The organism is Pseudomonas sp. EpS/L25 (assembly GCF_001512295.1).
In the GTDB taxonomy this organism is placed as follows: Bacteria; Pseudomonadota; Gammaproteobacteria; order Pseudomonadales; family Pseudomonadaceae; genus Chryseomonas.
Map to the genome: position 1 here is coordinate 486,370 of NZ_LNUP01000011.1, position 55,341 is coordinate 541,710.

General features: G+C 66.7%; 52 protein-coding genes and 3 pseudogenes (2 of these 55 cut by a window edge). 25 read left to right on the forward strand and 30 right to left on the reverse strand.

The features are described from left to right. The 3 genes in view from AR540_RS11280 to AR540_RS11290 are tightly spaced (at most 59 nt apart) and all read right to left on the reverse strand, a layout consistent with a single transcriptional unit that may run on beyond the window. Window positions 1-905, reverse strand: partial view of a phospholipase D family protein gene (locus AR540_RS11280; RefSeq protein ID WP_059228941.1) — the 5' portion only. It extends 646 nt beyond the left edge of the window; 905 of the gene's 1,551 nt are visible here — the first part of the coding sequence; the start codon lies at window positions 903-905; its stop codon lies off the left edge, out of view. Next, window positions 902-2,182 carry an NAD(P)/FAD-dependent oxidoreductase gene (locus tag AR540_RS11285; RefSeq protein ID WP_059228943.1) on the reverse strand — a complete coding sequence of 427 codons (1,281 nt, stop codon included), beginning with the start codon at window positions 2,180-2,182 and terminating at the stop codon, window positions 902-904. Before AR540_RS11285 ends, AR540_RS11280 begins: the two co-directional genes overlap by 4 nt. Window positions 2,183-2,241: 59 nt before the next feature. Then, window positions 2,242-2,730: an Lrp/AsnC ligand binding domain-containing protein gene (locus AR540_RS11290; protein ID WP_058785672.1), complete on the reverse strand. Its 489-nt coding sequence runs from the start codon at window positions 2,728-2,730 to the stop codon at window positions 2,242-2,244. 156 nt (window positions 2,731-2,886) lie between these two features. Here AR540_RS11290 and dadA point away from each other — a divergent pair, with 156 nt between their 5' ends. The 4 genes from dadA (at window position 2,887) to AR540_RS11310 (ending at window position 6,390) form a co-directional block, all read left to right on the forward strand. Then, complete coding sequence (gene dadA, locus AR540_RS11295) at window positions 2,887-4,185, forward strand: D-amino acid dehydrogenase (RefSeq protein WP_059228945.1); 1,299 nt, start codon at window positions 2,887-2,889, stop codon at window positions 4,183-4,185. Further along, window positions 4,160-4,516 (forward strand): RidA family protein, encoded by a 357-nt coding sequence (locus tag AR540_RS11300; protein WP_058761624.1) that lies wholly within the window; start codon window positions 4,160-4,162, stop codon window positions 4,514-4,516. The genes dadA and AR540_RS11300 overlap by 26 nt, the downstream gene beginning before the upstream one ends. An 87-nt stretch (window positions 4,517-4,603) precedes the next feature. Next, window positions 4,604-5,674: an alanine racemase gene (gene alr / locus AR540_RS11305; RefSeq protein WP_059228947.1), complete on the forward strand. Its 1,071-nt coding sequence runs from the start codon at window positions 4,604-4,606 to the stop codon at window positions 5,672-5,674. Between the two features lie 161 nt (window positions 5,675-5,835). Beyond that, window positions 5,836-6,390 (forward strand): cupin domain-containing protein, encoded by a 555-nt coding sequence (locus AR540_RS11310; RefSeq protein ID WP_059228949.1) that lies wholly within the window; start codon window positions 5,836-5,838, stop codon window positions 6,388-6,390. A gap of 326 nt (window positions 6,391-6,716) precedes the next feature. On the opposite strand, the gene AR540_RS11315 is transcribed toward AR540_RS11310, so the two are convergent. Then, window positions 6,717-7,298: a DinB family protein gene (locus tag AR540_RS11315; RefSeq protein ID WP_236712046.1), complete on the reverse strand. Its 582-nt coding sequence runs from the start codon at window positions 7,296-7,298 to the stop codon at window positions 6,717-6,719. A 118-nt stretch (window positions 7,299-7,416) separates the two neighbouring features. Between AR540_RS11315 and AR540_RS11320 the strand changes: the two genes are divergently transcribed. Next, on the forward strand, window positions 7,417-8,400 hold the full coding sequence (locus tag AR540_RS11320) for a glycosyl hydrolase 53 family protein (RefSeq protein WP_059228952.1): 984 nt from the start codon (window positions 7,417-7,419) through the stop codon (window positions 8,398-8,400). A 418-nt stretch (window positions 8,401-8,818) separates the two neighbouring features. Continuing rightward, window positions 8,819-11,449, forward strand: coding sequence for a cellulase family glycosylhydrolase (locus tag AR540_RS11325; RefSeq protein WP_059228953.1), 2,631 nt, complete (start codon window positions 8,819-8,821; stop codon window positions 11,447-11,449). A 239-nt stretch (window positions 11,450-11,688) separates the two neighbouring features. Here the strand turns inward: AR540_RS11325 and rep are convergent, their stop codons facing one another. After that, complete coding sequence (gene rep / locus AR540_RS11330) at window positions 11,689-13,701, reverse strand: DNA helicase Rep (RefSeq protein ID WP_059228955.1); 2,013 nt, start codon at window positions 13,699-13,701, stop codon at window positions 11,689-11,691. 220 nt (window positions 13,702-13,921) lie between these two features. Here rep and AR540_RS11335 point away from each other — a divergent pair, with 220 nt between their 5' ends. Further along, window positions 13,922-14,722 (forward strand): hypothetical protein, encoded by an 801-nt coding sequence (locus AR540_RS11335; protein ID WP_059228957.1) that lies wholly within the window; start codon window positions 13,922-13,924, stop codon window positions 14,720-14,722. A 4-nt stretch (window positions 14,723-14,726) separates the two neighbouring features. Here the strand turns inward: AR540_RS11335 and AR540_RS11340 are convergent, their stop codons facing one another. Further along, window positions 14,727-15,419 (reverse strand): hypothetical protein, encoded by a 693-nt coding sequence (locus AR540_RS11340; protein ID WP_059228960.1) that lies wholly within the window; start codon window positions 15,417-15,419, stop codon window positions 14,727-14,729. Window positions 15,420-15,594: 175 nt separating this feature from the next. On the opposite strand from AR540_RS11340, the gene AR540_RS11345 reads away from it, so the two are divergent. Beyond that, window positions 15,595-16,179 carry a flavin reductase family protein gene (locus AR540_RS11345; protein WP_059228962.1) on the forward strand — a complete coding sequence of 195 codons (585 nt, stop codon included), beginning with the start codon at window positions 15,595-15,597 and terminating at the stop codon, window positions 16,177-16,179. A 38-nt stretch (window positions 16,180-16,217) separates the two neighbouring features. Here the strand turns inward: AR540_RS11345 and AR540_RS26510 are convergent, their stop codons facing one another. The 6 genes and pseudogenes from AR540_RS26510 to AR540_RS11370 form a co-directional block, all read right to left on the reverse strand. Beyond that, window positions 16,218-16,931, reverse strand: coding sequence for a methyl-accepting chemotaxis protein (locus AR540_RS26510; RefSeq protein ID WP_442963785.1), 714 nt, complete (start codon window positions 16,929-16,931; stop codon window positions 16,218-16,220). Next, a pseudogene (locus tag AR540_RS26515) lies at window positions 16,917-18,221 on the reverse strand (methyl-accepting chemotaxis protein); the annotation flags it as partial. The gene AR540_RS26510 and the pseudogene AR540_RS26515, both read right to left, overlap by 15 nt. 33 nt (window positions 18,222-18,254) lie before the next feature. Beyond that, complete coding sequence (locus AR540_RS11355) at window positions 18,255-18,584, reverse strand: Arc family DNA-binding protein (protein WP_059228966.1); 330 nt, start codon at window positions 18,582-18,584, stop codon at window positions 18,255-18,257. A gap of 32 nt (window positions 18,585-18,616) precedes the next feature. Next, on the reverse strand, window positions 18,617-19,258 hold the full coding sequence (locus AR540_RS11360) for a LysE family translocator (protein WP_059228968.1): 642 nt from the start codon (window positions 19,256-19,258) through the stop codon (window positions 18,617-18,619). Window position 19,259: 1 nt separating this feature from the next. Next, complete coding sequence (locus AR540_RS11365) at window positions 19,260-20,030, reverse strand: 2OG-Fe(II) oxygenase (RefSeq protein ID WP_059228971.1); 771 nt, start codon at window positions 20,028-20,030, stop codon at window positions 19,260-19,262. A gap of 35 nt (window positions 20,031-20,065) precedes the next feature. Next, on the reverse strand, window positions 20,066-20,704 hold the full coding sequence (locus AR540_RS11370) for a hypothetical protein (RefSeq protein ID WP_059228973.1): 639 nt from the start codon (window positions 20,702-20,704) through the stop codon (window positions 20,066-20,068). Window positions 20,705-20,799: 95 nt separating this feature from the next. On the opposite strand from AR540_RS11370, the gene AR540_RS11375 reads away from it, so the two are divergent. The 3 genes from AR540_RS11375 (at window position 20,800) to AR540_RS11385 (ending at window position 24,263) form a co-directional block, all read left to right on the forward strand. Continuing rightward, complete coding sequence (locus tag AR540_RS11375) at window positions 20,800-21,783, forward strand: LysR family transcriptional regulator (RefSeq protein WP_059228975.1); 984 nt, start codon at window positions 20,800-20,802, stop codon at window positions 21,781-21,783. A 373-nt stretch (window positions 21,784-22,156) separates the two neighbouring features. Then, on the forward strand, window positions 22,157-23,557 hold the full coding sequence (locus AR540_RS11380; protein WP_059228977.1) for a sugar porter family MFS transporter: 1,401 nt from the start codon (window positions 22,157-22,159) through the stop codon (window positions 23,555-23,557). 220 nt (window positions 23,558-23,777) lie between these two features. Further along, entirely contained in the window at window positions 23,778-24,263 is a 486-nt protein-coding gene (locus tag AR540_RS11385; RefSeq protein ID WP_059228979.1) for a UPF0158 family protein, read from the forward strand. 34 nt (window positions 24,264-24,297) lie between these two features. Here AR540_RS11385 and AR540_RS11390 read toward each other — a convergent pair whose 3' ends face one another. The 6 genes from AR540_RS11390 to AR540_RS11415 all read right to left on the reverse strand — a co-directional run bounded on the left by AR540_RS11390 (window position 24,298) and on the right by AR540_RS11415 (window position 31,766). Continuing rightward, window positions 24,298-25,455, reverse strand: a complete 1,158-nt coding sequence (locus AR540_RS11390; protein WP_059228981.1) for an ATPase — start codon at window positions 25,453-25,455, stop codon at window positions 24,298-24,300. An 84-nt stretch (window positions 25,456-25,539) separates the two neighbouring features. After that, complete coding sequence (locus tag AR540_RS11395; RefSeq protein WP_059228983.1) at window positions 25,540-26,064, reverse strand: glycine cleavage system protein R; 525 nt, start codon at window positions 26,062-26,064, stop codon at window positions 25,540-25,542. A 58-nt stretch (window positions 26,065-26,122) separates the two neighbouring features. Next, entirely contained in the window at window positions 26,123-27,181 is a 1,059-nt protein-coding gene (locus AR540_RS11400; protein WP_059228985.1) for a hypothetical protein, read from the reverse strand. A 136-nt stretch (window positions 27,182-27,317) separates the two neighbouring features. Beyond that, a complete protein-coding gene (locus tag AR540_RS11405; protein WP_059228987.1) occupies window positions 27,318-28,598 on the reverse strand; it encodes an MFS transporter in 1,281 nt (426 codons plus the stop codon). Window positions 28,599-28,817: 219 nt separating this feature from the next. Continuing rightward, window positions 28,818-30,551 (reverse strand): OPT/YSL family transporter, encoded by a 1,734-nt coding sequence (locus tag AR540_RS11410; RefSeq protein ID WP_059228989.1) that lies wholly within the window; start codon window positions 30,549-30,551, stop codon window positions 28,818-28,820. A 300-nt stretch (window positions 30,552-30,851) separates the two neighbouring features. Beyond that, the gene (locus AR540_RS11415) at window positions 30,852-31,766 is read right to left on the reverse strand and encodes a LysR family transcriptional regulator (protein WP_059228991.1); all 915 of its coding nucleotides are present in this window, start codon (window positions 31,764-31,766) and stop codon (window positions 30,852-30,854) included. 255 nt (window positions 31,767-32,021) lie between these two features. Here AR540_RS11415 and AR540_RS11420 point away from each other — a divergent pair, with 255 nt between their 5' ends. Together AR540_RS11420 and AR540_RS25730 are read left to right on the forward strand one after the other, a co-directional pair. Further along, window positions 32,022-33,002, forward strand: coding sequence for an aldo/keto reductase (locus AR540_RS11420; protein WP_059228993.1), 981 nt, complete (start codon window positions 32,022-32,024; stop codon window positions 33,000-33,002). Window positions 33,003-33,245: 243 nt separating this feature from the next. Beyond that, window positions 33,246-33,398 carry a hypothetical protein gene (locus AR540_RS25730; RefSeq protein WP_177339209.1) on the forward strand — a complete coding sequence of 51 codons (153 nt, stop codon included), beginning with the start codon at window positions 33,246-33,248 and terminating at the stop codon, window positions 33,396-33,398. Between the two features lie 290 nt (window positions 33,399-33,688). On the opposite strand, the gene AR540_RS11425 is transcribed toward AR540_RS25730, so the two are convergent. The 3 genes from AR540_RS11425 to AR540_RS11435 are packed head-to-tail and all read right to left on the reverse strand — an operon-like array spanning window position 33,689 to window position 35,774. Next, a complete protein-coding gene (locus AR540_RS11425; protein WP_059228995.1) occupies window positions 33,689-34,654 on the reverse strand; it encodes a DUF3618 domain-containing protein in 966 nt (321 codons plus the stop codon). After that, window positions 34,651-35,064 (reverse strand): phage holin family protein, encoded by a 414-nt coding sequence (locus AR540_RS11430; protein ID WP_059228997.1) that lies wholly within the window; start codon window positions 35,062-35,064, stop codon window positions 34,651-34,653. The genes AR540_RS11425 and AR540_RS11430 overlap by 4 nt, the downstream gene beginning before the upstream one ends. Then, window positions 35,061-35,774, reverse strand: coding sequence for a hypothetical protein (locus AR540_RS11435; RefSeq protein ID WP_236712047.1), 714 nt, complete (start codon window positions 35,772-35,774; stop codon window positions 35,061-35,063). Before AR540_RS11435 ends, AR540_RS11430 begins: the two co-directional genes overlap by 4 nt. A 362-nt stretch (window positions 35,775-36,136) precedes the next feature. On the opposite strand from AR540_RS11435, the gene AR540_RS11440 reads away from it, so the two are divergent. Further along, window positions 36,137-36,667, forward strand: coding sequence for a Dps family protein (locus AR540_RS11440; protein WP_059228999.1), 531 nt, complete (start codon window positions 36,137-36,139; stop codon window positions 36,665-36,667). Here the strand turns inward: AR540_RS11440 and AR540_RS11445 are convergent. Then, window positions 36,649-37,902, reverse strand: coding sequence for a XylR family transcriptional regulator (locus AR540_RS11445; RefSeq protein ID WP_059229001.1), 1,254 nt, complete (start codon window positions 37,900-37,902; stop codon window positions 36,649-36,651). The genes AR540_RS11440 and AR540_RS11445 overlap by 19 nt on opposite strands. Window positions 37,903-38,085: 183 nt before the next feature. Between AR540_RS11445 and xylA the strand changes: the two genes are divergently transcribed. The 4 genes from xylA (at window position 38,086) to AR540_RS11465 (ending at window position 43,275) form a co-directional block, all read left to right on the forward strand. Beyond that, window positions 38,086-39,402, forward strand: coding sequence for a xylose isomerase (xylA, locus tag AR540_RS11450; protein ID WP_059229003.1), 1,317 nt, complete (start codon window positions 38,086-38,088; stop codon window positions 39,400-39,402). 115 nt (window positions 39,403-39,517) lie between these two features. Continuing rightward, the gene (xylF, locus tag AR540_RS11455; protein ID WP_059229005.1) at window positions 39,518-40,519 is read left to right on the forward strand and encodes a D-xylose ABC transporter substrate-binding protein; all 1,002 of its coding nucleotides are present in this window, start codon (window positions 39,518-39,520) and stop codon (window positions 40,517-40,519) included. Between the two features lie 63 nt (window positions 40,520-40,582). Next, on the forward strand, window positions 40,583-42,139 hold the full coding sequence (xylG, locus tag AR540_RS11460; RefSeq protein ID WP_059229007.1) for a D-xylose ABC transporter ATP-binding protein: 1,557 nt from the start codon (window positions 40,583-40,585) through the stop codon (window positions 42,137-42,139). After that, on the forward strand, window positions 42,139-43,275 hold the full coding sequence (locus AR540_RS11465) for a sugar ABC transporter permease (protein WP_059229009.1): 1,137 nt from the start codon (window positions 42,139-42,141) through the stop codon (window positions 43,273-43,275). Before xylG ends, AR540_RS11465 begins: the two co-directional genes overlap by 1 nt. Window positions 43,276-43,529: 254 nt before the next feature. Here the strand turns inward: AR540_RS11465 and AR540_RS11470 are convergent, their stop codons facing one another. Further along, window positions 43,530-43,814: a hypothetical protein gene (locus tag AR540_RS11470; RefSeq protein ID WP_059229011.1), complete on the reverse strand. Its 285-nt coding sequence runs from the start codon at window positions 43,812-43,814 to the stop codon at window positions 43,530-43,532. 315 nt (window positions 43,815-44,129) lie between these two features. Here AR540_RS11470 and AR540_RS11475 point away from each other — a divergent pair, with 315 nt between their 5' ends. The 4 genes and pseudogenes from AR540_RS11475 to AR540_RS26525 form a co-directional block, all read left to right on the forward strand. Continuing rightward, window positions 44,130-45,449 carry a Na+/H+ antiporter family protein gene (locus AR540_RS11475; RefSeq protein WP_059229012.1) on the forward strand — a complete coding sequence of 440 codons (1,320 nt, stop codon included), beginning with the start codon at window positions 44,130-44,132 and terminating at the stop codon, window positions 45,447-45,449. Between the two features lie 69 nt (window positions 45,450-45,518). Next, a complete protein-coding gene (locus AR540_RS11480; protein ID WP_059229014.1) occupies window positions 45,519-46,460 on the forward strand; it encodes a GNAT family N-acetyltransferase in 942 nt (313 codons plus the stop codon). Window positions 46,461-46,887: 427 nt separating this feature from the next. After that, window positions 46,888-47,607, forward strand: a pseudogene (locus AR540_RS26520) (PAS domain-containing protein); the annotation flags it as partial. A 24-nt stretch (window positions 47,608-47,631) separates the two neighbouring features. After that, window positions 47,632-47,868: pseudogene (locus tag AR540_RS26525) on the forward strand (methyl-accepting chemotaxis protein); the annotation flags it as partial. Between the two features lie 46 nt (window positions 47,869-47,914). Here AR540_RS26525 and AR540_RS11490 read toward each other — a convergent pair. The 5 genes from AR540_RS11490 to AR540_RS11510 all read right to left on the reverse strand — a co-directional run bounded on the left by AR540_RS11490 (window position 47,915) and on the right by AR540_RS11510 (window position 51,033). Next, window positions 47,915-48,139 carry a DUF2934 domain-containing protein gene (locus tag AR540_RS11490; protein WP_059229018.1) on the reverse strand — a complete coding sequence of 75 codons (225 nt, stop codon included), beginning with the start codon at window positions 48,137-48,139 and terminating at the stop codon, window positions 47,915-47,917. A 175-nt stretch (window positions 48,140-48,314) separates the two neighbouring features. Then, window positions 48,315-49,154 carry an AraC family transcriptional regulator gene (locus AR540_RS11495; RefSeq protein WP_059229022.1) on the reverse strand — a complete coding sequence of 280 codons (840 nt, stop codon included), beginning with the start codon at window positions 49,152-49,154 and terminating at the stop codon, window positions 48,315-48,317. Between the two features lie 36 nt (window positions 49,155-49,190). Next, complete coding sequence (locus tag AR540_RS11500) at window positions 49,191-49,502, reverse strand: AzlD domain-containing protein (RefSeq protein ID WP_059229024.1); 312 nt, start codon at window positions 49,500-49,502, stop codon at window positions 49,191-49,193. After that, a complete protein-coding gene (locus tag AR540_RS11505; protein ID WP_059229026.1) occupies window positions 49,499-50,191 on the reverse strand; it encodes an AzlC family ABC transporter permease in 693 nt (230 codons plus the stop codon). The genes AR540_RS11500 and AR540_RS11505 overlap by 4 nt, the downstream gene beginning before the upstream one ends. 83 nt (window positions 50,192-50,274) lie before the next feature. After that, entirely contained in the window at window positions 50,275-51,033 is a 759-nt protein-coding gene (locus AR540_RS11510) for a ParA family protein (protein WP_059229729.1), read from the reverse strand. A gap of 229 nt (window positions 51,034-51,262) precedes the next feature. Between AR540_RS11510 and AR540_RS11515 the strand changes: the two genes are divergently transcribed. Continuing rightward, window positions 51,263-52,057: an OBAP family protein gene (locus tag AR540_RS11515; protein ID WP_059229028.1), complete on the forward strand. Its 795-nt coding sequence runs from the start codon at window positions 51,263-51,265 to the stop codon at window positions 52,055-52,057. Window positions 52,058-52,099: 42 nt separating this feature from the next. Continuing rightward, the gene (locus AR540_RS11520) at window positions 52,100-52,645 is read left to right on the forward strand and encodes a GNAT family N-acetyltransferase (RefSeq protein ID WP_059229030.1); all 546 of its coding nucleotides are present in this window, start codon (window positions 52,100-52,102) and stop codon (window positions 52,643-52,645) included. On the opposite strand, the gene AR540_RS11525 is transcribed toward AR540_RS11520, so the two are convergent. Beyond that, window positions 52,611-53,687, reverse strand: a complete 1,077-nt coding sequence (locus AR540_RS11525; protein ID WP_059229032.1) for a serine endopeptidase — start codon at window positions 53,685-53,687, stop codon at window positions 52,611-52,613. The genes AR540_RS11520 and AR540_RS11525 overlap by 35 nt on opposite strands. Before the next feature lie 54 nt (window positions 53,688-53,741). After that, window positions 53,742-54,587, reverse strand: coding sequence for an EamA family transporter (locus tag AR540_RS11530; RefSeq protein WP_059229034.1), 846 nt, complete (start codon window positions 54,585-54,587; stop codon window positions 53,742-53,744). Window positions 54,588-54,713: 126 nt separating this feature from the next. Between AR540_RS11530 and AR540_RS11535 the strand changes: the two genes are divergently transcribed. Next, a protein-coding gene (locus AR540_RS11535) for a YoaK family protein (protein ID WP_059229036.1) crosses the window boundary here: on the forward strand, window positions 54,714-55,341 show its 5' portion. The gene runs 62 nt beyond the window's last position; 628 of the gene's 690 nt are visible here — the first part of the coding sequence; it begins with the start codon at window positions 54,714-54,716; its stop codon lies off the right edge, out of view.

The window sequence follows — 55,341 nt, forward strand, 5'->3', positions numbered from 1 at the left end:
GGTTCGTCATCGGCCAAGACCTTGCGCGGCGCATCCCAGAGCGCCTGCGCCTGGGCCCAGGTCAGCTCCTGCAGCCAGCCATCGAGCTGGGGCGCGGTGGCGTAGCGACGCAGGCGGTTGTAGAGCGCGAGGTCACGGGTGCGCTCGCTGTCGAGATAGGCGTGCAGGCGCTCGCGCAGCCGCACCAGGGCGCCGGCCGAAGGGACGAACCAGCGCAGTCGGCGGGCCGGCTGGCTCAGGGGGCTGTTCCAGTACTGGTCGAAGCTGGTGCCCAGCTGGCGCGCCACCGGGCCGGCGGCGAGCAGGTCGAGGTCGGTGAAGTTCATCTCCGGGCGAGCGTCGAAGTATTCGTCGCCCAGGTTGCGGCCGCCGACGATGGCCACACTGTCGTCGGCCAGCCACAGCTTGTTGTGCATCCGGCGGTGCTGGTGGTTGAGATCCACCAGCCGGCCCAGGGCCCGGGTCGGGCCGGTGCTGCGGCCCAGGTGCAGCGGATTGAAGACGCGGATCTGCACATTGGGATGGGCCGCCAGCACGGCTATCTGGTAGTCGTTGCCGTCGCTGCTGGTGTCGTCGATGAGGAAGCGGATGCGCACGCCGCGATCCGCCGCCTTGAGCAATTCGTTGACCAGCAGGCGGGTGGTCAGGCCGTCGTGGACGATGTAGTACTGGATGTCCAGGCTGCGCTGGGCCTTGCGGATCAGCTCGGCGCGGGCGGTGAAGGCATCGGTGCTGGTTTCCAGCAGGCGCAGGCCAGACAGACCCGGGTGGGCGGCGCCGGCCGCGCGCACCTGGCGGTCCAGGGCGGTGCCGGTGGCGGGCAGGACCTGGGAGGCGTGGCGCGGGATGGGCGTGGCGCAACCGGCCAGCAGCGCCAGCAGCAGGGGGACGAGCAGACGGATCACAGCGCGTCCTTGAGGCGATACCAGAGCATGCCCAGGGCCAGTAGCGGCGAGCGCAGGTGGCGCCCACCGGGGAAGCGCGCATGGGGTACCTGGGCGAAGAGGTCGAAACCGGCCGACTGGGCCAGGATCGCCTCCGCCAGCAGGTGACCGGCCAGGTGGGTGGCGTTGACCCCATGACCCGCATAGGCCTGGGCATGGAAGACGTTGGGGTGCTCGCGCAACCGGCCGATCTGCGGCAGGCGGTTGGCACCGATGCCGATCATGCCGCCCCAGGCGTAGTCCACCCGCACATCCGCCAACTCGGGGAAGACCTCCAGCATCTTGGGTCTCATGTAGCCGGCGATGTCCCTGGGATCGCGTCCGGAATAGTGGCAGGCACCGCCGAACAGCAGGCGGCGGTCGGCGGAGAGGCGGAAATAGTCCACCGCCACGTTCTGGTCGCAGACCGCGCGATTACCTGGCAGCAGGCGAGTGGCGCGCTCGACGGACAGCGGCTCGGTGGCGATCACATAGCTGCCGGCCGGCAGGACCTGGGCGGAGAGATCTGGCTGGAGGTCATCGATATAGGCGTTGCAGCAGAGCACCAGGGTGTCGGCGCCCACCCGGCCACGAGCGGTATGCACCCGCACCCTGGGGCCGTATTCCAGGCGGATGACCTGGCTGTCCTCGAAGAGCTGCACGCCCAGCGCCCGGGCCGCGGCGGCTTCGCCGAGGGCCAGGTTGAGTGGATGCAGGTGGCCGGAGCCCTGGTCCACCAGGGCGCCCTGGTAGCGGTCGGAGCCGACCACCTCGGCCAGCTGGGCCTTGGGCACCAGGCGCAGCGGATGGGGATAGCCCAGGGCCTGCAGCGCGGCATGCTCTTCCTGCAGGTGCTGCCAGTGGCGCGGCTTGTTGGCCAGGTCGGCGAAGCCCCAGGTGAGGTCGCAGTCGATACCGTGCCGGGCGATGCGCTGGCGCACCAGGTCCACCGCCTCGAAGCCCAGCCGCTTGAGTTCGCGCACACCTTCGGCGCCTACCTCCGGTTCGAACTGCTCGACGTCATGGCCGACGCCGCGGATCAGTTGGCCGCCATTGCGGCCGCTGGCGCCCCAGCCGATGCGCCGGGCCTCCAGCAGCACCACCCGCGCGCCGCGCTCGGCCAGTTCCAGGGCGGTATTGAGCCCGGAAAAGCCACCGCCGACCACGCAGACATCTGCCTGGACCTCGCCCTCCAGGTGCGAAAAGCTAAGCGTCTGGTTGACGGTGGCGGCGTAGTAGGAGGGGGCATGGGCGGACATGGGCGGCTTCACTTCGGGCGATGCGGGACCCTACCGCGTCGGACGCACGGCGAAAAGCCTCAATCCGGCACCGGCAGGCTCAGGGTCTCCTTGATCTCCTCCATCACGATATAGCTCTTGGATTCGCGCACGTGAGGGAGCTTGAGCAGGATGTCGCCGAGCAGCTTGCGGTAGGAGGCCATCTCGGAGATCCGTGCCTTGACCAGGTAGTCGAACTCGCCGGAGACCAGGTGGCATTCCAGCACCTGGGGCAGCTTGAGCACGGCGCGGCGGAATTCCTCGAAGGTGTCGCCGGACTTGTAGTCCAGGCTCAGTTCGACGAACACCAGCAGACCGGCCTTGAGGTGCTGCGGATTCAGGCGCGCGTTGTAGCCCTGGATGATGCCTTCGCGCTCCAGCCGGCGGACGCGCTCGGTGCAGGGGGTGGTGGACAGGCCCACCCGCTCGCCCAGCTCGGTGAAGGAAATGCGCCCGTCTTCCTGGAGGATGCGCAGGATGTTGCGGTCGATCTTGTCCAGCTCGCGCCTGGCCTGGTGATGGGTACGCATCGCGGGGTCTCTGCCAAAGGGGTCTTTACCGGAAAATTACTCCGAATATAGGCAATTCTTCAGTGATTAGCACTGCACGCGGCTTTCTATACTTGCCGTATCTGCCTTCATTCCGACGAAAGCCGGCGAAATCCTCTCGCCGGCCAGGAGCTAGCGATGCGTGTACTGGTTTTGGGTAGCGGCGTCATCGGCACGACCAGCGCCTACTATCTGGCCCGCCAGGGTTTCGAGGTGGTCGTGGTCGATCGCCAGGCCGGTCCCGCCCTGGAGACCAGCCATGCCAACGCCGGCCAGGTCTCCCCCGGCTATGCCTCGCCCTGGGCTGCGCCCGGCGTGCCGCTCAAGGCGCTCAAGTGGCTGTTCCAGAAGCATGCGCCCCTGGCCATCCGCCTGACCGGCGATGCCAACCAGTACCTGTGGATGGCGCAGATGCTGCGCAACTGCACTGCGGCCCGCTATGCGGTGAACAAGGAGCGCATGGTGCGGCTGTCCGAGTACAGCCGCGATTGCCTCGACGAACTGCGCCAGGAGACCGGCATCGCCTACGAAGGTCGCCAGCTGGGCACCACCCAGGTGTTCCGCACCCAGCAGCAGGTGGATGCGGCGGCCAAGGACATCGCCGTCCTGGAGCGCTCCGGCGTGCCCTTCGAGCTGCTCGACCGCGATGGCGTGGCCCGGGTCGAACCGGCGCTGGCGGCGGTCAAGCACAAGCTGGCCGGCGGCCTGCGCCTGCCCAACGACCAGACCGGCGACTGCTTCCTGTTCACCAACCGCCTGGCCGAGGAAGCCCGCCGCCTGGGCGTGGAATTCCGCTTCGGCGCCCAGATCGAGCAACTCAGTGCCAGTGGCGACCGTATCGACGGCGTGAAGGTCGACGGCGAGCTGCTCACCGCCGACCACTACGTCCTGGCCCTGGGGAGCTACTCGCCGCGCCTGCTGGCGCCCCTGGGCATTCGAGCGCCGGTCTATCCGCTCAAGGGCTATTCGCTGACGGTGCCCATCGTCGATGCCGCCATGGCGCCGACCTCGACCATCCTCGACGAGACCTACAAGGTCGCCATCACCCGCTTCGACGACCGCATTCGCGTCGGCGGCATGGCCGAGATCTGCGGCTTCGACCTGGGCCTGGACCCGCGTCGCCGCGCGACCCTGGAAATGATCACCGGGGATCTCTATCCTCGCGGCGGTGACCTCGCCCGGGCCAGTTTCTGGACCGGCTTGCGACCCACCACCCCGGACGGGACCCCCATCGTCGGCGCCACCCGCTATCGCAACCTGTTCCTCAATACCGGGCACGGGACGCTGGGCTGGACCATGGCCTGCGGTTCCGGTCGCCTGCTGGCCGATCTGATCGCCCGCAAGCAGCCGCAGATCAGCGCCGAGGGTCTCGACATCTCCCGTTATCATGCTACCCAGGAGTCCCCGCGCAATGCCCGTACAGCGTCTGCACACTGATCGCCGCCTAAGCGAGATCAACATCCACAACGGTACCGTCTACCTGGCCGGCCAGTTGGCCGATGACTTTTCCGGCGACATCTACCAGCAGACCCGCGAGACCCTGGCCAACGTCGACAAATTCCTCGCCGAGGCCGGCAGCGACAAGCAGCACATCCTGGTGGTGACCATCTTCCTGCGCGACATCGCCCTGCACTTCGAAGGCATGAATCGCGCCTGGGACGAGTGGGTCGCCCAGGGTGCCACTCCGGGGCGCACCACGGTGGAAGCCAAGCTGGCCAAGCCGGACATCCTGGTGGAGATGAACGTCATCGCCGCCGTCAAGGCGTAGCGTCTTTATCCCCTCTCCCTCCGGGAGAGGGCTAGGGTGAGGGTGTTTCAACGCCCCCCAGACTTTCCCTCTCTGCCGAGACCTCCCATGCGTCCCGCCCGCGCCGTCATCGACCTCGCCGCCCTGCGCCAGAACTATCGCCTGGCCCGTGAACTCTCCGATGCCCGCGCCCTGGCGGTGATCAAGGCCGATGCCTATGGCCATGGCGCGGTAACAGTGGCCAGTGCCCTGGCCAACGAGGCCGACGGCTTCGCTGTGGCCTGCATCGAGGAGGCCGTGGAACTGCGCGCCGCCGGGATCCGCGCGCCCATCCTGCTGCTGGAAGGCTTCTTCGCCGCCGACGAGCTGCCCTTGATCGCCGAGCACGATCTCTGGACGGTGATCCATGCCGACTGGCAACTCGACGCCCTGGAGCGGACCGCCCTGGCGCGGCCGCTGCAAGTCTGGCTCAAGCTGGATTCCGGCATGCACCGGGTCGGCTTCTTCCCCCAGGACTATGCCGCCGCCTACCAGCGCCTGTTGGCCAGCGGCAAGGTCAGCGGCATCGTCAAGATGACCCACTTCGCCCGCGCCGACGAGCCGGACAGCCCGGCCACCGCGCAGCAGATCGCCACCTTTGGCGCCGCCACCGAAGGCCTGCCCGGCCCCACCAGCCTGCGCAACTCGCCGGCCACCCTGGGCTGGCCCCAAGCGGCCGGTGATTGGGTGCGGCCGGGGCTGATGCTCTATGGCGTCTCGCCCTTCACCACGCCCCAGGCCGTCGCCGAGCGGTTGCAGCCGGTGATGACCCTGACCTCCCGGTTGATCGCCGTGCGCGAACTGCCAGCCGGCGAGCCGGTGGGTTATGGCGCGCGCTTCGTCACCTCGGGGCCGACGCGGGTCGGCGTGGTCGCCCTGGGCTATGCCGACGGCTATCCACGCCACGCGCCCAACGGCACCCCGGTGGCCATCGACGGCCGTCCCGGCCAGCTGATCGGTCGTGTCTCCATGGACATGCTCACCGTCGACCTGACCGACCATCCCCAGGCGGGGGTGGGCAGCGAGGTGGAGTTCTGGGGCCGGCAGGTGTCGGTGGCAGAGCTGGCCGAGCGCTGCGACACCATTCCCTACCAGCTGCTGTGCAACCTCAAGCGGGTACCACGCAGCTACAGCGACTGAGCCTCTGTCGGCGGGGGCGCACGACGCTTTGTCCGTAGCCGCGTCGTGCGTGTTGTAAATCTCGAACAGCGTTGCCATGATGCCGAACACCGTGCCGTGGCACGCCTTCAGCGCGTGGCCTGGCCACGTCTCACCCGCCTGCTCGAGGAGTCTTTCCCACCTTGGACGTCGGTGCCCGCCTGCAAACCATCCGCACCCTCAAGGGCCTGTCCCAGCGCGAGCTCGCCAAGCGTGCCGGAGTGACCAACAGCACCATCTCGATGATCGAGAAGAACAGCGTCAGCCCTTCCATCAGCTCCCTGAAGAAGGTGCTGGCCGGCATCCCCATGTCCCTGGTCGAGTTCTTCTCCCTGGACCTGGAACAGGACGCGCCGACCCAGGTGGTCTATCGCGCGGACGAACTCATCGACATCGCCAGCGGCGCCCAGACCGTGCGCATGCGCCTGGTCGGCCGTGCCCATCCCAGCCGCGCCCTGGCCTTTCTCGACGAGACCTATCCACCGGGCGCCGACACCGGCGAAGAGATGTACGCCCACGAAGGCGAGGAAGCCGGCCTGGTGGTGGAGGGTCGTCTGGAGCTGACCGTGGGCGGCGAGGTGCATATCCTCGAACCCGGCGACAGCTACTACTTCGAAAGCAGCCGCCCGCATCGCTTCCGCAATCCCTTCGAGGCCCCCGCCCGGCTGATCAGCGCGACCACGCCGGCGAATTTCTGAGTATCGTTTTGCAGGGAACATCCACGTAGAGGCCGGTGCCCATGGTAGCCCTCACCACCAAGTCTCCAGTGGAAGAGGCTGCGCCGTTTTCCACGCTACGACCTGGTTTAGTAGGAGCAACTGTCTTATCGCCTGAGTCACTGAAGACGAGCGTCCGCTCCTAGCGCCCCCTCTCCCTTCGGAAGAGGGCTCGGGTGAGGGAATCCTTCGCGGCGAACTCACCCGTGGAAAAGGCTGCGCCGTTTTCCACACTACGACCTGCAGGAGCGGCCCATGGCCGCGATAGGATGGCGTCGAGGGGGCACAATCGCGGCCATGGGCCGCTCCTACAAGGTAGTTCCCCATAACGCCCCTTCATCGATCCCCAGCACCTGCAACTCCGCCCGGCGCAGCGGCTCGTCCTGGGTGAGGAAGAACTCGTCCAGTTGCGGTGGGGCCACGCCGCTGGCCAGCAGCAGGGCGTGGGCCTGGCCCCGGTGATGCAGCTGGTGCACGAAGAGATGTTGGAGCGTGCGCAGCCGCTGTTCCCGTACCGGGCCGGTGGCGCGGGGCAGGGTGATGAGCTGGGTCAGCTGCTCGGCATCGAGGGTGCGGCACAGGGCGATCAGGCGCTGGTCGCTGGCGGCCTGGGCTGCCGTCAGCGTGGCCAGGTCCGGCCAGTCTTCATCGCGATAGGCACGCGGCTGATCCTGTAGGGCATCAAGATAGAAGCGGTCGACATCCAGCAGGTGGGCGAGCAGGGCCCAGAGCGAGCCGAAGAAGGCCGCCGGTTGGGCCGCATGCAGGGCCGCGGCCGGCAGTGTGGCGCAGGCGGTGAGCAGGCGGTGATTGGACCAGCGATTGTTGCAGGCCTGGGCCAGCAGCAGGGTGGTGGTCATGGACGAGTCCTCGGCAAGGCGCGCGGACATCTACTGTAACCTGCCGCCGTGTGCCGGAGGTCGCAGCCTGGGCGCCCTCGGCATTGAGGCCCTGGCAGCGCTTTGCCATGCTCGCGCCCTGGATCTCTCTCCGGCAAGGAAGTGCACGATGCGACAGGGTTCGCGAGGGTACGGCCTGGGACTGGCGTTGGCATTGCTCTTGGCTGGCACGACGCTGGCCGCCGAGTCCGTGACCCTGCCAGCGCTAGGCTACATCCCGCTCGGTGTGGTGGGACACGACAACAACGCCGCCTACCCCGATGCCGAGATGGAAAGGCGGCTGCAACTGCTCGACCGCTACAACCTGCGCAGCTATCGCTCCGGCGAGTTCCTGCTGCTGGACCTGCCGCGTATGGATCGGCTGGTCGCCCTGGCCCGGCAATACCACATCACCCTGCGGCCGGTGATCACCCAGCAACTGACCCAGGCCCAGGCCTATGCCCTGGCCAAGCGCTACGCCGGCGACATCAAGATCTGGGAAATCGGCAACGAGCAGGATCATTCGCGGATCGGCACCGGCATCCGCATCAGTCGCCTAGTGGACATCTACCGTGGCATCCGCCGCGCCTCCGACGAACTGGGCGCGAATTTGCAGACCACCATCAACGTCATGGCCTGCAATCCCTACGACACCGGCCCCAAGGCGCGCTGCCCCGGCGAGCGGTCGGGCTCCCTGTGGTTTCTCGAGCAGGCCAGGGCCGCCGGCTTCGATTTCGACTACATCAGCTTCCACTACTACCCGCATTACCATGACCGCGGGCGCTGGATGGATCTCTACCTGGGCCAGATGCGTGCCATGGCGGAGAAGTACCGCACCCAGGTGTTCTTCAACGAAGCCAACTGCGGCGAGATCTACAACGGCGCGACCGACGGCGGCCGGCCGGGCGATCGCGGCTGCTACGACAGCCTCGAACAGCTGCTGTCCGAACTCAACGGCCGTTACCGCGACGTCGTACGCGAGATCAATATCTACGAACTGCTCGACGAGCCCACCCATCCGGTGCCCCACGAGCGGCACTTCGGACTGCTGTACGACCTGGAGCGACCGAAGGCGGTGATGGCGCTGGTTCGTCGTTATGCCGGTTCGCCCTAGTGTGGTGTTTCAGAAGTTATCTAGACAATTTTGGTGGCGCTTTTTGCCCCTGAGCGGCGTTGCCGCTCAGTCGGAGCGCCGAACCGAACCAAATCACTCGCCAATTCTTGCGCGAACTTCAGAAACACCATACTGGGCGTCAGAAAGCGGACAAGTCTGACTTTTCACTGTGGCTGGACCATTGGCTGACCGCCCAGTCACCGATCAACGGTAGCGAAGGTGCCATCATCAGCGCCGTACATCTGGAAAAGCGTCACGTTCACTGCGCTTTGTGATGGCACCGGTTTTTCTTGGTCCAGCGCTTGCACTAGTCTCCGCGGGTGCCGGGCAAACGATCTTCCCTGGCAGTTTTCCTGCTGTACCGAGGTGGGATGCACGGATCGAATCGCGCACCTCGGGCCTATCTGGTTCCGCTTCAATGACTATCCTTCGTTCTATCTCGCGTCGCCTGCCGCGTCAGGCGCTGCTGCTCCCTGCTTTGCTCGCTACCGCTTCGCTCGCCACCTCGGCCCAGGCCGTCGACCTGGTCGGCCTCAACTTCTCCGGCGCCACCTTCGCCGCCCAAATACTGCCCGGTGTCAACGACCGCAACTTCATCTTCCCGGCCGAAAGCCATTTCCAGCAGTGGAGCGCCAAGGGCGTGAAGCTGGTGCGCTTCCCCATCCTCTGGGAGCGTCTGCAACCGTCCATGGGGGTCAACCTCGACCCGACCTACGCCGGCCTGATCGATCGTACCCTGGGCTACGCCCAGAGGTACGGCGTCAAGGTCATCCTCGATCTGCACAACTACGCCCGCTACCAGGGCAAGGTCATCGGTGCGGGCGACGTGCCCTACGAGGCCTTCCAGAACCTCATGACCCGGGTCGCCCAGCGCTGGAGCACTCATCCGGCGCTCTATGGCTACGACATCATGAACGAGCCCCACGACGCCGTGAGCAACTGGCCGACCGCTGCCCAGTACGGCATCAACGGCGTGCGCGTGGCCGACTCCACCCACCCGATCTTCATCGAGGGCAACGGCTGGGCCGACACCACTCGCTGGCCGCAGTGGAACGACGCCCTGCGCGGGCTGACGGACCCCGCCAACAACCTGGTCTTCATGGCCCAGGCCTTCTTCGACACCAATCTGAACGTCGCGACCCTGACACCCAGCTATGGCGTCGAGCGCCTCAAGCCCTTCGTCTCCTGGCTCAAGGCCAACAACAAGCGCGGTTTCATCGGTGGCTTCGGCGTGCCTGACACGGATGCGCGCTGGTTGCCCATTCTCGACAACATGCTGGCCTACCTGAAGCAGAACTGCATCCCCGCCACCTACTGGGCCGCCGGCCCCGGCTGGGCGAACTACAACCAGGCGGTCGAGCCGATCAATGGCAAGGACCGGCCACAGTGGGCGGTGCTCGCCAAGTACCTCGACAAGGACAGCTGCAGCGGCATCGGCCCCCAGGTGACGCCAACCGCCGCCACGCCAAACGCCACCACGCCGGTCAAGACCGAGATTGCCACCGGCGGGGCGACGACGGGTAACACCGGCGCAACCGGAACCGCCGGCACTGCGGGCGGGACCACCGGTGCCACCACGGGCGCCGTACCGGTTGCGGGTACGGGCACCACCACCGGTACCACTGCAGGTGCCGGTGTGAGCACGGGGACGGGTACCACCACCGGCACGACCGGGACTGCCGCCAATGCCGCGACCTCGTCCAGGCTGACGACCGTGCAGCAGCTTTACCTGGCCTACTATGGACGGGCGGCCGATGCCGGCGGCCTGAACTACTGGGCCTCGCGCCTGGCCAGCGACCTGAGCGTCGAGCAGTTGGCGGCGACCTTCGCCGCCAACGGCGAATCCACCGCCCTCTACGGCTCCCTGAGTGGCGCCGCCCTGGTCAACCAGGTCTACCAGACTCTCTATGGGCGCAGCGCCGACAGCAGTGGCAGCGCCTACTGGACCAGCCGCCTGGCCAATGGTGTCACCTCGCGTGCCAACCTGCCGCTGGAGGTCATGCGCAGCAGCCTCGGCGACGACAAGACCGCCTTCGACAAGAAGGTGAGCACGGCCATGGCCCAGGGCACCGCCACCACGCCAACCCCCGCGGCCAGCGTGCAGCCGGTGCAGACCGTGACCCCGCCGGTGGCCAATGGCACGGTCTCCTCGGCGCCGCTGAGTGGCTTCGCCAACATCCCCCTGGGGGTGGTGGGGCACGACAACAGCGATGCCTATCCGGATTCGGAGATGGAAGCCCGCCTGCAACTCCTGGCGGCGCGTAACCTGCGCACCTATCGTTCCGGCGAGTACCTGGTGACCAACTTCGACCGTCTGGATCGGCTGGTGGCCCTGGCGCGCCAGTACAAGATCACCCTGCGGCCGGTGATCACCCACAAGCTCAGCCAGGCGCAGGCCTACACCCTGGCCAAGCGCTACGCCAACGACATCAAGATCTGGGAGATCGGCAACGAACAGGACTACACCAAGACCGGTGCCCAGGACCGCATCAACGTGCTGGTCGGCATCTACCGTGGCATCAAGCAGGCCTCGGACGAGTTGGGCGCCAACCTCAAGACCACCATCAATGTGATGGCCTGCAACGCCGACGACAAGACCGCCACCTCCCGCTGCCCGGGTGATCGCAATGGCGCCATGTGGTTCCTCGACCAGGCCAAGGCGTCGGGCTTCAACTTCGACTACGTGAGCTTCCACTACTACCCCTACTTCGACGACAAGGGCTATTGGATGGACATGTACCTGGGGCAGATGCGCGCCATGGCCACCAAGTACAAGACCAAGGTGTTCTTCAACGAGATGAACTGCGGCAACGTCTACCAGGGCAACACCGACGGCGGTCGTGCCGGCGACCAGGCCTGCTACGACAGCGTCAAGCAGATGCTCACGGTGCTCAACACCAGCTACCGCGACGTGGTGGCCGAGATCAACGTCTACGAACTGCTCGACGAGCCGAACAATCCGGTGGTCCACGAGCGGCATTTCGGGATGATGTATGACCTCAAGCGACCCAAGCCGATCTTCGACATGGTGACCAGCTTCGCCAAGTAAGGGATCCCGGCGTCGATCGCACCGCCCCCGTTGCCTGATAGGTAGCGGGGGCGGTGTCGTTTGGGGGGCGGTTTGGCGCGGGGTTGGGGGGAATCCGGCGCGAGGCGGGCCCGCACCCTAACCCTCTCCCGGAGGGAAAGGGGATTGGATCGGCGCGGACGAGAGATCTCAGGGGATCTCGAATACCCCCTCTCCCTCAGGGAGAGGGTCGGGGTGAGGGTGATCGCCGGCAGCGGCCCTCAGCCCTTCTTCAACATCGCCCGCATCGCCGCCAGGGCGTCATTGCCGCGGGCGGCCTTCTGTTCCTGGGGGGCTTCCTCCAGGCCTTCCCATTGCAGGTCCTCGGGCGGAAGTTCGTCGAGGAAGCGGCTGGGGGTGCAATCGATCAGCTCGCCGTACTGCTTGCGCCGGGTGGCGTAGGTGAAGGCCAGGGTCTGGCGGGCACGGGTGATGCCCACGTAGGCCAGGCGGCGCTCCTCCTCGATGGTGTCGGCCTCGATGCTGGAGCGGTGCGGCAGGATTTCCTCCTCCATGCCCATGATGAACACATAGGGGAACTCCAGGCCCTTGGAGGCGTGCAGGGTCATCATCTGCACCCCGTCGGCGCCTTCCTCTTCCTCCTGCTGGCGTTCGAGCATGTCGCGCAGGACCAGCTTGGCGATGGCGTCCTCGATGGTCAGCTGGCCGTCTTCGTCCTTTTCCAGGATGTTCTTCAGCGCATCCATCAGGAACCAGACGTTGCCCATGCGAAAGTCGGCGACCTTGTCGGAGCTGGCGTTCTGGCGAATCCAGTTCTCGTAGTCGATGTCCATCACCATGCTGCGCAGGGCGCCGATGGGGTCTTCGCCCGCGCAGTTCTGGCGCACCCCGTCCATCCAGCGCTTGAAGCGCGCCAACCGTTCGGTGAAGCGGGCGTCCAGGTGCTCGCCGAGGCCGATCTCGTCGGCGGCGGCGTACATGGAGAGGTCGCGGCTGCCGGCGTAGTTGCCGAGTTTTTCCAGGGTGGTGGAGCCGATCTCCCGGCGCGGCACGTTGATGACCCGCAGGAAGGCGTTGTCGTCGTCCGGGTTGACCAGCAGGCGCAGATAGGACATCACGTCCTTGACCTCCTGGCGGGCGAAGAAGCTGGTGCCGCCGGAGAGCCGATAGGGAATCTGGTGGTGCTGGAGCTTGAGCTCCATCAGCTTGGCCTGGTGGTTGCCGCGGTAGAGGATGGCGAAGTCCGCGTAGGGCCGCTGGGTCTTGAGGTGCAGCGTGAGGATCTCCAGGGCGATGCGCTCGGCCTCGCCGTCCTCGTTCTTGCAGCGCAGCACCCGGATCGGATCGCCATGGCCCATCTCGCTCCACAGCTGCTTCTCGAACACGTGGGGATTGTTGGCGATGAGCACGTTGGCGCACTTGAGGATGCGGCTGGTGGAGCGGTAGTTCTGCTCCAGCATCACCACCTTGAGCGAGGGGAAATCGTCCTTGAGCTGCATCAGGTTTTCCGGCCGCGCGCCGCGCCAGGCGTAGATCGACTGGTCGTCGTCGCCCACCACGGTGAACTGGGCGCGCTCCTGGACCAGCATCTTCACCAGCAGGTACTGGCTGGTGTTGGTGTCCTGGTACTCATCCACCAGCATGTAGCGGATGCGATTGCGCCAGCGCTCCAGCACCTCGGGATGCTCCTGGAACAGCTTCACCGGCATCAGGATGAGGTCGTCGAAGTCGACCGCGTTGTAGGCCTTGAGGGTGCGCTGGTAATGCAGGTAGACCACCGCGGCGGTCTGCTCCTTGGGCGTGCGGGCCTTTTCCAGGGCCTCTTCCGGCAGGATGAGGTCGTTCTTCCAGTTGCCGATGTAGTTCTTGATCTCGTCCAGGCCGTCGTCGCCCTGGTATTCCTTCTGCATGATGTCGGTGAGCAGCGCCTTGATGTCGCCCTCGTCGAAGATCGAGAAGCCCGGCTTGTAGCCCAGGTGCACGTACTCGCGGCGGATGATGTTCAGCCCGAGGTTGTGGAAGGTCGAGACGGTCAGGCCGCGGCCTTCGCCGGCCTTGAGCAGGCTGGCCACCCGCGCCTTCATCTCCCGCGCCGCCTTGTTGGTGAAGGTCACCGCGCAGATGTACTGGGCGCGGATGCCGCACTGCTGCACCAGGTAGGCGATCTTGCGGGTGATGACGCTGGTCTTGCCGGAGCCGGCGCCGGCCAGCACCAGCAGGGGGCCGCTGATGTAGGCCACGGCTTCGGCCTGGCGGGGATTGAGCTTGGACATGGCGGACCGAGGGGTGACGCTGGGCGGTGGATTCTAGCAGTCACGGCCCGCTGACGGGGAGCACTGGCCGGTGCCATCGACGGAGGATTAATGCCTTGCCGGCGGCAAAAGGGACCGATCGAGCGAGAGCGTTATCAGCCAGCCTCACTAGACTTCAGGCCTGCGGGGCGGCCCGGTGGTCGTCCTGAAAACCTCAGCCCTCCTTGATGAGATGCCCGCCATGTCCCTATCCCGCATTCTGCTGCTTTCCACCCTGTTCGGTTTCTCCAGTCTGGCCCTGGCCGCCGCCAATAACGTAGAGCTGAGGCAAACGGGCGACGCGAACGACGGACGCGTCAACCAGAACGGTGATCGCCTGAGCGCCTCGGTCACCCAGGAAGCCACGCGCAGCGCTGCCTGGATCGAGCAGCAGGGGACCGACAACCAGGCGGTCCTCTATCAGATGAACCGCGATTCCCTGGCGGTCATCCGGCAGGAGGGTGCACTCAATACCGCCCAGATCTCCCAGGAGGGCTCGCTCTATTTCGACGGAAGTCTTTCCCAGGTAGGCAACGGCAATAGCGCGACGCTGGAACAGACGGGCGGCCCGAGCGGCGAGTATGTGTCGGCGGGTCTCATCCAGATCGGCAACGACAACCAGCTGACCGTCACCCAGCGCGGCTCCTCGGCGATCAATGCGAGTCAGGATGGCGATCGTAACGTGCAGACCCTGTCGGTCTCGGGCCGCCGCAACAACATCAGCAACGCGAGCCGCGGCAACGACAACCGCATCGACATCAGTCAGGACGGTGAGCTCCTCAGCGCGGGGGCGCAGCAGATCGGCGACAACAACCTGGTCACCATCGAGCAGACCGGCCAGGGTGTTTGGACGCCGGCCGGGCCGGACGGCATCCTGTACCCGGCCGCCTACGTCTACCAGAATGGCAACGCCAACCAGGTCGCGCTGACGCAGCGCGACGCGAACACGGCCTTTTTGACCCAGAACGGCAACGGCAACAGCATGACCGTCAATCAGCGTTGACGGGTCACGGCTTGGGCGCAGGCGCGACGAAGGTCAGCTGGCGTGGATAGCCGTACTTCTCCCCGGGCAGGGCCGGACTGTCGAGGAATACCGCCATGCTGCGACCGAATTCGTTGACGTAGGTGATGGCGTAGTCCTGACCGTCGGCGAGGCGGACGATGGCACCGCTCTTGAATTCCTCGCGATTGCGTTCGGTGACCGGGATGGAGACCCCGGCGGCCTTGCGGTAGATGCCCTTGAGCCAGTCCTGGTTGGTGAAGTCGTTGATCGGGGTGTTGAAGCGTCCCGGCAGCCGCTGCAGATGGCGCCCGGTGCCGGGGGCGTCGTCCACCGCCAGGCGCCGCGGATAACCCACGGTCTCGGCATCCAGCGGCTCGCCCTCGACGAACACCGCGAGGTTGTTGCCCACCCGCTGGACGTCGGTGATGGCGCGCCATTGCCCGTCGCCCAGTTGCGCCTGGCGACCGCTGATGAAGCCCTCGACGTTGGCTGGCGTGGCGGGAATGGTCACGCCGGCTACCCGGCGCAGTACGCCGCGATTCCAATCCTCGTTGGTGAAGTCGTTGATCGAGCTGGAGAGCAGCGGCTGGGAAGCCGTGGCCGTGGCGGGCGGGCTGGCTTTCTGGGCATGGGCTGGCGGGACGGCGAGGCAGCAGGCGGACAGCAGCAGGGCGGGAAGGGCCAGGCGAGAGGGCATGGGGTCATCCTTAACATGAATTTCTTGTCGGTCCCGGACTGCGGGGAGTGGCCGATAGACCCTGAATGAGCCTGAGCGTTTGGCGCGTTGAGACGAAAATGGCAACTTTTTGCTCACTTGGCGCCGAATGGTGCCCGCTACGCTACCCTGGGGCTTTTCCCGCTGGAGTCCGTGCATGAATTCGACCCTCGCCCCCGTCCCGCTGGCCAAGGCCTATCGCCTGCTCAACCACGGCCCTACCGTGCTGGTCAGCGTCGCTCACGCGGAGCAGCGCAACGTCATGGCGGCGGCCTGGGCCATGGCGGTGGATTTCGAGCCGTGCAAGGTGGCGGTGGTGCTGGACAAGCAGACCTGGACCCGCCAGTTGCTGGAAGCCGAGGGCAGCTTCGTGCTCAACGTGCCCTGTGCCGCCCAGGCGGATCTGGTGCAGACGGTGGGCAACACCAGCGGGTGGGATGTGGACAAGTTCGCCGCCTACGGCATCGAGACCCTGGACGGCGAAAGGATCGGCGCACCGCTGATCGCCGGCTGCGTGGCCTGGCTGGAGTGCCGGCTGCTGCCGGAGGCGCACAACCAGCAGGGCTACGATCTCTTCCTCGGCGAGGTGGTCGCCGCCCAGGCCGATACCCGGGTGTTTCGCGACGGCCACTGGGACTTCGCCGGCCAGGACGGGCTGCGCACCCTGCACCACGTGGCGGGCGGACACTTCCTGGTGATCGGCGACGGTATCCAGGGACGGATGCTGACGCCGCGCGGTTGAGCGCGACGACGCCAGTACCTGGCGTCGTCGGGATGGGCTCAGACGCGGAAGCGCGCCACCATCCGCTGGAGGTCGCCGCCCAGGCGTGCCAACTCGCTTACCGAGGCGGCAGCATGGGCGTTGGCGGTGGCGGATTCCTCGGCCAGGCCGCTGACCTTGACCACATTGCCGTTGATTTCCTCGGCCACCAGGCTCTGTTCTTCCACCGCAGTGGCGATCTGCTGGTTGAGGTTCTGGATCTCCGCCACCGTCTGGTAGATGGCGTCCAGGGCGCGCTCGGCGTCCTGGGCCAGGGTCACGGTGCCCAGGGTGCGGTCGCGACTGGCCTGCATCCGCTCGCTCGCCGCGGTAGTGCCCTGCTGCAGGGCGGCGATGAGTTCACCGATCTCCTGGGTGGATTCCTGGGTGCGCTGGGCGAGGGAGCGGACCTCGTCGGCCACCACGGCGAAGCCACGGCCCTGTTCGCCCGCGCGGGCGGCTTCGATGGCCGCATTGAGCGCCAGCAGGTTGGTCTGCTCGGCGATGGCCTTGATCACGTCGATGACGCTGCCGATGCGGCCGCTGGCGGCGTCCAGCTGCTCCATGGCGGTGCCCAGGCCCTGGACCTCTTCCGCGGCCAGGGTGATCTCCTGGGCCGCCCGCTTGACCGTGCGGCTGCCCTCGCGGGCCATGGCGTCGGCGTTGTGGGCGGCGCTCGAGGCGGTGGAGGTGTTTTGCGCCACGTTGTGCACCGTGGCGGCCATCTCGTTCATGGCGGTGGCCACCTGGTGCATCTCGTCACGCTGCTGGGTGACGCCGCGGCTGGTCTGCACGCCGAACGCGGACAATTCGTCGGCCGCGCTGCTGAGCTGGCCCACGCCGGAGACGATGCCGCCCACCAACTGGCGCAGGTCGTCGGCCATGGCCTGGGTGGTGCGTTGCAGCTCGCCCAGTTCGTCGCGACGGCTCACCTCGCTGCGCTGGGTGAGGTCGCCGGCGGCCACACGCTTGAGCATGGCCATGGCGGTCGCCAGCGGCTGGCTGATCTGCCGGGTGATCACCCAGGCGGCGACGATACCGATCAGCAGGGCGACGAGGATGCTCAGGGCGAGTTGCAGCAGCGCCGAATTCCGCTCGGCGGCCGCGGACTTGAGCTGGCCGGCGCCCAGTTGGTCGAGCAGCTGCAAGAGTTTCTTGCCCTGCTCCTGCAAGCTGGCCACGGCCGCATCGGCCTGGCGGTTCTGGGCGATGATGGATTCGACGAAGGCGCGATAGCGGGTGACGTCCTGGGTAGCGCTGTAGAGCCGCGCCGCGGTATCGCCGTCGATCTGCGCCTGGGCATCGGCCACGGTCTTGAGCAGGTCGTCGATGGCCTTGAGCGCCGCCTGGGACTTGCCGTCGTCGGGAGCGCCGAGGAAACGCCGGATCGCCAGGCGGATCCCGACCATCTGCGTCTTCATCTGGGCCACGGCTTTCAGGTCGGCGACGTTGTAGTCGCCACCGGGGGTAAAGACGAGTTCGAACAGCTCGTCGAAGGTCTTGGTGACATTGTCCGAGACCCGGGCCAGCTCCGTCTGGGCCTCGCTGCTGGTCTGCCTGGCCTTTTGCAGGGCGGCGAAACGCTCCTGGTAGACCTTGAGCTCCTGTTGGACGCTGGCGAGGATGGCGCGGTTGGTCGGGTTTGTCAGCAGGGATAGGCCCTGGGTGAGGTCTGCCGCCACCTCGGCCATGTCGTCCTGCTGCTGCTTGACATTGACCGCGCTGGGATCGAGCAGATAGGTCTTTTCGTCGAGCCTGATGTTGAGGATGTCCGCCTTGAGTTCGCCGCTGTAGCGCGTCTTGTTGATGCGCTCGAGCAGCGTATTGGCGGTGAGATAGCCGAACAGGGCCACCACCAGCACCATGACCAGCAGGGCGCCGAAGCCCAGTGCCAGCTTCTTGGAGATACCGAGGTTGTTCAGCCAGGAGGCGTTGTGGTCGGACATGGTGACACCTGAAAGGATTCGGAATGTCACTGTATCGGACGCCGGGCCGCGTTCTTGATGGGTGCGCGCGACAGGCATGGACGTTCGGCCCCCGCAGGGGCCGGCGGTCGGTCAGGCGCTTTCCTGGTTGGCCAGCGGGACCGGCAGCTCCAGCTCCAACACCGAGATCAGCGCATTCTGCTGGCGCTCGTTGAGCTGGCGGAAACGGTGCAGTAGCAACTGCTCGTTACCGCTGAGCAGGTCGTCGTCCTGGTGGGCATCGCTCTGCTCCAGGACCCCGTCCTGCACCAGGCTGCGCTCCAGCCAGGCGACGATCTCGGTGTTCATGCTGTGGCGATGGGTCCGGGCCACGGTGGCGATGCGTTCGCGCATGCCATCGGGCAGGCGGACGACGAACTTTTCCGTAGGGATTCCAGCGGGAGCGCGGTGGACGTAAGGCATGGCGAACCTCCAAGGACAAGGGGTGGCTGACGTCAAAGCGCCGACAACAGCAGTCGACCGGCGAAGAAAACCAGCACCAGGCCCATGGTTCTTTCGAACCAGTGGCCCAGGCGCAGGAAGGTCTGGCGAACGCGGGCGCTGGAGAACAGCAGGCTGACCAGGGCGAACCAGCCGGCGTTGACCGCGCACATCCACAGGCCGTAAAGGCCCTGTACGGCCAGCGGCGTGCTGCCACTGACCACGGTGGTGAAGATGGCCAGGAAGAACAGCGTGGCCTTGGGGTTGGTGGCATTGGTCAGGAAGCCGGTGAGGAAGGCCCTGGCCGGTGCCTGGCGTTCCAGGTCGACGGCCTGCCACTGGCTGTCGTCCAGCGGCGCGGCGGTAGGCTTGCTGCGGATGAGGTTGAAACCCAGCCAGAGGATGTAGGCACCGCCGAGCACCTTGGCGGCGTCCAGCAGCCAGGGCGTGGCGTGCATCAGGGCGCCGATGCCGAGCAGGGTGTAGAGCACGTGCACCGAGATGCCGGCACCGATGCCCAGGGCGGTGCAGAGGCCGATCAGGCGGCCGAACCTCACGCTCTGCCGTACGGTCACGGCGAAGTCCGGACCCGGGGCCAGGACGGCGAGGAAATGGATGGTCGCCAGGGCGAGGAATTCGCTCAGGTAAGGGGACATGTCAGCTCCAGTACGTCAGGGGCTCGGTCGCCCCGCGATAGCCGACGAAGCACGACAGTGACAGGCGCGGCTGGTCGGTGCCGGGCGTCACGGCGTGCATGCGCCGGGAATTGAAGAGGATCAGATCGCCCGGTTCCGGGCGGATGGTCAGGCTCGGCGGGCCGAGCAGGTCGGGCTCGATGCCGTAGCTATCGCCGCGCAGGGCGTCGAAGTCGTCCGGCGACAACTGCTTGGCCCAGAGCTGCAATTCACCGCCCTGGCTGGGCATGGTCAGGTAGACGTTGCAGGCCAACTGGGTGACCACGCTCTCGGCTTCGGCGCTACCGGGGGCGTCCTTGGCGAAGATGTCGTGGTGGGCGAGAAAGCGCACCCCGGGCTTCACCACGCGTGACAGGCCGACATACATCTTGCGGCCCCAGAGCGTTTGCAGGCGGGCACCGGCCGGCCAGACCTCGTCGAGGACGCAGCGCACCAGGTCGATGGGATTGATATAGGGCCGGCAACGGCGGCGCAGCTCTTCCAGGTTGTGGGCGACGCTGGCGAAGTAGTCGTCCATCTGGGCGCGCTGATTTTCCGCTTCATAAAAGGCCATGCCGATGCGGCCGATGCTGGGCGCATTGGCGTAGGTGGCGAAGCCGTTGCCGAGGATCTGCTTGCCCAGGTCATCGGCCAGCGGGCGAGGGACGAAACGCCGGATACGCACGGCCAGCAGGCGTTCATCGGCGAGACGGTTCAGGCTCTCGGTGTCGAGAGTGTCGAGTTCGAGCAGCATGGCGCTTCCTTTCTGCGGGTGAGGGAGGCGGGTGATCAGGCGCCAGCCATGTCGTAGCTCACCAGCAGGCGCCCCTTCTTTTCCTTGATGCCCAGCGCGCTCAACTGACCGACGGTGCGCGTGGAGCGCACATGGGTTCCTCCGCAGGCGTAGCGCGCGACGTCTTCGCCAAAGCGCACCTGGCGCTGGCCGGCGGCATCGACTTCGCTGTGCAGCGCCAGGTCGTCTGCCACCAGCGCCTCGAACCGGGCCTGCAGGGTCTCGTTGTCCAGTGGCCGCGACTCCGGTCGCGGCACGAATTCGATCTTGCCTTCGCCTGGCCAGTGGTGGGCCTTGACCGGCTGCCAGCCATGGACTTCGCCGATGTGGCCGATCAGGTGGCCGGCCGAATGCAGGCGCGAGTGCAGCAGGCGACGCCCTTCGTCGACCCGGGCCAGGACGCGACTCAGCTGCAGCGGACGATTGACCTGGTGGAGGATGCGTTCGCCATCCTGCACCACGTGCAGCACCTCGGCGGTACCGAGCCAGCCGGTGTCACTGGGTTGACCACCGCCCTGGGGATGGAAGGGCGTGGCACGCAATTCGACGGCATACCCATCTTCCGTGGCGGTACAGGCAAGGACCTCGACCTCGGCGATCAGGCTGTCGCTCAGGAAATACAGGCGTTCGGTCATTTGTCTTACTACTCTTGGAAAACGAGAAACGTCCTCATTCTAAAGATCGCTCGATAAGGTGATAATCCACCTTCCCTCCAAAGGAATTTTGCGCTGTGAGCATGAATCTCCCCCTGCCATTGCTCAGCGAAATGGCCATCTTCGTGCGGGTGGTGGAGAGCGGCAGCTTCTCTGCCGCGGCCCGGCAACTGGGGCTGACGCCCTCGTCCACCAGCCGCAGCGTGGCGCGCCTGGAGAAGGCCCTGGGCACCCGACTGCTCAATCGCAGCACGCGCAAACTGCGGCTGTCGGAAGCGGGGGAGGAGGTCTACCGGCGCTGCAGCGACATGGTCGGCGCCGCCCGGGCGGTGCTGGAGGTCAGCGGCCAGTTCAACCAGGCGCCGGCCGGCATCGTGCGGCTGTCGGTGCCCAAGGCAGTGGGCAGCACGGTGATCCATCCGCACATGGCCGACTTCCTGCGCCGCTATCCGGCCGTGGACGTGCAACTGATGCTGGAGGACCGCTATGTCGACCTGATCGACGACAACGTCGACCTGGCCATCCGCATCACCGACCGCCCGCCGCCGGGGTTGGTCGGGCGCCAGTTGCTGACCATCGAGCACCTGCTCTGCGCCACGCCGCAGTACCTGGCCGAACACGGCAGTCCGGCGCACCCGCGCGACCTGGCCCAGCACAGCTGCATCTACCTGGGCGAGGAGCCGGCCGATTCGCGCTGGAAATTCCGCCAGGGCGCCAAGGTGGTCCACGTCAACGTGCGCGGTCGTTACGCCGCCAACCATACCGGCGTGCGCCTGGACGCGGTGCTCAACCACGTCGGCATCGGCAGCCTGCCCTTCTTCACCGCCCAGGCGGCGCTGGCCCGTGGCGAGATCATCCAGGTGCTGCCCGACTGGACCTTCCTGCCGCATTACCACGGGGGTGCCTGGCTGCTCTATCCGGCGACCCGCCACCTGCCGCCCAAGCTCAAGGTATTCATCGACTTTCTCGTCGAGCGGCTGAGCGACCAGGCGTTACGCCAGGGACGCGGCGCGGCGGCGTTGCCCGAACAGCGCTTTCAGGAGCTGACCATCGGCAGCTAGTGTGGTGTTTAAGAAGTTACCTACACAATTTTGGCGGCGCTTTTTCGGCCGCAGCGGCGGACCGCCTGGGCGGCGTTGCCACTCCTCGCCATAGCCCTGCCATGACTCGTCCCGGCGCCTGGCCCAAGCCAAAGAATCACTCGCCAGTTCTTGCGCGAGCGTCTGAAACACCATACTGGCGAGTCCGGCCTTTCGTGAGACTTTTCACAACTTCCGTTACAACAGGCGCCATTAGGTGAAGCGATTCACCTAACGTTTCTTTCCTGCCTTCATGGCGGTTTTCCTTGAGCCATGCTCCTCACGGCCCGCCTGCGCGGGTCGTGCAGGTCGCTGTCGCGTGCCTGGCCCTGGCAGAACAAGAAAGGATTTCCCCATGCTCGCTTCCTCACCCACGCTCACCGCACCCGTGGCGGCCACCCCGCGCAAGGGGCTGGTCGTGCTCATCGCCGTGATCGCCGCCCTGGGCGGTCTGCTGTTCGGCTACGACACCGGCATCATCGGCGTCGCCCTGCTCGGCCTCGGCCGGGAATTCGCCATGGACGACACCGTCAAGCAACTGGTGACCGGCGCCATCATCTTCGGCGCCCTGTTCGGCTGCCTCGGCACCGGCCCGATCTCCGACCGCCTCGGTCGGCGCAAGACCATCATCGGCGTGGCCCTGGTGTTCGCCCTGGGCTCGGTGCTGTCGGCGCTGTCGCCCAACGTCACCCTCTTGATCCTGTCGCGCTTCCTGCTCGGCCTGTCGGCCGGCAGCTCCACCCAGATCATCCCGGTGTACATCGCCGAGGTGGCGCCGCCGGAGCACCGCGGCAAGCTGGTGGTGCTGTTCCAGTTCATGGTGGTGTTCGGCATCACCGTGGCCTACTTCACCGGCTTCGCCCTGGACGAGCACTGGCGCTGGATGTTCGGCCTCGGCCTGGTGCCGGCGCTGATCCTGTTGGCCGGCATGGCGGTGCTGCCGGAAAGTCCGCGCTGGCTGCTGGTCAAGGGCCGCGAAGGGGACGCCCTCGCGGTGCTGGAACGGGTCCGTGGCGGCGCCGTCGCGGCCCAGGCCGAACTGGCCGAGATCAAGACCGTGAGCAACGCCCCGGAAGGCAGCTGGAGCGACCTGTTCTCGCCCTGGGTGCGGCCGGCCTTGCTGGTGGGGGCCGGCATCGCCATGTTCTCGCAGATCACCGGCAACAACGCGCTGATCTACTACGCCCCCACCATCCTCACCCAGGCCGGCTTCTCCGACCAGACCGCGGTGCTGGCCACCGGCTGCAGCACCATCCTGGTGGTGATCATGACCGTGGTCGGCAGCTTCCTGGTGGATCGCATCGGTCGCCGCCGCTATCTGCTGACGCTGATTCCCGGCTCCATCATCGCCCTGGCGATCATGGGCTACCTGTTCCAGGGCGCCGGTCCCCAGACCGAGGTCGAGCGCTGGACGGTGGTGGCCTGCCTGGCCGCCTACCTGATGCTCAATTGCGGCGGCTTCGGCGTCTGCATCTGGCTGATCAACGCCGAGGTCTATCCGCTGTTCGTGCGCGGCAAGGGCGCCAGCGTCGGCGCCTTCAGTCACTGGGGCTTCGACCTGCTGGTGACCCTTACCACCCTGAGCCTGGTGACCCAGCTGGGCGCCGCCCACACCTTCTGGCTCTATGCCGGGATCTCCCTGGTGGCACTGCTGTTCATCTGGCGCCTGGTGCCGGAAACCAAGGGCAAGAGCCTGGAGCAGATCGAGCATGACCTGCGCGAGCGGCGCTTCTTCCCCTATCAAAGGAAAGGCTGAACGCCGATTCCAGTGCCAGAGCCTGTTCAAAGGCTGCTGCGCGTCCGCCAAACGGCGTTGAAGAGGCCTTCGGAATGCTCATTTACCATTCGTAAACTCCGCTTCCTCAGGCCTCTTCGCCTTGTTTGTCTCTAGCTCGCGAGCCTTTGAACAGGCTCTGAGGTCGCAACAGGAGCGGAGATAGATCTCCGCTCCTGTTCGCCTGTGCCGGAGTCCTGCCATGCGCCCCCTCACCCTCGACCTCGATCTGCTGGCTGCCGCCCTCGACAGCCGGGAGCGAGGTACCCACTTCCTCGACCTTGAAAGCGGCGCCCTGCGCCTGCTTGATCCGGACGATCTCAGTCTGGAAGAACGCGAGGAACTGGAAGATCCCGAACGCTACCTGCCGCTGCCGCGCCTGACCCAGGACGATCGCCTGGAGCTGCGCGAAGCCTTCCTGCACCAGTTGCGCCATCCCCACGCCCAGCCGCTGCTGCGCGCTGCCCTGGAGAGCCGGCGACCGATCCGCACCTTCGACTACGAGCTGGAACTCTTCCCCTCGGTACGCGAGGCCTGGCAGGCCTTCGCCCTGAGCCGCCTCAAGGAGGAGGTCCTGGTGCTGCTGGACGAAGCCGGCCTGGAAGCCTTGCCGGCGGACGGGCGGATGCCGCTGGCCGAGGATGTGCCGGAGGGAATCAGGCGACGGTTGGAAAAGGGGCGGGGGTGATAGGGCTTACAGCCCCGAGGGTTCGCGGAACACTTCAGTTCGGCGAGACGGCCGGCAGCATGCCGGCGCTGCGCATGAGCTCAGGCAGTCCCTGCTCTTCGATGGCATAGACACCGCGTTCAGCTTTCCAGATCAGCGCTTTTTCCTGCAAGGCAGCCAAGGCTTGCTGCACATTCTGCGCATAGGCTGCCTCTTGAGCCTGGACTTCGGTCATGCCGGCCAGCTGCAGCATCTCGGCGTACTTGCCGAGGGTGACCAGCTCGAAGGGGGCGTAGTCCTTACCCTGGACCGCCATCACCTTCAGCACTGCGGCCTGAATCGGCGTGAGGCTGCGAATCACGGCGAGAGCACTCTCGGACATTTCGCGCACATGCTCGTCGACGGCCTGGGCGAAGGCGACATTGCCCTCCGCCGCCTCGACGATCATCGAGTACTCGAGTACCTCCCGGGCTGCCTGCAGCGCCTCAGGGCGGTAGCCTGCCTCGACGAACTTGTTCCAGACCACCTCTGCATCGAGGGTGAATTCGAGTCTGGACTGGGCGCAAAACCAGTCCACATAGCCTCTGTCGAGATGAGGGAAGTTGACCAGGGGGGCGTTGAAGAAGGCCTGATCGCGGCTGTTTCTGAGCATTGCCAGTTTGTCCCGGCTGGAACCGGTGCAGATGAGTCTCAGACCGTGGTGGTGCGAGCCATTCAATTCGTCACGGGCCGCCTTGAGGGCGAAGAGCGTGTTGCTGCCGGCCGCGGTGGTCACGGCATGCTGGGCTTCGTCGATGATGAGGGCTATCGGTTTGCCCAGGCTGTCGGAAAGCGCGGCGAGCGCAGCAGCCAGGGTGACGCCCTTGGTTTTGCCGATGCTGCCGGTATCTATCTCGACCCCACCCACCTTGAGCTTCACCACGCCACTCTGTTTGGTCAGCTTGGCGATCAGGCCTAGATTGCGCTCGATGGCGACCTGGACTGCCTGGTTGATCAACTCGGCCGGATCGGTTTGGCGATTCGACCAGAGATCGACATAGATGACCTCGGCACCCGCGGACTGAAGCGCGGGTGCCAAGTCCTCACGCATGAAGGTGGTCTTGCCGGTTCGCCTTGGCGCTGCCAGAAACAGTCCGGGATGCAGCGGGTCTGCCATGATCTTGGCCGCGTAGGTGGTAGCCATGGCGTGGCGGTGATAGAAGCGTTCAGGCATCGACGACTCCCGTTGAAGGCGATTAAAGTCGATTATAGATCTTTATAGATCTTTATAGATCGTCGCCTTGTCGCCCGCACGACACTACTCATGCCCGTGCCGATAGAGCTTGAGCTCCACCATCAGGTCATCGGTGAGGGTTTCCAGGTGCGCCTGGAGCGCCTCGAGTTCGAGATCGGCCGGTAGCGCCAGCAGGGCGGTGGCGTGGAACAGCAGCTCGCTGCTCATGGGCGCCGGACGGGTCTCGGTGGACAGCCGCTCGACGTTGACCCCGACCTGATGCAGCGCCCGGGTGATGTCGCGGACGATGCCGACCCGGTCGTTGCCCAGCAGCTCGAGCTGCACCAGGGGAGCGCCTACCGGCGCCGGCTGGCCGGGCTCGCCGACCAGGATGCGCAGACCGGGGATGGCCAGCTGTTGCAGCGCCTCCACCAGGCCGTTGCGCAGCTCCGGCTCCACTTCTACCGAGAGGATGCCGGCGAACTGGCCGGCCAGGTGGGCCATGCGGCTCTCCAGCCAGTTGCCGCCCTGGGCGGCCACGCAGTCGGCCAGGGCTTCCACCAGACCGGGGCGATCGGGAGCGATGACGGTCAGGACCAGGTGTTCCATGGCGGGCTCCAGGGCAGTCAGAGAGAACCCCGAGTCTAGCCCGCCCTGGAGCGCTGGCCTACTGGATGTCCTCGGGTTTGACGATCACCCAGTGCTTGTCCGCGTTCACCGCTACGCCGTTCTGGGCCTGGCCCTCGGCGTTGCTCTTCATCATCGCCTCGATCTGGGTACGGTACTTGGGCTTGCGGTCGACCCACAGGTGGATGCCGCCCTTGCTGCCGTCCACGCCCTGGAACAGCATGGGACCGTCGCTGACCGGGGTGTCACCCGCGACCAGGATCGGCTTCTTCCAGGGGCTGATGTAGGTGAGGATGGCCGCGTACTTGCCGGCGAACCAGGTGGCCGGGGTCCACAGGTAGGGCGTGACCTGCAGCTTCAGGTTGGCCTGGGGATCGTACTTGCCTTCGGCGATCTGCTTGCGGGCGGTGGTCAGGGCGCCGGTGGCGGGGTCCTTGAGCAGGGTGGTGACGCCGATGACGTTCTCCGGCTTCACGCCGTAGCCGTAGCGCGGATCGGCGGCGACCATGCGCACCAGCTCTTCGTGGGCGGCGCTGATCACATAGACCTCGATGCCGTTCTCCATCAGCTTGTGATAGAGCTCCTGCTGGCCGGTGAAGGGCTTGGGCGGATTGATCTGCACCGTCTCGACCTTGTCGTCCTTGCCGTAATAGGTAGCGGGGATCGGCTTGTCGTAGGCCATCAGCTCGTCGACGTAACCCTTGAGCTGCTGCAGGGTGAAGCCGGAGAACACCTGGGCGACCCAGGGGTAGCAGACCAGGTCGTCGACCTCGCACAGCCGGTAGTAGTAGCTGTTGAGGCTTTCCTTGTGGCCGCCGACGTCCTTGAAGGGGATCAGCTTGAGGGAAGGGTCGAGGGTGTCACGGGTCAGCACGCCCTTCATTTCCAGGAAGGGCAGCAGGGCCTCTTCCAGGTCGTAGCGATAGCTGGTGTTGTCCATGTCGAACACCGCGTAGTTGCCCTGGTTGGCATTGGCGGCGATCAGGGCATCGAGCTGGCGGGCGGCATCGGCCGGCCAGTGGGTCAGCTCGGTGGCGGCAGCGGTGAGGCTGAGCAGACCGCCGGCCAGGCCGGCGAGAAGGCGGGGAAGGGTGGGCATCGGCGGACTCCGGCACGGTGACCGCGATAGGCGGTCATCTGGTCTAGACCATAGCAAAGGGTCATGACAGTTCGATGCACGGAGCGACCTGGGTAGGCGCGAGAGCGGCAGGACCTGCCGCTCTGCGACACCCTTGTCAGGCGGTGACGGTCTTGAAGCGCGGCTCGGTGTTGCCCTTGAACAGGGTCAGGGTGGCGACCAGGCCAAGCACGGCGGCCACGGTCAGCCACATGCCGGGAGCTGCCTTGTTGCCGGTCTCCTGGATCAGCCAGGTGCAAACCATCGGGGTGAAGCCGCCGAAGGTCGCGGTGGCCAGGCTGTAGGCCAGGGAGAAGCCGGTAGTGCGGACATGGGCCGGCATGACCTCGGTCAGCGCCACCACCATGCCACCGTTGTAGGTGCCATAGAGGAAGGACAGCCACAGCTCCACCATCAGCAGACGGGAGAAGCCCGGGGCGTTGGTCAGCCAGATCATCGCCGGGTAGGCGGTGAGGATGGCCAGCACGGTGGCGAAGATCAGCAGCGGCCGACGGCCGACGCGATCGCTCAGGGCGCCCATCACCGGCAGCCAGATGAAGTTGGAGATGCCCACGCAGGCGGTGACGATCAGGCTGTCCAGATCGGTCAGGTGCAGCTCGTGCTTGCCGAAGGTGGGGGTGTAGGCGGTGATCAGGTAGAAGGAGGCGGTGGTCATGGAGACCATGGCCACGCCCGCCAGCACCACGCCGAAGTTCTGGCCGATGGAGGTCATGGTCTCACCGAAGCTCGGGCGATGCTTGCGCGCCTCGAACTCGGGGCTCTCTTCCAGGGAACGACGGATGATGAACAGGAAGGGCACGATCAGGCAGCCGATCAGGAAGGGGATGCGCCAGCCCCATTCACCCATTTCGGCGGGCGACAGCCAATGGTTGAGCAGGGCACCCAGCACGCCGGCGAAGACCACGGCGACCTGCTGGCTGGCGGACTGCCAGGAGACGAAGAAGCCCTTGCGACCGGGGGTGGCGATCTCCGACAGATAGACGGACACGCCGCCCAGTTCGACGCCGGCGGAGAAGCCTTGCAGCAGGCGGCCGAGCAGCACCAGCAGCGGCGCGGCGACGCCCAGGGTGGCATAGCCCGGCACCACGGCGATCAGCAGGGTACCCAGGGCCATCAGTGCCAGGGTCACGATCAGGCCATGACGACGGCCGTGCTTGTCGATGTAGGCGCCGAGGAAGATGGCACCCAGCGGGCGCATCAGGAAGCCGGCGCCGAAGGTGGCCAGCGACAGCATCAGGGAGGCGATTTCGTTGTCGCCGGGGAAGAACGTCTTGGCGATGGCGGTGGCATAGAAGCCATACACCATGAAGTCGTACATTTCGAGGAAGTTTCCGCTGACGACGCGGAACACGGATTTGGCTTTCGAGGTGGTGGCCATGACTGCTAGCTCGGATTGGGTTTGTTATGGAGACAGCTCGCGCAGGGCGCCCAAACCTCTCGCGGGTGGGTCGCGCTGTTTGTAACCTTATGTGTTGCAAAACGGCGCTGGCAAGCTTAATCCGACCGAAACCCGCGAATTTCCTGGATTTGAAAGGTTATTGAAAGGTTCGCGACATTACGTCTGGAAATTATTGTCCAGTTGACACGTTGTCGCGGTTCAGGTTGAGAGCATTTGCCAGAATGCCGCTCCAACGCCGGCCAGGCTTTCCCCGGCGATCAGCCCGGCCGCGGCGGCCAGGGCGAAGCGCCCGGCCACCGCGGGTGCCCGCCAGCGCACCAGGGCGGTGAGCAGGGCGCCCAGGGTCATCATCAGCGACACCGAGGCCGGCAGAATGAAGGCCAGGCCCAGGGCTGCCGAGCTGGGCAGCCAGTGCGCGCGGCGGACGGGCAGCAAGGCTTCGGCCAGGCCCAGCAGCAAGCCGGCCAGGGCGCCGAGGACGATGCCCAGGCGCATCGCCGTGTCCAGCGCGCCCAGGCCCTGGGTCAGGGTTTCCGCTACCGCCTTCCACTGGGCCACCGCCGGCGCCGGCCAGGCAGCACTGAGCAGCAGCGCCTGGGGATCGGGAATCAGCAGCCGGTAAGTGAGCACCCCGGTTACCGCGCCGAGGGCGATGCCCAGGCACTGGGCCACCACCTGCTTGGCCGGGGTGGCGCCGATGGCCTTGCCGACCTTGAAGTCGTTCATCAGGTCGGTGCTCTGGCCCGCGGCGCCGCCGGCGGTGTTGGCGCCCATCAGGTTGATGTTGACCTGCCCGGGCGCGGCCAGGCCGAAGGTGAGCTGCGACAGCTGGCCGATGGCGCCGATGGGCGGAATGCCGGTGGCGCCCACCACCCGCGCGGCCATGGCGGCGAGAAACAGCGCCAGGGGCAGGGCGAGCAGGGCCAGCCAGGGAGCTATGCCGAACAGCCGCACCTGCAAGACCACTACCAGCAGACTCGCGAGCAGCAGCAGGACCAGGGGCCAGCCACGCGGGCGCCGCCAGCCCGAACGCTGCCGCTCACCGCGCGGCAGGGTCACCAGGCGTACCGCCAGGGAGGCCAGGGTGGCGCTGACCATCAGGCTCACCCCCGGCCAGAGCAGCCATTGCACCAGGAGGGCATATTGCGGACCGCTGGCATCCGCCGGCACCTCGGCCACGCCGCTGGCCAGCAGCCAGGGCGCCAGCCCGGCCCAGGCCAGCAGGGTGCCGAGCAGCAGCGAGAAGCCGACCCGCGGGCCGATGATGCCGCCGAAGCCGAGCAGCAGCAGGGAGGGATCGAAGCTGAAGGTCAGTCGCTCCAGGGCGGCCGAGGGCGCCGTCCGCGGCAGCGTCCAGACGAAGGTATCCACCAGCTTGACCGCCGCCGACAGCACCAGGGCGCCCAGCAGCATCCGCAGGCGCGCCAGGGCCTCGGCGCCGCTGGCATAGACTTGCCGCAACGCCTCCAGGGTGGCCAGGCCCTCGGGGAATGTCAGGCTGGCATCGGCCAGTAACAGCGGGCGCAGGTACCAGGCCACCCAGATGCCGAGAAAGCTCACCGCGAACACCCAGCCCATCAGCGGCAGCGTGGGCAATTCCTGGCCGGTCAGCAGGGTATAGGCCGGGATGGGCGCCACCAGGCCGCCGGAGACGATGCTGGCCGCCGCCGAGGCCACGGTCTGGTTGATGTTGCTCTCGTGCAGCGTCCAGCCCGGTTGCTGCAGCCGTCGTCCGAGGCGGTGCCAGAGGCCGTAGCTCACCAGCAGGGCGATGATCGACATGTTGAACGACCAGCCGATCTTGAGCCCGGCATAGACATTGGCCGGGGTCAGCAGGACGCCCAGCAGCGCGCCGGTGAGCAGCGCCCGCGGGCTGAGTTCGCGCTCCACGGGCAGCGGCTGATCGAGCGGGGCGTCATTGGCTGCGGGCAAGAGGGCCTCCTGGGTCGGGCGATCATGGCGTCGTCAGGGGACCCTTCCAGGCACCGGTTGGTTCGGCGGCTCAGAGCCGGTTCAAGGGCTCGCGAGCTGGAGCCGAACAAGGCGCAACGACCAACGGGAGTAACAGCCAACGGCTGGCCCGAAGGGTGAGCGCTAGCGAATCAAAGGCCTGAGGAAGCGGGGTTTACAAGTGGTAAATGAGCATTGCGACGGGACCGCCCAGGTGGGGCTGGCCTTCCAGGATCTTTCCAACGCCGTCTGGCCGACGCGCAGCAACCTTTGAGTAGGCTCTCAGGGATGGCGCTCGGCCCAGGTCTGCCGCAGCGCCTCGATCAACTGGCGCAAGCCGGGTGGTGGCTGGCGCCGACTCGGATAGTAGATGCACAGTGGCGCGCCGGGTGAGGCCCAGTCCGGCAGCACCAGCTCCAGGCGGCCGTCACGCAGCTCCTCGGCCACCCGCCATTCCAGGCAATAGGCCAGGGCCAGGCCATCGAGAGCGGCCTGGATCGAGGTCTCGGTCTCGTTGAGGGTGAGTGGGCCGGGCACGTCGATCACCCGTGTCGCGGCACCGCTGCCCAGTTCCCACCGATAGAGGGCGCCACTGCCCAGGCGCAGCCGGACGCAGCGATGCTCGGCGAGATCCTCCGGCTGCTGCGGTCGGCCGTGACGGGCCAGGTAGTCGGGAGCACCCACTACCACCCAGCGCAACTCGTCGGTCAGCGGCAGGGCGACCATGTCCTGAGGCACGGTATCGCCATAGCGGATGCCGGCGTCGAGGCCGTCGGCGACGATGTCCACCGGCCGGTCTTCGACGCTGATGTCCAGTTGCAACTGTGGATAGGCGGCCAGCAGTCGGGGCAGGGTCGGGGTCACCAGCAGCCGCGCCGCATCGCGCGGCACGCTCAGGCGCAGCCGGCCGACCGGGGCGTCGCGGTGCTGGTCCAGCTCGCCCAGCGCCTCGCCGATGAGGGCGAAACCCTGTTCGAGCTTTTCCGCCAGCGCCGCGCCGGCCAGGGTCGGCACCACCGAGCGGCTGGTGCGATTGAGCAGCTTGACCCCCAGCCGCGTCTCCAACTGGCGCAGGGCATGGCTCAGCGCCGAGGTGGTGACGCCCAGCTCGATGGCGGCCTGGCGAAAGCTGCGGCGACGGACCAGGGCGACGAAGACATTGAGATCGGCCAGTTCGCCGCGGTTGAGGGTAGGCATGCACAATCCTCGCGCGATAAGAGCCTGTTCAAAGTCTGCTGCGCGTCGGCCAAACAGCGTTGAAAATGCCTTCGGAATGCTCATTTACCATTCGTAAACTCCGCTTCCTCAGGCATTTTCGCCTTGTTTGTCTCTAGCTCGCGAGCCTTTGAACAGGCTCTAAGGGTCAAGAGTTCGTTGAGCCCCATTCAACGCCTTTTGAATTAGCCTCACAAGGTTGATCCTTCCGACCGGCGTCTTCGCCTGGAGAATTGCATGACTGAAACCGTCCGTATCCCCGGTATCGATACCCCCGTTTCCCGCATCGCCCTCGGTACCTGGGCCATCGGTGGCTGGATGTGGGGCGGCACCGACGAAGCCCGCTCCATCGAGACCATCCGCGGCGCCGTGCAGGGCGGCATCAATCTCATCGACACCGCCCCGGTGTATGGCTTCGGCCGCTCCGAGGAGATCGTCGGCAAGGCCCTCGAAGGCATCCGTGACCAGGCGGTGATCGCCACCAAGGTGGCCCTGGAATGGCCCAACGAAGAGGTGCGCCGCAACGCCAGCGCGACCCGTATTCGCCAGGAGGTGGAGGATTCCCTGCGTCGCCTGCGCACCGACCGCATCGATCTCTATCAGGTGCACTGGCCCGATCCCCAGGTGCCCCACGAGGAGACCGCGCGTGAACTGGAGCGGCTGCGGCAAGAGGGTAAGATCCTCGCCATTGGCGTGAGCAATTACTCGCCCGAGCAACTGGAGGCTTTCCGCCAGTTCGCCAACCTGTCCACCGTGCAGCCGCCCTACAACCTGTTCGAGCGCGCCATCGAGGCCGATGTGCTGCCCTATGCCCAGCGCCACGGCCTGGTGGTACTGGCCTATGGCGCGCTCTGCCGCGGCCTGCTGTCCGGCCGCATGAACGCCGATACCCGCTTCGACGGTGACGACCTGCGCCAGGGCGATCCCAAGTTCCAGGCGCCGCGTTTCGCCCAGTACCTGGCGGCGGTGGAGGCCTTGACCGCCTTTGCCCGCGAGCGCCACGGCAAGTCGGTGCTGGCCCTGGCGATTCGCTGGATTCTCGACCAGGGACCGACCATCGCCCTCTGGGGCGCCCGCAAGCCCGAGCAATTGCAGGGGCTGGACGAGGCCTTCGGTTGGCGGCTGTCCAGCGAGGACCTGGCGGCCATCGACGCCATCCTCGCCGAACACGTCAAGGATCCGGTGGGGCCGGAGTTCATGGCGCCGCCACTGCGTTGATCCCGGCGGCTGGGGCACCCTGGCCCCGCCTTGTTGCCTAAGAACCTGTTCACGATCTGCTGCGCGTCGGCCAAACGGCGTTAAAAATGGCCTGGGTCGCCAGCCCGGTCGGAATGCTCATTTACCACTCGTAAACCCGAGCGCGGGTCCGATCCGCTTCCTCAGCCATTTTTGCCTTGTTTGGCTCTAGCTCGCGAGATCGTGAACAGGTTCTAAAGAACTCAGCCACAAGAGGTGAGGATCATGGCCAAGCGCGACGATCTCGACCACAAGCCGGAGAATGCCGGCAAGGTCGGTGAGACCCACAAGGAACTCAACCAGGGCGGCGAAGAACAACGCCCGGACAATCCAAAGCGCCCCGAGCAACCCAAGGACAGTCCTGATCCGGGTTACTGAGGCAACGGCAGAAACGACAAAGGCGCAGCGGTCTGGACCGCTGCGCCTTTGCTTTTGCTGCCGGGGTCAGGTGCCGACCCCGGCAGCCTTGCCCTGCTAGCGTGGTGTTTCAGAACTTATCTAGACAATTTTAGCGGCGCTTTTTCGGCCGCAGCGGCGGACCGTCCTGGCGGCGTTGCCACTCCTCGGCATAGCCCTGCCATAACTCGTCGCGGCGCCTGGCCCAGTCGGACCACCGAACCGCCCCAAAATCACTCGCCAATTCTTGCGCGAACTGCTGAAACACCACACTAGAAGCTGCGCGGGGCCGCCACGCCACTCTCGTCGCCCACTGCGCCAGGGGTATTGCCATTGGCCGCGGTGCGTCCGACATTCCTGCCGGTCGTGGCTTGGGTTGCCGACGGAGTTTCGCCGGTACTCGTGGCCGGAGAACCGGCCATGGACTCGACCCCGGCATCGGGATCATTGCCAAGGTTCCTGGACGCGGTGCCGGCCTCGGCCTGATCACCATGACTGGCCTGGCGGGTGCCATTCGCGACGTCGCGCCCGGCCGCCTTGACCTGCTCGTAGCCACTGTTGGCTAGCTCTTTCGCCTTGGTGGTTAGCGTGTCGCTGTGTTTGCCCAGGGTACGGTCCTCGGTCTTGGTCCGCGGCAGCGACGCCCCGAGCAGGGCGCCGAGGGCGATACCCAGCACACCCACCACCAGCGGCTGTTCGCGTAGCAGGGTCTCGAAGGTGCCTTTGAGCTGTTGCGCCTGGTCGGCCAGGGTGTCCTTGGCGTGCGCAGCGGTATCGCTCAGCCGCTCCCCGGTCTCGGCGGCCTTGGCCGATACGCTCTCGCCTAGGCCGGTCACCTTGTCGCGCGCGTCGTGACTGCCACGGCTCAGGGAATCGCGGGTATGGCCTGCGCTGTTGGCGACCGCGTCCAGCGCACCAGACAGCTTGTCCTTGAGCGGACTGCCAGCGGTGGCCGGTACCGGCGCTCGGTCCTGCCCCAACGCCAGCCAGAGCAGGCCGACCGAGGTCAGCACCGCCGGGACCGGATTGGCCTTCAGGGTATTGCCCAGATTCTGGGCGAATTCCCCACCATGACCCTTGGTGTAGGCCAACGCCTGGTCGAACAGCTGACCGGGCGATAGCCGGTTCTCCAGCGCCCCTACCAGGTCTTCGATGTGTTCGCGCTTCTGGTCGATCTCCCGCTCGAGTTCATCGGGGTTCTTTCTGGATTCCTGGTCGATCTGGGTGGCGAGGCTCATTGTGCGGCCCTCCGTACGGCGTCCTTGTCCTTCTGCAGGCTATTGACGGTGCGCTCAGGGGTGAAGTGGGCCGGTTCGAACTGCTTCTTGCCCGATTGCAACATGATGAAGCCGATCACCATGACCACGGCGCCCACCAGCAGGGCGGCGGCCCAGGGCGTCAGATACTGGGAGAGGAAATAGACGACGCCCATGAGCAGCACGATGAAGCCGGCCAGCAGCACGATGGCACCGGCCGCGACCCCGGCCACGCCGGCCTTGGTGGTGCGCAGGGACTCGCCCAGTTCCGCCTTGGCCAGCGCAAGCTCCTTGGTGAACAGCGCCGGCACCTCATGAATCAGCTGCTTGATCAGGCCGACGACCGAGGTGTCGCCTTCTGTGGAACGCGGGGTGGGATTCTCGTTGATCATGGCTGCTTTCCTCCGCTCAGGGTCGGTCGGTCCAGGTGGCTGGCCGCGGCGCCGGTGGTCAAGGTGTCTTCGCTGCGGGCGGGATTGATCGCCGCGCCGCCGATGGGATCACCACTTCGGGTGGTGGTCGGCGTATAGAGGTCGGGACCCTTGGGAATATTGTTGGTGTGGATGACGTCGGCACCGGCCGCCGGCTCCACCAGTTCGTTTTCCGCTGCGACCGAGGGGGTGGTCAGCGTGGGCATCTCGCCCGCACCGTGGCCACGGTCTGCGCTGCCGCTGCTCGACTGGCTGGAGGCCTTGAGCAAGCGCGACAGCCCGAAGCCGATGGCGATGCTGCCGGTGAGGAACAGCGCGGGATTCTCCCGTGCCAGGGTGCCGGCCTGCTGCAGCAATTGCTCGGCGCTCTTGCCGCGCAGGTCCTCGGCCAGGCCGGTCAGGCTCTGTGCCATGTCGCTGACGTAGTGCGCCAGGCCCAGGGTGTCCTTCCCGTCGAGGTCTTCCGCCGCCGTCTGGGCGCTATGAGCAATGGCTTCGAGCTGATCGGCCGCGCTGTCGCGATAGTGGTCGTAGTGCGCGGCCCCCTGTTGCTTGGCGTCCTGCACCGCGTCCCGGGCGACGTCTTCGAGGTCGTGCAGATGGTCTTGGGCTGAAGCGCCTTCCGTGGCGTGCGGACGAGGTCCGTTGGAAGTGTCGGGAGGGGTCGTCATGCTGGCGTACCTGTTGCAGAACCGGGGGATGGCCGTAGCGGTCGGCCGTTCACGTGCCTTGCCTTCAGGGGACCGGAGGAGCCGTGGCGCAGTTCGCAATGTCCTGTCCGAACGGCGGCTAGCAGACAAACGGCCTTACCTGCAGTCGTGAATACAAGCGAGACGGCAGCGGCATGCAACGGCTCTAGGCCGGCAATGAAACGCAATCGCAACCTACGCAACCATTCGTCTTGCCCATGATGGCAATGCAGAAATTCGATGAACGTTTTTTCACCGGGCGCGGTCGATTCAAGCAGACGTTGACGTTCGCCAGGCTGCGAACCTACCTCTTCAACTCACGTCCGAATGACAGGAGATCTCTCATGGCCGTTGCCAATGCCAAGCAAGAACTGAAGACCGTTTCCAGCGTCAAGCAGAAGGCCCACCAGGGCGAGGACGCCACCCTGCAGAACCAGCAGGCTGTCGGCGAAGCCCTGGCCGTGTTGCTGTCCGATGTCTTCGCGCTGTACATCAAGACCAAGAACTACCACTGGCACATGAAGGGCTCGCACTTCCGCGACTACCACCTGCTGCTGGACGAGCAAGCCACCCAGCTGTACGGCATCACCGACCTGATCGCCGAGCGCGCCCGCAAGATCGGCCAGCCCACCGTGCGCTCCCTGGAGCAGATGGTGCAGCTCAAGCGCCTGGCCAGCAGCGACGCCACCGACCTGTCGGCCGACCAGATGCTCACCGAGCTGCACGACGACAACCAGTCGCTGGCCGCCTACATGCGCACCACCCATACCCTGACCGACGACGCCAACGACGTCTCCACCACCAGCCTGCTGGAAGAGTGGATCGACCAGGCCGAAGAGCGCGCCTGGTTCCTGGGTCAGACCGTCGGCAAGTAAGTCGCAGGCTCTACCGAAAAGCCCGTCTCCGGACGGGCTTTTTCATGGGCGCTCGCCAGGACGCGAGGTTGCTGCTGGTACTGGCGCGGGGTACAGCCGAATTCACGGCGGAACACCGCGTGCAGGTATTGCGCCGAGGTGAAGCCGCAACGCCGGGCGACCTCGGCCAGACTCGCGGCACCTTCCTGCAGGGCGACCGCCGCGGCGGCCAGCTTGAAGCCTAGGATCTCGTCGTGAACGCTGCGCCCCAGCTCACGGCGGAAGGAGGTTTCCAGCGCCGAGCGGGAGATACCGACGTAGCTGGCCACCTGGTCGGTCTTGATGCCCTGGCAGGCGTACTGGCGGATGAAGTGCAGGGCGCGCATCACCTGGGGATGGTGCACCGCCTGGTGGCGACTGGAGGCCTGGATATTGATCCCCTCCGGCGGGATCAGCACTCGCGGTGCGCCCAGGTCGACGCCGTGCAGCCGCTGGTGCAACAGGCGCGCGGCCTCGCGGCCGATGGCTTCGGTACCCTGGATGACCGAGGTCAGGGGCACGCGGGTCAGGGTGCGCGCCAGCGGATCGTTGTCGATGCCCACCAGCGCCACCTGCTCGGGCACCGGGATGCCGGCCGTGAAGCAAGCCTGGAGCAGTTGCCGCGCCCGGGCGTCGGTGACGGCGAGGATGCCCACCGGTTTGGGCAACGCCTCCAGCCAGGTGATCAGCTGCTCCACGGCGGTGTCCCACAGCGGCGCACTGGTCTCCAGGCCGCGATAGATCTCCACCGGCAGGCCGTCGCGGCGGAGCAGGGCGGCGAAGGCCGCCTCGCGCTCGCCGGCCCAGCGATTGGTGTCCGCGGCGGGCAGGCTGAAGCAGGCGAAGCGGGTCAGCCCGGACTCGATCAGGTGGTCGTAGGCCAGGCGCACCAGGGCGGCGTTATCGGTGGCGACGTAGGGGATGCCGGGCGGATAGTCGCGCACCTCGGCATAGGAGCCGCCCACCGCCACCACCGGCAGCCTGCTGTCGGCCAGGGCGGCGCTCACGGCGGGGTCGTCGAAGTCGGCGATGATGCCGTCGCCCTGCCAACGCTCGATGCCCTTGAGCCGGCAGAGGAAGTCCTCTTCGAGGAACAGGTCCCAGCGCGCCCGGGTACCGCTCAGGTAGTTGCCGATGCCGGCGAGGATGCCGCGGTCGTAGATCTTGCTGCCGTTGAACAGCAGGGCGACGCGATGGACGGGCGGCTGGCTGGGCATGGCGGGCTTCCGGCGAGAGGCGCGGTGGGATACCAGACTACGACCGCACCGGGCGTCTCTCAAGCGGCAAAATCGCACTCAGCCCTGGTGATTTTCACAATAGGCAGCCCGGGTGGCAGCGCTACCATCGAGACAAGCCGGTACGCCGTGCCGGGTGCGACAGATAAGAACAAGGACAACGCCATGGCTTATTTCCCCAATGTCGAGAAGGTCCGCTACGCCGGCCCCGACAGCTCTTCCCCGCTCGCCTTCCGCCACTACGAGGCCGACCGCCTGGTCATGGGCAAGCCCATGCGCGAGCACCTGCGCATGGCGGTCTGCTACTGGCACACCTTCGTCTGGCCGGGCAGCGATGTCTTCGGCCAAGGCACCTTCCAGCGCCCCTGGCACGCTACCGGCGCGCCGCTGGAGCAAGCCCGCGCCAAGGCCGCCGCCGCCTTCGAATTCTTCAGCAAGCTGGGCGTGGACTACTACTGCTTCCACGACACCGATGTGGCCCCCGAGGGCGCCAGCTTCACCGAGTACCGCGAGAACTTCGCCCGCCTGGTGGACGAGCTGGAGCGCCACCAGAGCGAGACCGGCCTCAGGCTGCTGTGGGGCACCGCCAACTGCTTCAGCCACCCACGCTACGCCGCGGGCGCCGCCACCAACCCCAATCCGGAGATCTTCGCCTGCGCCGCCACCCAGGTGTGCACGGCGATGAACGCCACCCACCGCCTGGGCGGCGAGAACTACGTGCTGTGGGGCGGTCGCGAAGGCTACGAGACCCTGCTCAACACCGACCTTAAGCGCGAGCGCGAGCAACTCGGCCGCTTCATGCAACTGGTGGTGGAACACAAGCACCGCCTCGGCTTCCAGGGCGACCTGCTGATCGAACCCAAGCCCCAGGAGCCCACCAAGCACCAGTACGACTATGACGTGGCCACCGTCTTCGGCTTCCTGCAGCAATTCGGGCTGGAAAAGGAGATCAAGGTCAACATCGAGGCCAACCACGCCACCCTGGCCGGGCACAGCTTCCAGCACGAGATCGCCAGCGCCGTGGCCCTCGGCGTGTTCGGCAGCATCGACGCCAACCGTGGCGATCCGCAGAACGGCTGGGACACCGACCAATTCCCCAACAGCGTCGAGGAAATGACCCTGGCGATCTACGAGATCCTCAAGGGCGGCGGCTTCACCCGCGGCGGCTTCAACTTCGACGCCAAGGTGCGGCGCCAGAGCCTGGACGACGTCGACCTGTTCCACGGCCACGTCGCAGCCATGGATACCTTGGCGCTGTCCCTGGAACGCGCCGCGGCGCTGCTGCAGGACGACCCCCTGGGCAAGTTCAAGGCCGAGCGCTATGCCGGCTGGGACCAGACCCTCGGCCAGCGCATCCTCGGCGGCGAGCTGGACCTTGCGCAACTCGCCGAACACACCTTCACTCAGGGTCTGGCACCCCAGCCGGTGAGCGGCCGTCAGGAGCTGCTCGAAGGCGTGGTCAACCGTTACCTGTATCGCTGAACCGCGCGAGCGGGTCGGCAGAAAAGCCGTGCCGACCCGCTTGTACAAGCCCGCTGAATCGTTACACTCAAACCCGTTCGCTCGCTCCACAACAACAATAACCAAGGACGCCACCATGAACTTCAAGACGACCCTGCTCGCCGGTCTGCTCGCCCTCTGCACCACCGGTTTCGCCCAGGCCGACGCCCAGCATCCCAAGATCGGTTTCTCCATCGACGACCTGCGCCTGGAACGCTGGGCCCGTGACCGCGACTACTTCGTCGCCGCCGCCGAGCAACTCGGCGCCAAGGTCTATGTGCAATCCGCCGACGCCAACGAGCAGCGCCAGCTGTCGCAGATCGAGAACCTGATCTCCCGCGGCGTGGATGCCATCGTCATCGTGCCCTTCAACGCCACGGTGCTGAACAACGTGGTGGCCGAGGCCAAGAAGGCCGGGGTCAAGGTGATCTCCTATGACCGCCTGATCCTCAACGCCGACATCGACGCCTACATCTCCTTCGATAACGAGAAGGTCGGCGAGATGCAGGCCGGTGGCGTGCTCAAGGCCCAGCCCAAGGGCAACTTCTTCCTGCTCGGCGGCGCGCCTACCGACAACAACGCCAAGATCCTCCGCCAGGGCCAGATGAAGGTCCTGCAGCCGGCCATCGACAAGGGCGACGTCAAGATCGTCGGTCAGCAGTGGGTGAAGGAGTGGAACCCGACCGAGGCCCTGGCCATCGTCGAGAACGCCCTGACCGCCAACGACAACAAGATCGATGGCATCGTCGCCTCCAACGACGCCACCGCCGGCGGCGCCATCCAGGCCCTGGCCGCGCAGAAGCTGGCCGGCAAGGTCGCCGTGTCCGGCCAGGACGCCGATCTCGCCGCCATCAAGCGGGTGATCGCCGGGACCCAGACCATGACCGTCTACAAGCCGCTCAAGCTGATCGCCTCCGAGGCGGCCAAGCTGTCGGTGCAACTGGTGCGCAACGAGAAGCCGGCCTTCAACTCCAGCTACGACAACGGCACCAAGAAGGTCGACACCCTGCTGCTCACCCCCACCGAGCTGACCAAGGCCAACGTCGACCTGCTGGTCAAGGACGGCTTCTACACCCAGGCCCAGATCGACGGCAAATAACCACTGGCCACCGGCTGGCCGTCTGACGCCTGGCGTCGGGCGGCCCCTGGGCAAGGAGCGGCCATGGCCGACTATCTGCTGGAAATGCACGGCATCGCCAAGAGCTTTGGCGGGGTGCGGGCGCTGGACGGCATCGATCTCAAGGTGCGTCCGGGCGAATGCGTAGGGCTGTGCGGCGAGAACGGCGCCGGCAAGTCCACCCTGATGAAGGTCCTCTCGGCGGTCTATCCCCACGGCACCTGGGAAGGCGAGATCCGCTGGGACGGGCGTCCGCTGGAAGCCCAGTCCATCGCCGAATCCGAGGCGGCCGGCATCGTCATCATCCACCAGGAACTGACCCTGGTGCCCGATCTGTCCGTGGCCGAGAACATCTTCATGGGCCACGAACCGCGCCGCTTCGGCGGGCGGCTGGACTACCCGACCATGCTGCAGCGCTCGGCCGAGCTGATGCGCCGGCTCAAGGTGCCGGACATGAACGTGGCCCTGCCGGTGTCCCAGTACGGCGGCGGCCTGCAGCAACTGGTGGAGATCGCCAAGGCGCTGAACAAGAACGCCCGGCTCTTGATCCTCGACGAACCGACTTCGGCGCTCACCACCTCCGAGATCGCCGTGCTGCTGGACATCATCCGCGACCTCAAGGCGCAGGGCGTCGCCTGCGTCTACATCTCGCACAAGCTCGACGAGGTGGCGGCCATCTGCGACACCATCACGGTGATCCGCGACGGCAAGCACATCGCCACCACGCCCATGGCCGAGATGGACATCGACCGCATCATCACCCAGATGGTCGGCCGCGCCATGACCAATCTCTATCCGCAGATCCCCCACCAGATCGGCGAGGTGATCTTCGAGGCGCGCCACTTCACCTGCCTGGACGTCGACAATCCCCAGCGCAAGCGCGTCGACGACGTCTCCTTCGCCGTGCGCGCCGGCGAGATCCTCGGCATCGCCGGGCTGGTGGGCGCCGGGCGCACCGAGCTGGTCTCGGCCATCTTCGGTGCCTACGACGGCCGCTACGAAGGCGAGGTCTGGCTCCATGGCCAGCGCATCGATACCCGCTCTCCGCTGAAATCCATTCGCGCCGGCCTCTGCCTGGTACCGGAGGATCGCAAGCGCCAGGGCATCATTCCCGACCTGGGCGTGGGTTCGAACATCACCCTCACGGTGCTGGATAGATTCGCCCACCTGAGTCGCATCGACAGCGAGGCGGAACTGTCCTGCATCGACACCGAGATCGCCCGGCTGCAACTCAAGACCAGCAGCCCCTTCCTGCCCATCACCGGCCTCTCCGGCGGCAACCAGCAGAAGGCGGTACTCGCCAAGATGCTGCTGGCGCGGCCCAAGGTGCTGATCCTCGACGAGCCCACCCGTGGCGTCGACGTCGGTGCCAAGTTCGAGATCTACCGGCTGATCGGCCTGCTCGCAGCGGAGGGCGTGGCCATCGTCATGGTCTCCTCGGAGCTGGCCGAGGTCCTCGGCGTCTCCGACCGGGTGCTGGTACTCGGCGAAGGCCGGCTGCGCGGCGATTTCCCCAACGAGAACCTGACCCAGGAGCGGGTACTGGCCGCCGCCCTGGGCACCACCGAACGGGCGGTCGCCCAAGCCCGGGAGCACTTCTGATGCACGCCGTGAAACAGCTGTTCACCCGCTACAAGATGCTCGCCCTGCTGATCGCCGTGGCGCTGATCTGGCTGTTCTTCAGCTGGCAGACCGAGGGCGGCTTCGTCACCCCGCGCAACCTCTCCAACCTGCTGCGGCAGATGTCCATCACCGGCATCCTCGCCTGCGGCATGGTGCTGGTGATCATCGCCGGCGAGATCGACCTCTCGGTGGGATCGCAACTCGGCCTGCTCGGCGGGGTGGCGGCGATACTCGACGTGACCTACCACGTGCCCCTGCCGATCACCCTGCTGGCGGTTGCCGCCGGTGGCCTGCTGATCGGCCTGATCAACGGCTACCTGAGTGCCTATCGCGGGATACCGTCCTTCATCGTCGGCCTCGGCGGCATGCTGGCCTTCCGCGGGGTGCTGCTCGGTCTCACCGGCGGCGTCACCGTCGCCCCGGTGTCGCCGGAGCTGGTCTACCTCGGCCAGGGCTATCTGCCGCCGGCCGTGGGCAGCGCCCTGGGCGTGCTGCTGTTCGCGGTGGCCGTGGTGCTCAGTTGGCGCCAGCGCAGCAAGCGCAAGGCCCTAGGCCTCGCCCTGGCGCCACTGTGGCGTGACGTGCTGCGGGTGGCGGTGATCGGCGTGGTGCTGGTGGCCTTCATCCAGACCCTCAACCGCTACGACGGCATCCCGGTGCCGGTGCTGATCCTGCTGGTCCTGCTCGGGGTGTTCAGCTATATCACTAGCCAGACGGTATTCGGCCGGCGCATCTATGCGGTGGGCAGCAACCTGGAAGCCACGCGGCTGTCGGGCATCAACGTCCAGGCGATCAAGCTCGGCATCTTCGGCCTGATGGGCGTGATGTGCGCCCTGGCCGGTCTGGTCAACACCGCACGGCTGGCCGCCGGCTCGCCCTCGGCCGGCACCATGGGCGAACTGGACGCCATCGCCGCCTGCTTCATCGGCGGCACCTCCATGCGCGGCGGCTCGGGCACCGTCTACGGCGCCCTGCTCGGCGCCCTGGTGATCGCCAGCCTGGACAACGGCATGTCCATGCTCGACGTGGACAGCTACTGGCAGATGATCGTCAAGGGCGGCATCCTGGTCCTGGCCGTCTGGGTCGACGTCAGCACCCGTACCAGCCGGCGCTGAGGGTTAGGATGGAAAACCGCGTAGCCTTTTCCACCTGTTCACGCCGTGCTCGCCCCGGATGAGGCTACGCCGTCATCCAGGCTACGGCAGCATCGCGGAACGTCGAACTGCCCAGAGGGCTGGGGAGGGTGGCTTGCTTTATCGTGGCCATGGGCCGCTCCTACAGGCACGGGTGCTACCGTAGGAGCGGCCCATGGCCGCGATCTAACGGCTCCCCCTACTCATGACCTCGAATCGCCCCACCGCCCGTCAACTCAGGTTTCGAATCTTTGCACCCGCGGCCCGCGCTGGCGCAGGTCGGCCAGACTCTCTGGGCTGAGGGTGCCGACGGCGCGGTCGAGATCGCGCTGCAGATCCTGGATCACCGTGGTCAGGGAGGTGGTGCATTCCAGATTGCAGAAGGGAATGGCCTTGGTGATCGTGGCCGCTCGGGTGGTGTCGTTGATGGTGAACAGCAGGGTGCGGTCGGCCCGGCGAGGAACAGCCAGGCAGGAGTGGGGGCTGAAGGCGTCAATCAGCGCATCAATAGCGTTTTGCATGGGCAGATCGTCCTTGTCGTGACCGTGGAAATCGTCCGAATCAGACCTGTCCAAGGTCGCAAAGGTTCATTCCAGAGCGATTTCAGCTCGGCATTCATCATATGAAAAGTATGATGAATGCCGAGCTGGCAGGAACGGTGGCGTACTCACGCCTGGCTGGCTGGCTGGCTGGGCGTCGGTGTCGGCCGGGTTTTCCACCTGGGTACGCTCAGCCTGGCTGTGGATAACCCTGGCCCGCGTCCATCCATCCCGCACCTTTGACGCCCGCGCCGGGCTGCGGCAGAGTGCGCGCCCTTTGGTGGTGCGGAGTCGGCGATGAATGCGGTGGTGGTGGCGGTAGGACTCATGCTGGTGCTGAGTCTCGCTCGCGTACACGTGGTGGTGGCGATGATCGCCGGGGCGGTGGCCGGTGGTCTGGTCGGCGGCCTGGGATTGGAAGGCACCCTGCTGGCCTTCAACGCCGGCCTGGGCAATGGCGCCAAGGTGGCGCTCTCCTATGCGCTGCTGGGGGCCTTCGCCGTCGCCATCAGCCAATCGGGCCTGGCGCACATGCTGGCCGACCGGGCGCTGGCGCTGATGGAGCGGCAGGCCGCCCAGGGCGGGCGCTCGCTGCGCTGGGCGCTGCTCGGGCTGCTGCTGGCGGTATCCATCGCCTCGCAGAACATCCTGCCCATCCATATCGCCTTCATCCCGCTGCTGGTGCCGCCGTTGCTCTATGTGCTGACGCGCCTGGAGCTGGATCGGCGGCGGCTGTCCTGCGTCATGACCTTCGGCCTGATCGCGCCCTACATGTTCCTGCCGGTGGGCTTCGGCAGCCTCTATCTGCACGACATCCTCCTGGCCAGCGTGTCCCGCGCCGGGGTGGACATCAGCGGCGTGGACCCCAGTCGTGCCATGTTGCTGCCGGCCCTGGGCATGGTGGTCGGCCTGCTGCTGGCGGTGTTCGTCAGCTATCGTCGGCCGCGCCGCTACGACCTGAGCCTGGTGGCCCGCACCGAACGGGCCGACCGCCCCTACAACGGCCGTACCCTGGCGGTGGCGCTGGTCGCCGTGATCGCAGCCTTCGGCGTGCAGCTCTGGCTGGACTCCATGATCCTCGGCGCCCTGGTCGGCTTCGTGGTCTTTACCGCCACCGGGGTGGTGCGCTGGCGCGAGGCGGACGACCTGTTCAGCGAGGGCGCGAAGATGATGGCGGTGATCGGCTTCATCATGCTCACCGCCGGCGGCTTCGCCGAGGTGCTGACCGCCACCGGCCAGATCAAGGACCTGGCCGCCACCGCCGCCGGCCTGATCGGCGACAATCGTGCCCTGGGCGCATTACTGCTCCTGCTGTTGGGCATGCTGGTGACCCTGGGCATCGGCTCGTCCTTTTCCAGCGTGCCCATCCTCGCCGCCATCCTCGGGCCGCTGTGCCTGCACCTGGGCTTCTCGCCGCTGGCCATCGTCTGCCTGATCGGCACCGCCGGCGCCCTCGGCGACTCGGGTTCGCCGGCTTCGGACTCCACCCTGGGTCCCACCTCGGGTCTCAACGTGGACGGCCAGCACAGCCATATCTGGGACACCGTGGTGCCGTCCTTCCTGCACTTCAGCCTGCCGATGCTGCTGTTCGGCTGGGCCGCGGTGCTGCTGCTGTAACCGGCGATTGCCGTGCGGGCGCAAAGCGGCGACCGGGTGGGTCCAAGGCCTATCGCCCAGGAGTCGTCCATGCCCGCCGCCACCTTTCGTCTCGAACCCCTCACCGCCGCCGACCTGCCCGCCGCCACCGAGGTGGTCCGCCTGGCCTTCGCTACCTGGATGGGCGCCGCCGAGCCGGGGGAGTTCTGGAACGACCGCGACTATGTGCGCAGTCGCTTCGTCGCGCCCCACACCGCCTGGTTCAAGGCACTGGACGGGGCGCGCCTGGTCGGCACGGTGTGCGTCACTCGCTGGGGTCGCCACGGCATCCTCGGGCCGCTGGCGGTGCACCCCGACTACTGGGACGCCAAGGTCGCCAAGGCGCTGATGGGCGCCGCGGTCGGTCAGCTCGATGCCTGGCAGCTGGAGCACGCCGGGCTTTTCACCTTCCCCGACAGCCCACGTCACCTGGGGCTCTACCAGGGCTTCGGCTTCTGGCCCCGGACCCTGACGGCGGTGATGGGGCGCGCGCTGGGCGCGCCGGTCCCGACCACTGCGCAGCGCTTCTCCCGGGCCACCGATCCGGCGGCCCTGCTGGCGGCCTGCGCCGAACTGGGCGCCGCCAATGCCCCCGGACTGGACGTCTCCGCCGAGGTGGGCGCGGTGCGCGACCAGGAGCTGGGCGACAGCCTGTTCCTCCAGGCCGACGATGGTCGCCCCGCTGGCTTCGCCGTCTGCCACTTCGGTCCGCGCAGCGAGGCGGGCGCGGGGGTCTGCTACGTCAAGTGCGCCGCCGTGCGCCCGGGCCGTGGCGCCGAGACCCGCTTCGCCCAGCTCATCGCCGCCTGCGACGGCCTGGCCCGGGAGTGCGGCCAGCAGCGACTGCTGGCCGGGGTCAACACCGCCCGCCTGGGCGCCTACCAGTGGCTGCTGGCCCAGGGTTTTCGCAGCGAGATCCTCGGCATCACCCTGCACCGGGGCGAGGAACACTACGATCACCCCGACGTCTGGCTGCTGGATGATTGGCGCTGATCACCCGCAGCCCGGCGCGACCGTGAAAAAAGGCTCTAGGGCGGACTAAAGAGCGAAGCGGCGGTGCCGATATGGAGAGCTGGACCGCGCAGCGCTGCCGCGGCTAATCCCTCCTGAGGAGCCCATCATGGCCCTGCTCAAGCACTACTCGATCATGCGTGCACTGGACACCCTGGCTGCCGCGACCGAGACCGCTACCCCCCTTGTCGAGATCGGCCGCTTCCAGGGCGATCACACGCTGGCGCGCCTGGCCACCGGTCTCCAGGCACTGCTGTTGCAGCAGCGCGAATTGCAACAGCAGGTCCAGACGCTGAGTGAGGACAATGCCGCCCTGACGGCGCGCATGGCCGAAAGCGAGTCGCTAGCCAGGCGTCTCGGGACGCGTTTCGAGCTGGTCAGCCAGGGCTCCAGCGAAGGCCTCTGGGACATGGAGGTGGTGGCCGGCGATCCGGTCAATCCGCGCAATGCCTTCTGGTGGTCGGATCAATTCCGCGCCATGCTCGGCTTCCGCGATGAAAGCGACTTCCCGAGCGAACTCGGCAGCTGGGCCAAGCGCCTGCATCCCGAGGACAGCGCCTGGGTGCTGGACGCCTTCGCCGCCCACATGAAGGATCGCAGCGGCCAGACGCCCTTCGACGTCCAGTACCGCATCGCCCTGAAATCCGGTGAGTACCGTTGGGTCCGGGCTACCGGGGCGACCCTGCGTGACGAGCGCGGCGTGCCGGTACGCGTCGCCGGTTCGCTGCGCGATATCCATGACCAGCGCCTGCGCGACCTGGAACTCGACGTCACCCTGACCCGTTTCGAACTGGCGCGGGAGATGCTCAACGACGGCCTGTGGGACATGGAAGTGATCGCCGGCGATCCGCTCAACCCGAAGAATCCCTTCTGGTGGTCGCCGCAATTCCGTCGCCTGCTCGGCTACGAGACCCTCCAGGAATTTCCCGACGTGCTGGACAGCTGGGCTTCGCGGCTGTATCCGGAAGATCGCGACCGGGTGCTGGAAGCCTTCGGTTCGCACATCAACGATCGCAGCGGGCGCACCGGCTTCGACATCACCTATCGCCTGGTGCTGAAGAACAATGAGGTACGTTGGTTCCGCGCCCGTGGCCAGACCAGGCGCGCTGCCGACGGTACCCCGCTGCGGGTAGTGGGCGCCCTGGCCGATGTCCATGCCACGCATGAGCAGGAGTCCTTGCGCGAGGCCCAGGAAGCTCAGCACCGCCAGATGGAAGAGAACCTGCACAAGGTCACCGAGATCGTCGGCTCCATCCAGGGCATCGCCGCCCAGACCAACCTGCTGGCCCTCAACGCGGCCATCGAGGCCGCGCGGGCGGGCGAGGCGGGGCGGGGCTTCGCCGTGGTGGCGGACGAGGTGCGCAAGCTAGCGACCCGGACATCCGAAGCCACCCAGCGCGCGGCCGACATGATCCGCAAATAGTGGCGCGCCAGCCTCAGGCGTTGTTGGCAGTCGCCGTCTTTCGCGAGCGACTGCGCGGCTTGGCTGCCGGCGGGGCGACACTGCTCTGGATGCCGCCGACCTGGGTCAGGTTATCGTCGGGCTGGTCTTCCAGCTCGCGATTGGCGCGAAACCAGTGTTCGAAATCCTGGCCGTGCGGACGACCCTCGCGTTCCCAGATTTCATAGGCGCGTTGGCGGATGCGTTCTTCGAGACTCATGGTGGTGACCTCTGGCAGAAGGGCAGGGGAGCGCGGCCGCGAGTGCCGGCGCTCATCCTGACTAGGCCCGAGGCAGCGCCGAAAAGTTTCGATCCCGTTCCTGGGGACTGGACCGGTCTTGCCGCTTGTTCCGCTCTGGCCTGCCGCTATGGCGGCGCTGACCGTTCGTCGCCCTCTACCTGGCGATCTCACCATGCCAGGCCCGCCGATAGGCACCGGGTGCCACGCCATAGGCCTGTTTGAACTGGCGAGTGAGATGGCTCTGGTCGGCGAAGCCCAGTTGCAGGGCCACTTCCAGGGGCGCCCAGCCGGCGCGCAACAGGCCCTGGGCGCGGGTCAGGCGTTGCTGCTTGAGCCAGGCATGGGGCGGCAGGCCGGTCGCGCGGCGGAACACTCGCAGGAAGTGAAAGGGCGATAGCCCCACCGCCTGGGCCAGCTCTTCGAGGCTGGGTGGTTGCTGCAACCGCTGACCGAGCAGTTCCCGCGCGCGCTGCACGGCCAGGGGTTCGCGACCCGGCTCCGGGATGGCCCCCAGGCGGGCGTGACGGCCGAACAGCAGTAATAGTGCCTCACGCCAGGCGGTCTGCTGTTCCAGAGCCTCGGCGCCATGGTCGGCCAACCGATGCAGGTGGCCGAAAGCCGCGCTCACCTGGGGATCGTGCAGCACGCTGGTGGCGAAGGCCGGGGTGGCGTCCAGCGGGCGTCCCAGTTCGGCGAAGACCGGTGCCAGCTGCGCCAGCGTCGGATAGAAGCCGCGATACTGCCAACCTTCTTCCACCGCCGTAGCGCCGGTGTGCAACTCGTCCGGGTTGATCAGCACCAAGCTGCCCACCGTCGCGAAGTGCTCGACGCCGCGATGGTTGAAACGTTCGACGCCGCACTCGATCAAGGCGAACACATAGCCGTCGTGGGCATGGGGGACAAAGCGTCGGCGTCGATAATGGGCGTGTAACAACTCGACGCCCCCCAGCCTAGGGGCGGACCAGAGCCGGGCCCGTTCTTCTTGTTCCTTCATGATGCCCTCGGGATGAACTCGACTCACCTTAGCGCGCTACAGCAGCCAGCGCAGCAGATAGAACACGCCCATGCTGAGCACCACCGTGGTCAGCACCCGCCGCGTCCAGAGCATCAGTCCTACCGCGGCCAGGCCCGCCAGCGGGTAGGGATCGACCAGGGGCGCGGCCAGCGACTGTTCGCCAGAGAACAGGATGGGCCCGCAGATGGCGGTGAGCATGCCCGGCACGGCGAATTCCAGGAAGGTGCGCAGGTGGCGCCCCAGACGCAGCGGCAGCCGGGGTTCGAGGAAGAGATAGCGATTGAAGAAGACCAGGGCGGCCATGCCGAGCAGGGTGGCGAGGATCATGAGCAGCGCTCCCGCAGTCGACGCACCAGGAAGCCCACGCCCATCCCCGCCAGGCCCCCCAGCACCAGGGCGCCCTGCCAGTGCAGGTGATGCAGCCAGACCGATACCAGCAGGGCGGTGAGCACGCAGGCGACGGTGGCCAGGTCGCGCACCAGGGGCACCACCAGGGCGATGAAGGTGGCGGCGATGGAGAAGTCCAGGCCCAGGGCGCCCAGATTGGGCAGCACCCGCCCCAGCAGCAGGCCGGCCAGGGTGAAAAGATTCCACAGCAGGTAGAAGCTCAGGCCCATGCCCAGGGCGCGCCAGCGGTCGAAGCCCGCTGGTTGTTCGGCGTGGTTCAGGGCGAAGAATTCGTCGGTGAGCAGAAAGCCGAAGCCCAGCCGCCAGGGTAGCGGCTGCGGCGCCAGCACGCGTCTCAGGTGCAGGCCATAGAGCAGGTGCTGGGAGGTCAGCAACAGGGTGGTCAGCAGGATGGTCGCCAGGCCCGCGCCGGCCTTGAGCAGGCCCAGGGCCACCAGTTGTGCCGCCCCGGCGAACACCAGCAGGGAAAAGGCCTGCCCTTCCAGCACGCTGAGGCCGGTCTCGATGGCCAGGGCGCCGACCAGGATGCCCCAGGGTGCGCAGGCCAGCGACAGCGGCATGATCTGCCAGGCGCCCTGGGCGAAGGCGCGGCGGCGGGAAGCGGACATCGGCAGGGCTCCGGTAGGCAGTGGATACCCAGGGTGCCGCACCGCGTTGCCGCCGTCTTGAACGTTCTTGCGCTGTGGCGCCTTCAGCCTTCCAGCAGGGCGAACAGCTCCAGGTACTGCTTGGTCAGCTTGTGGCTCGGGTCCAGGTGGATCAGCGGGCGATGCTGCTGGTGGGATTCGCGCATCTTCACCGAGGCCATCAGCGGCGCCGCCAGCACCGGCAGGTCGCGGGCCTGGAGCTCCTCGATCAACTGGCGTGGGGTACTGGCCTGGGCGTGGTATTGGTTGATGACGATGCCCTCGACCCTGAGGTTCTCGTTGTAGTCCTCGCGGATCTCCTCCAGCTCCTCGATCAGGTCGTAGAGCGCCTGCTGGGCGAAGACATCGCAGTCGAAGGGGATCAGGCAGCGGTCGGCGGCGATCAGTGCCGAGATGCTGTAGAAATTCAGTGCCGGCGGAGTATCCAGGTAGATGCGGTCGTAGTCCTCGCCGAGCTTGTCGAGGTACTTGGCCAGCTTCTGGATCTTGTACTTGGACTCGAGCTTGAACTGCAGCTCGGTCAGCTCGCCGGAAGCGGCGATCAGGTCCAGGTTCGGCCAGGCGGTGGCGTGGATGTTGGCCTGGGCCTTCTTGCCGCCGCTCAGGGTCTGCTTGAAGAAGTCGGCGATGCCGTGGGGCAGGTCGTCACCCACCTGCCCGGTGAGGTACTGGCTGGAGTTGGCCTGGGGATCGAGGTCCACCAGCAGGGTGCGATAGCCCTCGTGGGCGCTGATGGCCGCCAGGTTGCAGGCGATGCTGGACTTGCCGACGCCGCCCTTCTTGTTGAAGACCACCCGGCGCAGGGCCTGACCGGAAGGAGAGCTGTGTGCGTTCATGGATTCGTCCCGACAGAAATGGAAAGCCAGAGGCGCGAGGCCCGAGCGACCGCTTTGCTTATACCGAAACAGCGCGGTCGGATGATGACGAATTTATGGCCATTTCATGACAGCCGTATGACGAGCCTAGCGCAGCGGTGGAACCTTGGCGTCTGCCCGGCCTTCGAACTCGGCAAGTCCCCTGCGAGAATCCGCCATGACCACCTCCCGGCTCCCCGTTCTGCTGCTGCTCGCCTGCGCCCCCCTGGCCCAGGCCGCAGGCGACACCCAATCGCCGGTGCCGACGCCGGGCGCGCCCGCCCAGACCGACACCCGCATTCTCGAAGCCGGCGCCGACGTGCTGCAGCGCAAGCCACCCATCGCCGCCCTCAACACCTACCTGGACGGCTTCCATTTCTACAATGGCCATCCCCACGGCCAGATGGAAGCCCACCACTACTGCAGCGTGCTGGGCGAGGAAATGTTCCAGTGCGTGATCTATGACGGCAACGTCGCCGATGCCAAGCTGATGGGCGTCGAGTACATCATCAGCGAACGGCTGTTCAAGACCCTGCCCGCGGCCGAGAAGGCGCTCTGGCACAGCCATGTGCACGAGGTGAAGTCGGGCCAGCTGGTCGCCCCCGGCGTGCCCCAGGTGGCCGAGCACCGGCTGATGGACAAGCTGGTGCATACCTACGGCAAGACCTGGCACACCTGGCATACCGATCAGGACCTGCAGCTGCCGCTGGGGGTGCCCCAGCTGATGATGGGCTTCACCGCCGACGGCCAGCTCGATCCCAAGCTGCTCGCCGAGCGTGATCGCCGCCTGGGCATCTCCTCCGCCGAGACCAAGGCCGCCCGCGCCGACCTGCCGACTCCCGCGGTCGCCCCCGGCGCCGATGCCTGGCAACAGGGCAAGGTCATCCAGCTGCAGGACCCTACCGGCCAGTTGCACAAGCACGCCAGCGAACACAGCGAGCAGGGCGTCAACGCCAGTTCGAACAAGCCATAAGCTTGAGGTAGGCTCTGGAGAAATACCTTTCCGGAGCCCGCTATGCCGTTGCCCAGGCTGCATACATCGCGTCTTTTGCTGCGCCCCTTGCAACTGGACGATGCCGTGGCAATCCAGCAGGTCTTTCCGCAATGGGAGATCGTGCGTTATCTCTCGGCTAAGGTGCCCTGGCCCTATCCGCCGGATGGGGCCTTAAGCTTCGTTCGTGACGTGGCGCTGCCCGGTATGGCCGCAGGTACTCATTGGTGCTGGACCTTGCGCTTGCTGGCGCTGCCAGGCGAGTTGATCGGGCTGGTCAGCCTGCAGGAGGAGCCGGACAACCAGCGAGGTTTCTGGCTCGATCCCCACTATTGGGGCCAGGGGCTAATGGGGGAAGCCTGCGCCGTGGTCAATCGCTATTGGTTCCAGACCCTCGAACGGCCGCATCTGCGGGTCACCAAAGTAATTGCCAATGAAGGCTCGCGCCGTCTGTCACAGCGTGAAGGCATGCAGCAAGTGGCCTGCCTGGAGATGGACAGTGTGAGCGGACGATTGCCCGCGGAATGCTGGGAAATCACCCGGATGCAGTGGTTGGCGCGGCAGAGATAGTCCCGGCCCCCCGCGCCGCTGCCCCACACGCCTGGCAGAAGTGCGCGAAGGCGCTCTTGCGCGTTTGGCAGGCAGCGCAGTGATCGTGCAGGCCGATGCCGCAGTGAGGACAGAAATCTATCCCCGGGTCCTTGAGGTCCACCGGGCGCTCGCAGCCGGGGCAGACGCCCTTGGCCAGGCGTGCCAGGGCGGTGTCGTAGTGCAATTCTTCGCGGCGTACGGTATCCGGCTGGGCTTCCTTGAGCGCCAGGCGCGCGCGATAGTCCTGCAGGGCGCGGATGGCATGGCGCCCGCCCACCACCGTCAGCAGGATGCCCACCAGGTAGCGCACGTAGCCACCGTAGCTTGGTAGATAGGGCACCAGCTCGACGAAGAAGGCGAACAGCGCGAAGAAGATGAAACCCCAGACGAAGGGCCACCAGGGGCTCTGGCGCTGGCGGACGAACAGCCAGGCGGCGACGGCCAGCAAGGGCAGGGTGAGCGCCAGCCGATAGAGGAAGACCCGCAATTCGGCCTGCCGACGGGCGTCGAGCCAGGCGTCCTGGGCCGCCGCGGACAGCTCCGCCAGGCGTCGCTGGGCACCCTCGGCGTCTTGCTCGGCATTCAGCAGCAACTGCTGCTGTCGCTCGACCTGCTGCTCGGCCGTGCGCTCGCTGGCCTTGAGTTCGTCCAGGGCGCGGCTGCGGGCGATCAGTTCGGCGTCCTGCTCGGGTCGCTGGGTGGTCTGGCGGGTCGCCAGCCAGTTGTCGAAGGTCGCGCGGTTGGCCTGGTAGCTGCGCGCCGCCGCGGCCTGCTGCAACTGGGCCTGGTCGAGGGCGTCCTGGACGTCGCGTCGGGCCCGGTTCGCCTGGCGCTGGTCAGCTCGCGCCGCGGCGGTGGCCGCCGGGTCCATGAAGTCGTCCAGGCTCAGCTGGCGCTCCACCTGGGGCAGGTCGCCGACCAGGGTGCCGCCCAGGCCGATGAGGAAGCCGGCGAACACCAGCGCCAGCAGCCAGAGGCCGCGGTTGAACCACTTTTCCGAGAGTCGCAGCGATTTGCCCATGGGTCCGTCCTGGTCGAGAGAGGTCTCAGCTTAGCCGGTCGGTGGTAGCGCCGCTCAGGCCAGCTTGATCGCCACCACCCCGGCGACGATGGCCAGGCCCGCGCAGACGCGGCCCAGCGGCAGCGACTCGCCTAGCCACAGCACACCGATCAGCAGGGCGAACAGCACGCTGGTCTCGCGCAACGCCGAGACCAGGCCGATGGGCGCCTGGGTGGTGGCGACGATCACCAGGCTGTAGGCCAGCATCGACATCACCCCGCCCGCGAGGCCGGCACGCCAGTGCGGGCCGAGGCCGACGAAGGCCTGGGCGCCGCGGGTCAGCCGCAGCACCAACGCGGCCACCGCGCCGTTCACCGCGAACAGCCAGAGGGCATAGGCCACGGCGTCACCGCTGGCGCGGGCGCCGAGGGCATCGGCCAGGGTGTAGCCGGCGATGAAGGTACCGGTGGTGAAGGCACAGGCCAGCAGTGCCAGGCTCGGCGGCGTCCCCCGCCGGGCACCGAGCAGCGCCATCAGGGCGAGTCCGGTCACCAGCAGGCCCAGCCCGAGCAGCGCCGGTGGCGAAAGGGCTTCACCCAGGGCGAAGAAGGCCACCCCACTGACCAGCAGAGGCGCACTGCCACGGGAAAGGGGATAGACCTGGCCCAGGTCGCCATAGCGATAGGCGCGGGCGAGAAAGGCGTTGTAGCCGATGTGCAGCAGAGCGGAGAGGGCGATCCAGGGCCAGGCGGCGGCGGGCGGGAAGGCGACGAAGGGCAGGGCGAGCAGCGCGGCGCTGCCGGCGCCAATCTGGATCAGGCTGGCGGTGAGGAAGCGGTCGAGGCCGATCTTGAGCAGGGCGTTCCAGCCGGCGTGCAGCAGGGCGGCGAGCAGTACCAGGGCGAACAGGGGCGTGGTCACGAGGCCTCCGGCGGGGTCAGCTCTCGAGTCTAGCAAGAAGCCTCCGGCCCGGTGGTCGATCGGCTTGGCGGTCGGGGACCGCCCGGCGCAGAATGCCAGCTGTCGTCACCCTGACCAGGAGGGTTCATGGGGCCGCAGCAGCTGTCTTCTTCGCTATCCGACGGGGTTGAGGCGCGCCAGGGCAGGGTCGGGCTGGCCCTGGTCGCCGGGCTGTCGATCCTGGCTGGCATGACCGACGCCATCGGCTTTCTCGCCACCGGCAATTTCGTCTCCTTCATGAGTGGCAATACCACGCGCCTGGCGGCCGATCTCGGCCATGGCCAGTGGAGGCCGGCCATTCAGCTGGCCTTGGCAATCCTGGTGTTCGTCCTGGGCAACGCCGGTGGGGTGCTGTTCCAGCGCCTCAGCGGTCGTCGCGCCTGCCTGTTGCTGACGTTCCTGGCGCTGCTGCTGGCCCTGGCTGCCTGGCTGCCGAACGCGGAGGCCGCGTTGTTGCTGGCGATCTTCGCCATGGGCATGGTGAATGCGGCGGTGGAGCAGGTGAACGGCCTGCCCATCGGCCTCACCTACGTGACCGGCGCCCTGTCGCGCTTCGGTCGCGGCCTCGGTCGCTGGCTGCTGGGCGAGCGCCGGCCGGGCTGGCGCAGTCAGCTGGTGCCCTGGTGCGGCATGCTGCTCGGCGGGGTCCTGGGGGCCTTGCTGGAGAGCTACCTGGGCCTTGCCGCGCTGTTCGTCAGCAGCGGTCTGGCCGCCG

Bases quoted from the DNA above. Each gene is read 5' to 3' on its own strand.
- AR540_RS11365 (WP_059228971.1), bottom strand. From the start codon at position 20,030: ATGCTGCTCGAACTCGACACTCTCGACACCGAGAGCCTGAACCGTCTC.
- AR540_RS11355 (WP_059228966.1), bottom strand. From the start codon at position 18,584: ATGCCTTACGTCCACCGCGCTCCCGCTGGAATCCCTACGGAAAAGTTC.
- AR540_RS11290 (WP_058785672.1), bottom strand. From the start codon at position 2,730: ATGCGTACCCATCACCAGGCCAGGCGCGAGCTGGACAAGATCGACCGC.
- AR540_RS26510 (WP_442963785.1), bottom strand. From the start codon at position 16,931: ATGAACGAGATGGCCGCCACGGTGCACAACGTGGCGCAAAACACCTCC.
- xylF (WP_059229005.1), top strand. From the start codon at position 39,518: ATGAACTTCAAGACGACCCTGCTCGCCGGTCTGCTCGCCCTCTGCACC.
- xylA (WP_059229003.1), top strand. From the start codon at position 38,086: ATGGCTTATTTCCCCAATGTCGAGAAGGTCCGCTACGCCGGCCCCGAC.
- AR540_RS11480 (WP_059229014.1), top strand. From the start codon at position 45,519: ATGCCCGCCGCCACCTTTCGTCTCGAACCCCTCACCGCCGCCGACCTG.
- AR540_RS11490 (WP_059229018.1), bottom strand. From the start codon at position 48,139: ATGAGTCTCGAAGAACGCATCCGCCAACGCGCCTATGAAATCTGGGAA.
- AR540_RS11475 (WP_059229012.1), top strand. From the start codon at position 44,130: ATGAATGCGGTGGTGGTGGCGGTAGGACTCATGCTGGTGCTGAGTCTC.
- AR540_RS11420 (WP_059228993.1), top strand. From the start codon at position 32,022: ATGACTGAAACCGTCCGTATCCCCGGTATCGATACCCCCGTTTCCCGC.
- AR540_RS11400 (WP_059228985.1), bottom strand. From the start codon at position 27,181: ATGCCCACCCTTCCCCGCCTTCTCGCCGGCCTGGCCGGCGGTCTGCTC.
- AR540_RS11405 (WP_059228987.1), bottom strand. From the start codon at position 28,598: ATGGCCACCACCTCGAAAGCCAAATCCGTGTTCCGCGTCGTCAGCGGA.
- AR540_RS11515 (WP_059229028.1), top strand. From the start codon at position 51,263: ATGACCACCTCCCGGCTCCCCGTTCTGCTGCTGCTCGCCTGCGCCCCC.
- xylG (WP_059229007.1), top strand. From the start codon at position 40,583: ATGGCCGACTATCTGCTGGAAATGCACGGCATCGCCAAGAGCTTTGGC.
- AR540_RS11505 (WP_059229026.1), bottom strand. From the start codon at position 50,191: ATGTCCGCTTCCCGCCGCCGCGCCTTCGCCCAGGGCGCCTGGCAGATC.
- AR540_RS25730 (WP_177339209.1), top strand. From the start codon at position 33,246: ATGGCCAAGCGCGACGATCTCGACCACAAGCCGGAGAATGCCGGCAAG.
- AR540_RS11325 (WP_059228953.1), top strand. From the start codon at position 8,819: ATGACTATCCTTCGTTCTATCTCGCGTCGCCTGCCGCGTCAGGCGCTG.
- AR540_RS11520 (WP_059229030.1), top strand. From the start codon at position 52,100: ATGCCGTTGCCCAGGCTGCATACATCGCGTCTTTTGCTGCGCCCCTTG.
- alr (WP_059228947.1), top strand. From the start codon at position 4,604: ATGCGTCCCGCCCGCGCCGTCATCGACCTCGCCGCCCTGCGCCAGAAC.
- dadA (WP_059228945.1), top strand. From the start codon at position 2,887: ATGCGTGTACTGGTTTTGGGTAGCGGCGTCATCGGCACGACCAGCGCC.
- AR540_RS11380 (WP_059228977.1), top strand. From the start codon at position 22,157: ATGCTCGCTTCCTCACCCACGCTCACCGCACCCGTGGCGGCCACCCCG.
- AR540_RS11390 (WP_059228981.1), bottom strand. From the start codon at position 25,455: ATGCCTGAACGCTTCTATCACCGCCACGCCATGGCTACCACCTACGCG.
- AR540_RS11465 (WP_059229009.1), top strand. From the start codon at position 42,139: ATGCACGCCGTGAAACAGCTGTTCACCCGCTACAAGATGCTCGCCCTG.
- AR540_RS11425 (WP_059228995.1), bottom strand. From the start codon at position 34,654: ATGAGCCTCGCCACCCAGATCGACCAGGAATCCAGAAAGAACCCCGAT.
- AR540_RS11445 (WP_059229001.1), bottom strand. From the start codon at position 37,902: ATGCCCAGCCAGCCGCCCGTCCATCGCGTCGCCCTGCTGTTCAACGGC.
- AR540_RS11315 (WP_236712046.1), bottom strand. From the start codon at position 7,298: ATGTCCGCGCGCCTTGCCGAGGACTCGTCCATGACCACCACCCTGCTG.
- AR540_RS11440 (WP_059228999.1), top strand. From the start codon at position 36,137: ATGGCCGTTGCCAATGCCAAGCAAGAACTGAAGACCGTTTCCAGCGTC.
- AR540_RS11470 (WP_059229011.1), bottom strand. From the start codon at position 43,814: ATGCAAAACGCTATTGATGCGCTGATTGACGCCTTCAGCCCCCACTCC.
- AR540_RS11360 (WP_059228968.1), bottom strand. From the start codon at position 19,258: ATGTCCCCTTACCTGAGCGAATTCCTCGCCCTGGCGACCATCCATTTC.
- AR540_RS11525 (WP_059229032.1), bottom strand. From the start codon at position 53,687: ATGGGCAAATCGCTGCGACTCTCGGAAAAGTGGTTCAACCGCGGCCTC.
- AR540_RS11500 (WP_059229024.1), bottom strand. From the start codon at position 49,502: ATGATCCTCGCCACCCTGCTCGGCATGGCCGCCCTGGTCTTCTTCAAT.
- AR540_RS11370 (WP_059228973.1), bottom strand. From the start codon at position 20,704: ATGACCGAACGCCTGTATTTCCTGAGCGACAGCCTGATCGCCGAGGTC.
- AR540_RS11320 (WP_059228952.1), top strand. From the start codon at position 7,417: ATGCGACAGGGTTCGCGAGGGTACGGCCTGGGACTGGCGTTGGCATTG.
- AR540_RS11300 (WP_058761624.1), top strand. From the start codon at position 4,160: ATGCCCGTACAGCGTCTGCACACTGATCGCCGCCTAAGCGAGATCAAC.
- AR540_RS11395 (WP_059228983.1), bottom strand. From the start codon at position 26,064: ATGGAACACCTGGTCCTGACCGTCATCGCTCCCGATCGCCCCGGTCTG.
- AR540_RS11345 (WP_059228962.1), top strand. From the start codon at position 15,595: ATGAATTCGACCCTCGCCCCCGTCCCGCTGGCCAAGGCCTATCGCCTG.
- AR540_RS11285 (WP_059228943.1), bottom strand. From the start codon at position 2,182: ATGTCCGCCCATGCCCCCTCCTACTACGCCGCCACCGTCAACCAGACG.
- AR540_RS11385 (WP_059228979.1), top strand. From the start codon at position 23,778: ATGCGCCCCCTCACCCTCGACCTCGATCTGCTGGCTGCCGCCCTCGAC.
- rep (WP_059228955.1), bottom strand. From the start codon at position 13,701: ATGTCCAAGCTCAATCCCCGCCAGGCCGAAGCCGTGGCCTACATCAGC.
- AR540_RS11495 (WP_059229022.1), bottom strand. From the start codon at position 49,154: ATGAAGGAACAAGAAGAACGGGCCCGGCTCTGGTCCGCCCCTAGGCTG.
- AR540_RS11415 (WP_059228991.1), bottom strand. From the start codon at position 31,766: ATGCCTACCCTCAACCGCGGCGAACTGGCCGATCTCAATGTCTTCGTC.
- AR540_RS11340 (WP_059228960.1), bottom strand. From the start codon at position 15,419: ATGCCCTCTCGCCTGGCCCTTCCCGCCCTGCTGCTGTCCGCCTGCTGC.
- AR540_RS11435 (WP_236712047.1), bottom strand. From the start codon at position 35,774: ATGACGACCCCTCCCGACACTTCCAACGGACCTCGTCCGCACGCCACG.
- AR540_RS11335 (WP_059228957.1), top strand. From the start codon at position 13,922: ATGTCCCTATCCCGCATTCTGCTGCTTTCCACCCTGTTCGGTTTCTCC.
- AR540_RS11430 (WP_059228997.1), bottom strand. From the start codon at position 35,064: ATGATCAACGAGAATCCCACCCCGCGTTCCACAGAAGGCGACACCTCG.